Annotated in this window: 56 protein-coding genes and 1 pseudogene; 41 read left to right on the top strand and 16 right to left on the bottom strand. The window is 57.1% G+C overall.

Going from position 1 to position 57,625, the window contains the following annotated elements:
• Positions 1-247: 247 nt before the first annotated feature.
• The 3 genes from PMI31_RS11200 to PMI31_RS11190 form a co-directional block, all read right to left on the bottom strand.
• Positions 248-499 carry a transcriptional regulator gene (locus PMI31_RS11200; RefSeq protein ID WP_033063575.1) on the bottom strand — a complete coding sequence of 84 codons (252 nt, stop codon included), beginning with the start codon at positions 497-499 and terminating at the stop codon, positions 248-250.
• A gap of 23 nt (positions 500-522) precedes the next feature.
• Entirely contained in the window at positions 523-1,941 is a 1,419-nt protein-coding gene (locus PMI31_RS11195) for an amino acid permease (RefSeq protein WP_008018137.1), read from the bottom strand.
• 364 nt (positions 1,942-2,305) lie between these two features.
• Positions 2,306-2,728 (bottom strand): Lrp/AsnC family transcriptional regulator, encoded by a 423-nt coding sequence (locus PMI31_RS11190; RefSeq protein WP_008018136.1) that lies wholly within the window; start codon positions 2,726-2,728, stop codon positions 2,306-2,308.
• Between the two features lie 185 nt (positions 2,729-2,913).
• Here PMI31_RS11190 and PMI31_RS11185 point away from each other — a divergent pair, with 185 nt between their 5' ends.
• From PMI31_RS11185 to PMI31_RS11170, 4 genes are all read left to right on the top strand, one after another.
• A complete protein-coding gene (locus tag PMI31_RS11185; RefSeq protein ID WP_007991068.1) occupies positions 2,914-3,966 on the top strand; it encodes an ornithine cyclodeaminase in 1,053 nt (350 codons plus the stop codon).
• Between the two features lie 34 nt (positions 3,967-4,000).
• On the top strand, positions 4,001-4,939 hold the full coding sequence (ctlX, locus tag PMI31_RS11180) for a citrulline utilization hydrolase CtlX (RefSeq protein ID WP_008018135.1): 939 nt from the start codon (positions 4,001-4,003) through the stop codon (positions 4,937-4,939).
• A 183-nt stretch (positions 4,940-5,122) separates the two neighbouring features.
• Positions 5,123-5,677: a hydantoinase B/oxoprolinase family protein gene (locus tag PMI31_RS29905; RefSeq protein ID WP_238539283.1), complete on the top strand. Its 555-nt coding sequence runs from the start codon at positions 5,123-5,125 to the stop codon at positions 5,675-5,677.
• A 316-nt stretch (positions 5,678-5,993) separates the two neighbouring features.
• A complete protein-coding gene (locus tag PMI31_RS11170) occupies positions 5,994-7,211 on the top strand; it encodes a DUF3422 domain-containing protein (protein ID WP_008018132.1) in 1,218 nt (405 codons plus the stop codon).
• 347 nt (positions 7,212-7,558) lie between these two features.
• Here PMI31_RS11170 and PMI31_RS11165 read toward each other — a convergent pair whose 3' ends face one another.
• The 8 genes from PMI31_RS11165 to PMI31_RS11130 form a co-directional block, all read right to left on the bottom strand.
• Positions 7,559-8,176, bottom strand: coding sequence for an RraA family protein (locus tag PMI31_RS11165; RefSeq protein WP_008018131.1), 618 nt, complete (start codon positions 8,174-8,176; stop codon positions 7,559-7,561).
• 3 nt (positions 8,177-8,179) lie between these two features.
• Positions 8,180-8,569 carry a RidA family protein gene (locus PMI31_RS11160; RefSeq protein ID WP_008018130.1) on the bottom strand — a complete coding sequence of 130 codons (390 nt, stop codon included), beginning with the start codon at positions 8,567-8,569 and terminating at the stop codon, positions 8,180-8,182.
• A 59-nt stretch (positions 8,570-8,628) separates the two neighbouring features.
• The gene (locus PMI31_RS11155; RefSeq protein WP_008018128.1) at positions 8,629-9,954 is read right to left on the bottom strand and encodes an OprD family porin; all 1,326 of its coding nucleotides are present in this window, start codon (positions 9,952-9,954) and stop codon (positions 8,629-8,631) included.
• An 80-nt stretch (positions 9,955-10,034) separates the two neighbouring features.
• Entirely contained in the window at positions 10,035-11,363 is a 1,329-nt protein-coding gene (locus tag PMI31_RS11150; RefSeq protein ID WP_008018127.1) for an MFS transporter, read from the bottom strand.
• A gap of 175 nt (positions 11,364-11,538) precedes the next feature.
• On the bottom strand, positions 11,539-12,777 hold the full coding sequence (locus PMI31_RS11145; protein ID WP_008018126.1) for a Zn-dependent hydrolase: 1,239 nt from the start codon (positions 12,775-12,777) through the stop codon (positions 11,539-11,541).
• A 22-nt stretch (positions 12,778-12,799) separates the two neighbouring features.
• Positions 12,800-13,729, bottom strand: a complete 930-nt coding sequence (locus PMI31_RS11140) for a 2-hydroxyacid dehydrogenase (protein ID WP_008018124.1) — start codon at positions 13,727-13,729, stop codon at positions 12,800-12,802.
• Complete coding sequence (locus tag PMI31_RS11135) at positions 13,726-14,481, bottom strand: class II aldolase/adducin family protein (protein WP_008018123.1); 756 nt, start codon at positions 14,479-14,481, stop codon at positions 13,726-13,728. The genes PMI31_RS11140 and PMI31_RS11135 overlap by 4 nt, the downstream gene beginning before the upstream one ends.
• A 12-nt stretch (positions 14,482-14,493) precedes the next feature.
• Entirely contained in the window at positions 14,494-15,792 is a 1,299-nt protein-coding gene (locus tag PMI31_RS11130) for an MFS transporter (RefSeq protein WP_008018121.1), read from the bottom strand.
• A gap of 159 nt (positions 15,793-15,951) precedes the next feature.
• Between PMI31_RS11130 and PMI31_RS11125 the strand changes: the two genes are divergently transcribed.
• From PMI31_RS11125 to PMI31_RS11095, 7 genes are all read left to right on the top strand, one after another.
• On the top strand, positions 15,952-16,956 hold the full coding sequence (locus tag PMI31_RS11125; RefSeq protein ID WP_008018119.1) for a LysR family transcriptional regulator: 1,005 nt from the start codon (positions 15,952-15,954) through the stop codon (positions 16,954-16,956).
• 209 nt (positions 16,957-17,165) lie between these two features.
• A complete protein-coding gene (locus PMI31_RS11120) occupies positions 17,166-18,188 on the top strand; it encodes an amino acid ABC transporter substrate-binding protein (RefSeq protein ID WP_008018117.1) in 1,023 nt (340 codons plus the stop codon).
• A 62-nt stretch (positions 18,189-18,250) separates the two neighbouring features.
• Positions 18,251-19,387 (top strand): ABC transporter permease subunit, encoded by a 1,137-nt coding sequence (locus tag PMI31_RS11115; RefSeq protein WP_008018116.1) that lies wholly within the window; start codon positions 18,251-18,253, stop codon positions 19,385-19,387.
• Complete coding sequence (locus PMI31_RS11110; RefSeq protein ID WP_008018115.1) at positions 19,377-20,468, top strand: amino acid ABC transporter permease; 1,092 nt, start codon at positions 19,377-19,379, stop codon at positions 20,466-20,468. The genes PMI31_RS11115 and PMI31_RS11110 overlap by 11 nt, the downstream gene beginning before the upstream one ends.
• An 11-nt stretch (positions 20,469-20,479) precedes the next feature.
• A complete protein-coding gene (locus tag PMI31_RS11105) occupies positions 20,480-20,869 on the top strand; it encodes a RidA family protein (protein WP_008018114.1) in 390 nt (129 codons plus the stop codon).
• 160 nt (positions 20,870-21,029) lie between these two features.
• A complete protein-coding gene (locus PMI31_RS11100; RefSeq protein ID WP_008018112.1) occupies positions 21,030-21,986 on the top strand; it encodes an ornithine cyclodeaminase family protein in 957 nt (318 codons plus the stop codon).
• A 200-nt stretch (positions 21,987-22,186) separates the two neighbouring features.
• Positions 22,187-23,299 (top strand): CapA family protein, encoded by a 1,113-nt coding sequence (locus tag PMI31_RS11095; RefSeq protein WP_008018111.1) that lies wholly within the window; start codon positions 22,187-22,189, stop codon positions 23,297-23,299.
• 23 nt (positions 23,300-23,322) lie between these two features.
• On the opposite strand, the gene PMI31_RS11090 is transcribed toward PMI31_RS11095, so the two are convergent.
• Complete coding sequence (locus tag PMI31_RS11090; RefSeq protein WP_007994108.1) at positions 23,323-24,057, bottom strand: amino acid ABC transporter ATP-binding protein; 735 nt, start codon at positions 24,055-24,057, stop codon at positions 23,323-23,325.
• Positions 24,058-24,382: 325 nt separating this feature from the next.
• On the opposite strand from PMI31_RS11090, the gene PMI31_RS11085 reads away from it, so the two are divergent.
• Positions 24,383-25,075 carry a GntR family transcriptional regulator gene (locus PMI31_RS11085; protein WP_008018110.1) on the top strand — a complete coding sequence of 231 codons (693 nt, stop codon included), beginning with the start codon at positions 24,383-24,385 and terminating at the stop codon, positions 25,073-25,075.
• Positions 25,076-25,240: 165 nt separating this feature from the next.
• Here PMI31_RS11085 and alr read toward each other — a convergent pair whose 3' ends face one another.
• Complete coding sequence (alr, locus tag PMI31_RS11080; protein WP_008018109.1) at positions 25,241-26,479, bottom strand: alanine racemase; 1,239 nt, start codon at positions 26,477-26,479, stop codon at positions 25,241-25,243.
• Positions 26,480-27,110: 631 nt separating this feature from the next.
• Between alr and PMI31_RS11075 the strand changes: the two genes are divergently transcribed.
• The 22 genes and pseudogenes from PMI31_RS11075 (at position 27,111) to PMI31_RS10970 (ending at position 46,901) form a co-directional block, all read left to right on the top strand.
• Positions 27,111-28,028, top strand: coding sequence for an NAD(P)-dependent oxidoreductase (locus PMI31_RS11075; RefSeq protein ID WP_008018107.1), 918 nt, complete (start codon positions 27,111-27,113; stop codon positions 28,026-28,028).
• Entirely contained in the window at positions 28,022-28,336 is a 315-nt protein-coding gene (locus tag PMI31_RS11070) for an NIPSNAP family protein (protein WP_007938251.1), read from the top strand. Before PMI31_RS11075 ends, PMI31_RS11070 begins: the two co-directional genes overlap by 7 nt.
• Before the next feature lie 15 nt (positions 28,337-28,351).
• Complete coding sequence (locus PMI31_RS11065; protein WP_008018104.1) at positions 28,352-29,284, top strand: VOC family protein; 933 nt, start codon at positions 28,352-28,354, stop codon at positions 29,282-29,284.
• The gene (locus tag PMI31_RS11060) at positions 29,277-29,654 is read left to right on the top strand and encodes a YciI family protein (protein ID WP_008001969.1); all 378 of its coding nucleotides are present in this window, start codon (positions 29,277-29,279) and stop codon (positions 29,652-29,654) included. Before PMI31_RS11065 ends, PMI31_RS11060 begins: the two co-directional genes overlap by 8 nt.
• Positions 29,655-29,664: 10 nt before the next feature.
• Positions 29,665-30,618, top strand: a complete 954-nt coding sequence (locus tag PMI31_RS11055; RefSeq protein WP_008001970.1) for a fumarylacetoacetate hydrolase family protein — start codon at positions 29,665-29,667, stop codon at positions 30,616-30,618.
• A 187-nt stretch (positions 30,619-30,805) separates the two neighbouring features.
• On the top strand, positions 30,806-31,753 hold the full coding sequence (locus PMI31_RS11050; RefSeq protein WP_008018103.1) for a SphA family protein: 948 nt from the start codon (positions 30,806-30,808) through the stop codon (positions 31,751-31,753).
• Positions 31,754-31,840: 87 nt separating this feature from the next.
• Positions 31,841-33,076 carry an MFS transporter gene (locus tag PMI31_RS11045; protein WP_008018102.1) on the top strand — a complete coding sequence of 412 codons (1,236 nt, stop codon included), beginning with the start codon at positions 31,841-31,843 and terminating at the stop codon, positions 33,074-33,076.
• Positions 33,077-33,266: 190 nt separating this feature from the next.
• Positions 33,267-34,130, top strand: a complete 864-nt coding sequence (locus PMI31_RS11040) for a VOC family protein (protein WP_008018101.1) — start codon at positions 33,267-33,269, stop codon at positions 34,128-34,130.
• A complete protein-coding gene (locus PMI31_RS11035) occupies positions 34,127-34,831 on the top strand; it encodes a class II aldolase/adducin family protein (RefSeq protein WP_177323564.1) in 705 nt (234 codons plus the stop codon). The genes PMI31_RS11040 and PMI31_RS11035 overlap by 4 nt, the downstream gene beginning before the upstream one ends.
• An 18-nt stretch (positions 34,832-34,849) precedes the next feature.
• Positions 34,850-36,310, top strand: a complete 1,461-nt coding sequence (locus PMI31_RS11030; protein WP_008018099.1) for a 2-hydroxymuconic semialdehyde dehydrogenase — start codon at positions 34,850-34,852, stop codon at positions 36,308-36,310.
• Between the two features lie 10 nt (positions 36,311-36,320).
• Complete coding sequence (gene dmpE, locus PMI31_RS11025; protein WP_008018098.1) at positions 36,321-37,103, top strand: 2-oxopent-4-enoate hydratase; 783 nt, start codon at positions 36,321-36,323, stop codon at positions 37,101-37,103.
• A gap of 11 nt (positions 37,104-37,114) precedes the next feature.
• Entirely contained in the window at positions 37,115-37,918 is an 804-nt protein-coding gene (gene dmpH, locus PMI31_RS11020) for a 2-oxo-3-hexenedioate decarboxylase (protein WP_007987885.1), read from the top strand.
• A 16-nt stretch (positions 37,919-37,934) separates the two neighbouring features.
• Positions 37,935-38,135: a 2-hydroxymuconate tautomerase family protein gene (locus PMI31_RS11015; protein WP_007971593.1), complete on the top strand. Its 201-nt coding sequence runs from the start codon at positions 37,935-37,937 to the stop codon at positions 38,133-38,135.
• A gap of 35 nt (positions 38,136-38,170) precedes the next feature.
• Positions 38,171-39,109, top strand: a complete 939-nt coding sequence (locus PMI31_RS11010; RefSeq protein ID WP_007987886.1) for an acetaldehyde dehydrogenase (acetylating) — start codon at positions 38,171-38,173, stop codon at positions 39,107-39,109.
• A 10-nt stretch (positions 39,110-39,119) separates the two neighbouring features.
• Positions 39,120-40,139, top strand: a complete 1,020-nt coding sequence (gene dmpG / locus PMI31_RS11005; protein WP_008018097.1) for a 4-hydroxy-2-oxovalerate aldolase — start codon at positions 39,120-39,122, stop codon at positions 40,137-40,139.
• A gap of 173 nt (positions 40,140-40,312) precedes the next feature.
• Positions 40,313-41,956, top strand: a complete 1,644-nt coding sequence (locus PMI31_RS11000) for an acetolactate synthase large subunit (protein WP_008018096.1) — start codon at positions 40,313-40,315, stop codon at positions 41,954-41,956.
• 40 nt (positions 41,957-41,996) lie between these two features.
• Positions 41,997-43,439 (top strand): NADP-dependent succinate-semialdehyde dehydrogenase, encoded by a 1,443-nt coding sequence (gene gabD / locus PMI31_RS10995; RefSeq protein ID WP_008018095.1) that lies wholly within the window; start codon positions 41,997-41,999, stop codon positions 43,437-43,439.
• A gap of 158 nt (positions 43,440-43,597) precedes the next feature.
• Positions 43,598-44,039: pseudogene (locus PMI31_RS10990) on the top strand (4-hydroxy-2-oxovalerate aldolase); the annotation flags it as partial.
• Positions 44,040-44,137: 98 nt separating this feature from the next.
• A complete protein-coding gene (locus tag PMI31_RS10985) occupies positions 44,138-44,902 on the top strand; it encodes an SDR family NAD(P)-dependent oxidoreductase (protein WP_008018093.1) in 765 nt (254 codons plus the stop codon).
• A gap of 75 nt (positions 44,903-44,977) precedes the next feature.
• Positions 44,978-45,442, top strand: a complete 465-nt coding sequence (locus PMI31_RS10980) for an SRPBCC family protein (RefSeq protein ID WP_008018092.1) — start codon at positions 44,978-44,980, stop codon at positions 45,440-45,442.
• Between the two features lie 54 nt (positions 45,443-45,496).
• On the top strand, positions 45,497-45,889 hold the full coding sequence (locus tag PMI31_RS10975; protein WP_008018091.1) for a nuclear transport factor 2 family protein: 393 nt from the start codon (positions 45,497-45,499) through the stop codon (positions 45,887-45,889).
• A 103-nt stretch (positions 45,890-45,992) separates the two neighbouring features.
• Positions 45,993-46,901 (top strand): LysR family transcriptional regulator, encoded by a 909-nt coding sequence (locus tag PMI31_RS10970; RefSeq protein ID WP_008018090.1) that lies wholly within the window; start codon positions 45,993-45,995, stop codon positions 46,899-46,901.
• A gap of 31 nt (positions 46,902-46,932) precedes the next feature.
• Here the strand turns inward: PMI31_RS10970 and PMI31_RS10965 are convergent, their stop codons facing one another.
• A complete protein-coding gene (locus PMI31_RS10965; protein ID WP_008018088.1) occupies positions 46,933-47,841 on the bottom strand; it encodes a LysR substrate-binding domain-containing protein in 909 nt (302 codons plus the stop codon).
• A gap of 142 nt (positions 47,842-47,983) precedes the next feature.
• On the opposite strand from PMI31_RS10965, the gene PMI31_RS10960 reads away from it, so the two are divergent.
• Genes PMI31_RS10960 through PMI31_RS10950 form a run of 3 tightly spaced genes read left to right on the top strand, consistent with a single transcriptional unit; the run spans position 47,984 to position 51,083 of the window.
• Positions 47,984-48,748 (top strand): SDR family oxidoreductase, encoded by a 765-nt coding sequence (locus PMI31_RS10960; protein WP_008018087.1) that lies wholly within the window; start codon positions 47,984-47,986, stop codon positions 48,746-48,748.
• Positions 48,749-48,768: 20 nt separating this feature from the next.
• Positions 48,769-49,584 (top strand): shikimate dehydrogenase, encoded by an 816-nt coding sequence (gene aroE, locus PMI31_RS10955; RefSeq protein WP_008018086.1) that lies wholly within the window; start codon positions 48,769-48,771, stop codon positions 49,582-49,584.
• Positions 49,585-49,640: 56 nt separating this feature from the next.
• Positions 49,641-51,083: an MFS transporter gene (locus tag PMI31_RS10950; protein ID WP_008018085.1), complete on the top strand. Its 1,443-nt coding sequence runs from the start codon at positions 49,641-49,643 to the stop codon at positions 51,081-51,083.
• A 12-nt stretch (positions 51,084-51,095) separates the two neighbouring features.
• Here the strand turns inward: PMI31_RS10950 and PMI31_RS10945 are convergent, their stop codons facing one another.
• Complete coding sequence (locus PMI31_RS10945; RefSeq protein WP_008018083.1) at positions 51,096-52,034, bottom strand: LysR family transcriptional regulator; 939 nt, start codon at positions 52,032-52,034, stop codon at positions 51,096-51,098.
• A gap of 179 nt (positions 52,035-52,213) precedes the next feature.
• Between PMI31_RS10945 and PMI31_RS10940 the strand changes: the two genes are divergently transcribed.
• On the top strand, positions 52,214-53,089 hold the full coding sequence (locus PMI31_RS10940) for a LysR family transcriptional regulator (protein ID WP_008018082.1): 876 nt from the start codon (positions 52,214-52,216) through the stop codon (positions 53,087-53,089).
• On the opposite strand, the gene PMI31_RS10935 is transcribed toward PMI31_RS10940, so the two are convergent.
• Positions 53,052-54,413 (bottom strand): MFS transporter, encoded by a 1,362-nt coding sequence (locus tag PMI31_RS10935; protein WP_008018081.1) that lies wholly within the window; start codon positions 54,411-54,413, stop codon positions 53,052-53,054. The genes PMI31_RS10940 and PMI31_RS10935 overlap by 38 nt on opposite strands.
• 103 nt (positions 54,414-54,516) lie before the next feature.
• On the opposite strand from PMI31_RS10935, the gene PMI31_RS10930 reads away from it, so the two are divergent.
• The 3 genes from PMI31_RS10930 to PMI31_RS10920 all read left to right on the top strand — a co-directional run bounded on the left by PMI31_RS10930 (position 54,517) and on the right by PMI31_RS10920 (position 57,562).
• Positions 54,517-55,413: a LysR family transcriptional regulator gene (locus PMI31_RS10930; protein WP_008018080.1), complete on the top strand. Its 897-nt coding sequence runs from the start codon at positions 54,517-54,519 to the stop codon at positions 55,411-55,413.
• Between the two features lie 244 nt (positions 55,414-55,657).
• Positions 55,658-56,428: an SDR family NAD(P)-dependent oxidoreductase gene (locus PMI31_RS10925; protein ID WP_008018079.1), complete on the top strand. Its 771-nt coding sequence runs from the start codon at positions 55,658-55,660 to the stop codon at positions 56,426-56,428.
• Positions 56,429-56,614: 186 nt separating this feature from the next.
• The gene (locus tag PMI31_RS10920; RefSeq protein WP_008018076.1) at positions 56,615-57,562 is read left to right on the top strand and encodes a SphA family protein; all 948 of its coding nucleotides are present in this window, start codon (positions 56,615-56,617) and stop codon (positions 57,560-57,562) included.
• Positions 57,563-57,625 lie beyond the last annotated feature (63 nt).

Below are 57,625 nucleotides of genomic sequence, written 5' to 3'. Positions count from 1 at the left end.
GTGCGGCGGGCCGATCCCGCCGCACTGGCTTTGACCTTATAGCGAAGCATCCCTGAAGGTAACGTCGGTAGGGCAAGGCACTGTGGAGCTAAATGTGCCTCGCATAGAGATTGGAGGGTTAAATGACTCGTTCAAAAAGCCTAACCCCCATCTCTATTGAGCAAATTGTCTTAATCCTTGATGGTCGGTCCGCAAGATTGACTTGGGGCTTGCTGATCCTGGTCGTCGCTGGTCATTTACGAGGTGCCTATTCCACGGTTTTTTTCATTGGCTGGTCAACGTTCAACAGTTTCTGTCGACTGAGGTGGCTGTTATCAGCGTCGATGTCCACCTCGTTCAGCAGGTCTGATGCGCTTGAGCCGTCCTCGACCCGGTGTAGCCAATACAGCACTGCCTTCTTCATGAACCAATGCGGTGTTCGATCCAGAGTTGCAGCGGCCTGCTTGATCCTCTTTCTGGTTGAAGGGTCGAGCTTGATGCCTGACGTCGATGAGCTCACTCGCATCTTTCTTTCTCAATATCTCAAGAGGCTGTGGCGGCTACCGGGTACGCAGTCGCTTTCGCATTGTAGCGATAGGCAAGCAGCAAGCCGATGTACCAGATGGGCATCACGTACAGGGCGGTGCGGGTATCCGGTTCCAGTGCAAGAAGGCACAGGACGAACATCAGGAACGCCAGGGAAATCCCTGCCGTGAACTTGCCACCTGGGAGCTTGAAGGTTGAGCGCACGTGGGCTTCGGGGTTGCTGCGGCGGTAGGCGAAGTACGACAGCAGGATCAACGACCAGGTGACGATAACCATGACAGCCGAAATCGTCGAAACCAGGGTGAAGATCACCATGATGTCCGGGATGGCGAATAGCAGCGTCAGCGCGATCGCCATGCAAAGGCCCGAGAACACCAGTGCGCGGGCCGGTGTGCCGGAGCCCGATAGGCGTCCGAAGGCCTGCGGTGCCTGCTTGTTGTGAGACAGGCCGTAGAGCATGCGGGAGCCCGAGTACACGCCGCTGTTGGCCGAGGAGGCCGCCGACGTCATCACTACGAAGTTGATCATCCCAGCGGCAGCCGGCAGGCCGCCCAGCAGGAACAGCTCGACGAAGGGGCTGCGGTTTGCGGGCACGTTGGCCCAGGAGATCACGCTGATGATGCATGCAAGTGCAGTGACGTAGAACAGCAGGATGCGCAGAGGGATGGTGTTGATGGCCTTGGGCAGCGTTTTCTCCGGATTGTGGGCTTCAGCTGCGGCGGTGCCGAGAAGCTCTGTGCCAACGAACGAGAAGATGGCGATCTGGAAACCAGCAAGGAAACCCAAGATGCCATGCGGCATCACGACGCCGGGCGCTACCAGGTGGCTAAAGGACGCGGTTACACCGGCAGGGGACGTGTAGGACGTGGCCACCATCACCAGCCCGGTGACGACCAGGGCGACGATGGCGATGATTTTGATCAGGCCGAACCAGAACTCCACCTCACCGAAAGCCTTCACGGCTAGCATGTTGAGTACCAGGAGCAGGAACATGGTGCTGAAGGCTGGAATCCATGTGGGTAGGTTTGGATACCAGTATTGAAGGAACCCTGCGACTACCACCACGTCACCGACGGCGACTACCACCCAACTGAGCCAGTACGACCAGGCCAGTATGAATCCTGCGCGTGGCCCGAGGTAATGGTGGACAAGCTCTGCGAACGAGCCCATTTCAAGGTTGGCTAGGAGCATTTCTCCCATCGCCCGCATGATGCAAAAGACGAAGAACCCAATGATCGCGTAGACCAGGATGATTGAGGATCCGGAGAGCGCAATCATCTTCCCTGACCCCATGAAGAGACCCGTGCCGATGGCGCCGCTGATGGCAATCAGCTGAATATGACGATTTTCCAGCCGCCTTTTAAGTGTTCGTCCGTCGCCGTGAGTCGCGTCTTGCGAGTTGCAGGTTTGATGCATAACTGACCTCTTATTTTTTTTGAGAAAACCTCTACCTCCTTCCTTATGGAAGGTGATTTATGTGGGCATAAGTAATGTTGCACCTCATAAAACGGAGGGTTTGGTTAATACGCAGACGAGAAAAGCAAATTCCAGCGCAAGGGCCTGACCAAACTGTCAGGTGATTGAACTCTAGAGACGCGGTGTGCTTGTTGCCGTTGTTGGATCCTGCCCCGGTCGCCTAGAAGTGCCCATTTTGCCAGCCATAGTTGTCAACCGGAACGCTACAAAATGTTATGCGCGAAGGCCTGGCTTATCACTTTGAATAGCCTGTGTTGCATTTTGATAAGTCGCGCAAAACAAGGTACGAGTGGCCCAATTCGGACTACATCTTGAAGGTCGACAGCAGGATGCTGGTTTCAGTGTTGTCAATGTACTGAATGGAGCGAATGGTGTTGAGCGCCTTGTCAAAGGCCTCAAGTGTTTCGGCCCGAAGCTCTGCCATCAGGTCCCATCGGCCGTTGGTGGTATGGATGGCGACTACGCTGGGATGCCCCCGTAGTGCGTGTTTGACCTCGGCGGCATGATGGCCACTGATAGCAATACTGGTGATTGCCCTGACCCCTCGCTCTATCGCATCGGACTGAAGGCGGATCGTGTAGCCCATGATGACGCCGCTCTCTTCGAGCTTGGTGAGGCGATTCTGCACAGTGGCCCGAGCGACCCTCAGCTTCTTGGCCAACGTCATAACAGGGGTGCGGGCATTGTCCCGCAGTAGAGCGATGAGTTCCCGATCAATGTTGTCCATGATGCGCATGCTATCCAGATTGCTATTTTTAGTAAGCAAAGTGTCTAGAAAACTGCGAAATCTGGCAACCTGTACGCTTCATTTTGTATCAGCCTTTCATCAGAATTTTGGAGGTGGCAAGAACTCTTACTTGGCGCCCGCTAAGCACTACTTCAAGGCGGGCGCACTTATTTAGGTGCTTAGCAATGACGCATTTCATCGACGTCCCCACGATGTCTGACCTGGTTCATGACATTGGCGTAGTTCAGTTCTTGGGTGAGCTTTCCGAGGTTATTCGCGAAGACTTCAAGCGCTGGCCGGAGTTCGACAAGTCTGCCCGCGTGGCAAGCCATTCAGATGTCGGGGTGATTGAGTTAATGCCCGTGGCGGATCACAGCCAATATGCGTTCAAGTATGTAAACGGCCATCCCTCCAACACCTTCAAAGACCTTCATACCGTGATGGCATTCGGGGTGCTGGCTGATGTCAACACGGGCTACCCCGTGCTGCTTTCTGAGCTGACGATTGCGACGGCTTTGCGTACCGCCGCTACCTCGCTGATGGCCGCCAAAGCACTTGCCCGTCCAGACGCTCGAAAGATGGCGTTGATCGGCAACGGTGCTCAAAGTGAGTTCCAGGCACTGGCCTTCCACAAGCACCTCGGCATCCAGGAGATCGTTGCATACGACACCGATCCTCTCGCGACTGCGAAGCTGATCAGGAATCTCCAGGAGTACCCCGAGCTTAAAATCACCCGTGCGCAGAGTGTTGCCGAGGCGGTACGGGGTGCGGACATCATCACCACCGTCACCGCAGATAAGGCCTACGCGACCATCATCACGCCCGAGATGCTCGAGCCGGGGATGCACCTGAACGCTGTTGGCGGTGACTGCCCAGGTAAAACCGAGCTCCATGCCGACGTCCTTCGCAAGTCCAGGGTCTTTGTGGAGTACGAGCCGCAGACCCGTATTGAAGGCGATATCCAGCAGCTTGAAGCTGACTCGCCCGTCGTCGACCTATGGCGTGTTCTCACGGGTGATCAGGAAGGCCGCCAGAGCGTAGAGCAGGTCACGGTGTTCGACTCCGTGGGCTTCGCTCTCGAAGATTATTCGGTTCTGCGTTACGTGCTTCAGCAAGCTGAAAAGCGTGGGATGGGTACGAAGATTGATCTCGTTCCGTGGGTAGAGGACGACCCGAAAGACCTGTTCAGCCACACCCGTGGCCGCGCCGCCAAAAAACGCATCCGACGCGTTGCATAACTCTAAGATCAGTCCCCTATATCGGTATTTCTTGATGGCATTTCCAACGCGTTCGATTCAAGCGCCTGCGGCTGTGGTGATGGTCAGGCCGCACGCCTTTACTCCTAATCCGGAAACGGCTGCAGATAACTCGTTCCAAAGCTCAAATCCTGACATCGCCGCTCAAACCCTTTCCGAGATTGCGCGTGATGAGGTCAACCAGGCTGCAGGGCGGTTGGAGGCTGAGGGTGTTCGGGTTCATCTCTTTGATGACTTCGGCGAGAAAAACACCCCGGACTCCGTCTTCCCGAACAACTGGTTCTCGACCCACCCAGGTGGTCACATCGCGATCTACTCGATGTACTCCCCGAACCGCCGTCGGGAGAGGCGTGCCGATGTCATCGAGATGCTCAAGCAGGAGTACCGGGTTCAGGACGTGATCGACTACTCAGGCCTGGAACAGGATGAGCTATTCCTTGAGGGCACCGGAGCCATGGTGTTCGATCATATGTCCAGGGTGGCGTACACGGCTCGCTCGAACCGAGCCGATCCGATTGCCCTGGAGCGGTTCAGCACCCACTTCAACTTCGAGCCCATGGTGTTCGACACGGCGGACGAGAAAGGGGCGCCGATCTATCACACCAACGTCTTGATGTGTGTCGCGACTGAATTCGCCCTGGTGGGTTTCGGCACCTTCACGAAAAAGGCTCGTGCTGAAGAGGTTCGTATGCGTTTGATGGAGTCAGGTCGAGATGTCATAGATCTGACCAACCAGCAGATCAACGAGTTTGCCGGCAACGCAATCGAGCTCTCTGGTCGAGACGGTCGAATCCTGGCCCTCTCGCGCAGAGCCTTCAACAGCCTTACGGCAGAGCAGCGTCAACGTATCGAGCGGTCGGCCAGGTTGGTGCCGTTGGACGTTCCGACCATTGAAATGGCCGGAGGCTCTGTTCGCTGCATGATCGCAGGTATCCACCTGTCTCCTCGAAAGTAACCTCAACGAGGCGACCATCATCCCCACCCTTGTCAGGTGGTGATGATGGTCTTTAGCTTGCGGAGCTGTCGAGGCCTTGGAGCGTGTTCGCGACGTTGATGCTCGGGCGCTCCCGCAGGAACTCGATAAGCCGCTGTGTCTTCGCCGGAAGCAGATGTGCTTCGGTCATCGCGTAGATCGTGATTGGTTGTCCCACCCGGACAACATTCGCATCACCGGCAGGCTGGCGGTTGGGGCGCCGGGCATGACAAGGACGGAGAGAGCGGTCAGTTCTGTGTGGGAAATGGTGAAACCAGCAATATTCCGGTCGAGTTGACCGAGCGTTGTTATGAAGTATTAGTCGAGCGCTATGGTTTTCATCATGAGGAGGGTGGCGCGGGGCGTCACTGTGGTGGAAGAGGGGTAATGCTCGATTATCGGATCCTGTCGCCCAAAGCTTGGGTGTCGACATTCTTCGGACGCGGCATCACCCCGCCGTGGGGAATTGACGCAGGTCATGAAGGCTCGTGCAACTACGCCGAAGTCATTCGCGTACAGGGGCCAACCGAGCGCTTCAGTCGAGCCAATCGTGTGGAGCTTGAAAAAGCCGATTTGCTGCGTCTGGTCGCTGCCAACGGCGGTGGTTGGGGGCCGGCAAAAGCGCGGAGCCTCGAGGCTATCCAGGATGATATAAAAAACGACTACATCTCGGTCGAACAAGCCCGGCGCTACTATCCCGAGCAGATGTCATCGGCATAGCTGAACTGGAGCTTGTGAGTGACAGCGCCGGCAACGGAATCGGTATGAGAAGTGCCTGCCAGGGACGGCAGTGCTTCGCTTCTGCCGAAGGAAACTCGATTACTCATTCGCGTCTCGCTCTTTCGACTCCAGACGGGGCACCCCACGGACGGGCTGCGTCGTACCTTCCCAACGTTCTTGGCCTGGCGGTGACTTGTGAGCTCATCAAACTGTCCCACCAACAACAGCAGTCGATAATACCCCGAAAGACTTGGCGCCTGGCTCGGGTGGGTATTGATCGCAAGCGGCAAAAACAACTCCAACATGGCCATACAACATGCACCCGTTACGACAAAGCCTACACAACGAGCTACACGCGCGCCCGTCACTGTACTTCGATGAGCCGGCCCATGTGTTTCATCTGGCCTTTCTCGGCAGCGATCAGGAGTGCAATGCATTCCTTGAAAACTGCTGCCCTGGTTCCCTTGACCTGACGGCCGCCCAAGGAATTACCCGGCTCGATGGCCATGCACTGAAATGGGAGCGCCATGCCGAGTTTTTCACCCTGACCCTGGTGGTCACTTCATCCTGTGATGACCTGTCCTGGACGACGCTGCCCGAGGTGCTGGCGTCAAAGGTCGAAGAGTATTTGCCGGCCCTGATCAACTCGGTGCAGATTGTAGTGCGTGGAGAAAACGACCTGGATCTGTCCCGTTACGGCTTCAAGGATCCGAGCGGTTCTTGCGTGGGTGGTGGCGATGCAATGGTCTGGAGCGATTTTCGTCTCAGCGAGGAGGGCAACAACCACATGTTGTTCGTCAACCGGCGCCTGAATGCCTACCGCCAGGGCCGGATGATACGCCGCCTGCTGGAAATCGAGACCTATAGGATGATGGCCTCGTTATCGTTGACCATGGCCAAAGACCTGAGCGCGCAGCTCGATGTTTTTGACAAGACATTGGTCACCCTTTCCGAACGGAACGCCGACCCCGACGGCAGTAATGCGAAAGCCCTGCTTGCGGATATTTCCAACCTTTCTGCCCAAGTGGTCAGCAGCTCTGCGAAAACCCGGCACCGCTTCAGTGCCACGCAAGCCTATGCGCAATTGGTGTTCGAACGTTTGGGGGAACTGCGAGAAAGTCATGTAGGTGATTGCCAACGTCTGGGCGTATTTATCGAGCGCCGCTTCAAACCTACCGTCAGGTACTGCACCGCCACCGAACAGCGCCTGGAGCACCTGGCCGAAAGCGTGGCCAACCTGGGCGATTTGTTACAAGCACGGGTTCAGGTAGAAATGGAAGAACAGAACTCGGAAATTCTCAAAAGCCTGAACGCCCGCGCCGATGCTCAGATCAAGATCCAGCGCGCAGTGGAAGGTTTGTCGATTATTGCTATTACCTACTACCTGCTTAACCTGCTCAAGCTTGGCTACTCGGGGCTGCACCTGCTCGGCGTTGCGGTGGCCCCGCGAGAGGCCATGCTGGCAATGACGCCGCTTGCAATCGGTATTCTCGCGTTGATTGTGCTTCGCATCAAGAAAGTCAAAGAGCATTGAGGCGATGACTCTAATAATTTTCTTACCAGGACGCATGGCCTTAAAAAACTGTGAAAGCACACACATTATTCAAGTCGCTGAGTGACTGCTTATGGCTGTGGATTCAACCGGTCGACGCAACAGATTGGCTAAATCGTTCAGCGGGCTTTGTCGATTTTGTTGGTGCCAACGTGGTGTTCGTGAAGATACGCGTCGCTCCTTAGCCGTCGTACACTGCTTCTGCGTTACACAGAACTAGCAGCCGGAGAACCAAATCGCTGGATAAACAGGTCTCACTGACCGATCCAGGTGCCCACTCCATGTTGACTCGCGGCACCGGAATCGTTGGCTACATTACAAGCAACCAATCACTGAACACGCAGTACGGATGCTATTGACTCTCCGGCTTCAAGACGTTCCAGCAGACCGGGTTCTGCACGATCACTGGCCAATGCCTGGTCGATGACTGCGGCAAGTGCCTGACTGTTAAGAATCAGTAAACCGTTGTCGTCTCCCAACACCAGATCGCCCGGGTGCACCTGAACCCCGCCGCACTGCACCGGTACATTCAACTGGCTCTCGGCATTGCCGTGCAGTTTGGTGGTCAGCAGGCTGGTACCGCGCGCGAAAACGGGCAGTCCGGCTCCCCGCAGTTCAAGGATATCGGTCACCACGCCATCGACCACGATGGCCCTGGCGCCTCTCGCTTTAGCTGCACAGGCTGTCACCGTACCGACACAGGCGTGATGTCGATCACCGTTCATGTCAATCACCAGCACGTCGCCGTCTTGAAGGCTTGCCAAGGCGCGGTTGACGGCAATGGCATCGGCGTCGATCACGCTCAGCGTCACGGCACGACCTACCACTTTGACGGCGCTCAGCATCGATTGAATTTCGGTACTGACAAAGCCGTCTTCGAGCAAATGACCGAGGGTGGCGAAGCTGACCTGATGGAGCTTTTCAAGCAATTGAGCAGGGGCGTTCATGGCTTACCTCTGCGGCGCAGTATCAATGAGTTCGGCCACGCAATCGATCTCTAACGCCACCCCCCAGAGTGCCACGCAGACCGTGGTGCGTGCCGGCGGCGCATGACCGAGCACCTCGGTATAGACCCGGTTGAAGGGTTCCAGTTGAGCTGGATCGGTGAGGTAGCCGTTGACCTTGATCACATGGTCGAAGTCCGAGCCTGCCGCGATCAGGATGGCTTCCAGGTTGCGCAAGGTCTGGCGCACTTGCTCTTCGAAGCCTTCGGGTTGCTGGTCCAGTCCGCCTACGGCGGGTATTTGACCGGCAGTGAACACCAGATGGCCGCTGACCACTGCCTGGGAGTAAGGACCGACCGGGCCGATTGTGCCGGGTGCTGCCTGGATACGTTTCATTAATGAACCTCGCTGAGAATAGAGGCCCGCCGACCCGGCATGGGCGGCGGGCCGGTGAATCAGAACAATGCCAGGGTGTAGCTGACGAACAAGCGGTTCTGGTCCTGATTAGCGTCGGCTTCGGAGTGCAGAACGCCATAGCGCCAACCGAAACCCAGGCCTGTAAACGTGCCGTCCTGGATAACGTAATCCAGGGCCAGGTCACGCTCCCATTCCTGCTGATCGCTACCAGAAGTGGTCTTGATCTGGCTGCCTTTGAGATAAACCATCGACGCGCGAAGACCCGGTACGCCCAAGGCGACAAAGTCATAGGCGTACTGACCGAACCAAGTGCGTTCGCCGGCCCGGTTGAAGCTGGTGAGCATGCGGTCGGTGAACAGATACAGGCTTGCGCCACCGGCCCCTTTACCCGCCAGGGAACCCTGGTTGAGCTGAACGAAGTTGCTGCCATCGGAAACGCTCTGGTAACCGCCGGTCAACGCGTGGCCACCGAAGCTGTAGGTGAAGAGGGCGCTCCAGGTGCGGTTGTCGATTTCACCGGCACCGTTACGGCTATAGCCGCCGACCCGGAAACCGTCAGCCCGCCCGCTGGCCGAGCTGTTGGCGCCGTCGGAAGATGTATCGAAGTAACGCAGGTCGGTCTTCAACGACTGACCTTCGCCCAGTGCGAGCACATGCTGCAGCCCGAAAAAGTGCTGGGTGTAGTAGTCCTCAAGATTGGCCAGGTAATACTGGGCAGTCAGATCTTTAGTGACTTTGTAGTCGGCACCGGCGAAGAGAAACTCGTTGCTCTCCTGACTCCCACCGCTGACCGCCAACCCGGTGCTATCACTGGAGCCACGCCCGGTAGCGTGCTCCAGACGGCCGGCGGTCAAGGTCAGCTTGTCGAGATCGCTGCTGGTAATCTGGCCGCCTTCAAAGGTCTGTGGCAACAGGCGACCGTCGTTCGCGACCAAGATCGGCAGTTTGGGCGTCAGCGTGCCGTAACGCATTTCGGTCTTGTTCAAACGGGCTTTTGCGGTCACGCCCAGGCGGCTCCATTCATCGGCAGCGCCATCACCTTCAGTCGGGATCATAGAGCTGCCGCGATGGCGGCCCTGGCCGCTGTCCAGGGTGAGGCCCACCAGGCCCAACGCATCGACGCCAAACCCCAGGGTGCCGTCTGTGAAACCGGAGGAGTAATTGAGCATGAGTCCCTGCGCCCATTCCTCAGTCTTGCTCTGGCCGGCACTGCCGGGCCGGTCGCGGTAGTCGTTGTTGAAGTAGAAGTTACGCAAGCCCAGTGTGGCCTTGCTATCGCTGATGAAATCGGCTGAAGCGACCTGGCTCAGAGTCAAAAGGCAAGCGCCGGCGCTCATGCCAAACAGGTGCAGAGTTTTTTCCATGGTGTACGAATCCAGAGGGTGCGTGAATGGCAGCAGGATCAAGTGCGGGTGGGTTTATTCTTGTTGTGGGTCACTTGGTGCTATTCAGCCCGTCCAGCGCTCAAGTCGCGCTTGAAGGTTTCGGTCAGCAGCAACAGGGCAATCAGGGAGATGACCGCAGAGCCAATCAGGTACCAGGCCACTGACGAGCCTTTGCCGGTCATCGCCAGCAGGGCCGTGGTCACAATAGGCGTGGCCGCGCTACCCAGCAGCCCGGAGAGCATGTAAGCCACCGAAAGGCCGGAGTAACGCACACGGGTGCCGAACAGCTCGGCGAGGAAGGTTGCGATGGGCCCGTAGTTGGCGGCAAACGCGGTCATCAACAGGCCATAGCCAAGAAACACCAGCGGCAGCTCGCGAGTATCCATCAGCCAGAACATCGGGAAGGCGACCAGCGCTTCACCGACGATACCGGCGATGATCACCGGCTTGCGGCCGAAGCGATCAGACAGTGCGCCGAAGGCTGGCAAGAGCACGATGCACAGCGCGCAGGAGGCCAGTACCACGCTGAGCATGATGGTGCGGCTAAAGCCCAGGGTCTGCGTCCCATAGGTCAGGCCGAAGGCGACGATGATATTAAACGACGCACCGGTCGACATGGTTGCCACGCCGCCGAGCAGGACTTGCTTCCAGTATTTGCTGAAGACTTCGGCCAGCGGCAGCTTGATTTGCGGCTCGCTGGTTTGAGCCTTGTGGAACGCAGGTGTCTCGGTGATGTTGAGGCGGATGTACAGGCCCACGGCAATCAGCAGTGCGCTGGCCAGGAACGGGATGCGCCAGCCCCAGGCAAGCATGTCTTCAGCAGGCAGTAGCCAGGCAATCGCCAGGAAGGCGAGGTTGGCAATCATGGTACCGGCGGGCACGCCAATCTGTACCCATGAGCCATACAAGCCACGCTGTTTGGTGGGGGCATGTTCGACGGCCATCAACACCGCACCGCCCCATTCACCACCCAGGGCCAAGCCCTGAATGATCCGCAGGGTCAACAGCAGGATCGGTGCCCAGATGCCGATGCTGGCGTAATCCGGTAACAGACCGATGGCAAAGGTTGCCGCGCCCATGGTCAATAGCGAAATCAGCAGCATCGATTTGCGCCCTAGCTTGTCGCCGTAGTGGCCGAACAAGGCAGCCCCGACGATGCGCGCACCATAAGCCGAAGCAAAGGTGCCGAAGGCCAGGAGGGTGCCAATCAAGGCATCGAACGCGGGGAAGAAAATCTTGTTGAACACCAAGGCGGAAGCCGTGGCGAAAACAAACAGGTCGTACCATTCCACCGTGGTGCCAATGACGCTGGCGACGGCGACTTTTTTCATGTTGACGCTGGGTTCGACCGTCGGGGTAGCGGTCTGGATGCACGCGGAGCTGTTCATGCCTTTTTCTCCAAATTGAGCGTTGGGCTCAGTGGATTGATTTATTGGTTGGCAGTGTGAGTAACGGTGATGCTGTAGCTGCAGATCGGTTTTATTGTTTTTCAGGCGCAAACGGGCCCTGCCTCTGAGGTCGTGTGAATGACGCAACCTCAGAGGTTCGGTGTTAATTACATAATCAGTCGCTCAGGCGCTGAGCTCGCCGCAGCACCGCATTGAGCAGCACGTCGCAGCCCATGCGGACATCGTCAGGCAGGGCGTCTTCTGCTTCGTTGTGGCTCAGGCCACCGACACAGGGAATGAAGACCATCGTGGTCGGGCAATGCCCGGCGAGGTGAATGGCGTCATGCCCGGCACCGCTGACGATGTCTTGATGGGGGTAACCCAGCGCCTGGACCGCCGAGCGCACAGCGGCCACACAATCGGCATCAAAGGGTGTCGCCGGGCTGAGCCAATGACGACTGATCGCCAGGCTCAAGCCGCGCTTGTCAGCCACGATTTGCAAGCGCTCATATACGGCTTGCTCCATGGCGGCGATCTGTTGGTCTTCGTGGTGGCGCAGATCGACAGTAAAGTTGATCCGGCCGGGGATGGTATTGCGCGATGACTTGGCGATCTCCAGCTGGCCCACTGTGACCAGCCCCTTGGGCGCGAAGTCTCTGGCGATGGATTCCAGCACGCTGGCCATTTCCGCGACACCGAACAGGGCATCCTTGCGCAACGGCATGGGGGTGGTGCCGGCGTGGGCACTGACACCACCCACTTGTACATCCAGCCAGCAGATCGCTTGGCCACCCGTGACGACACCCACCGGTAAACCGTTGTCTTCCAGGATTGGGCCCTGTTCGATATGGGCCTCGAAGTAAGAATCAAAAGCCCGCTGTAATAGCAGGTCACCGCTCTGGCCGATATCGGCGAGTGCTTCGGCGACGCTTATGCCATTGGCATCGCGGGCGTCCAATGCCGTTTGCAACGGCAGAATGCCGGTGAACACCGCTGAGCCGAACATGGCCGGGGTAAAGCGCGCACCTTCCTCGTTGGTCCACACGGCAATTTCGATGGGCTGGCGGGTTTCGATGCCTTGATCATTCAGGCAACGCACCACTTCCAGACCGCTCAGCACGCCGTAGATACCATCGAAGCGGCCACCTTTTGGCTGGGTGTCCAAGTGGCTGCCCATGACGATAGGTGGCAGGCTGTTGTCCTGGCCTTCGCGGCGGGCGAAAAGGTTGCCAATGGCGTCGAACGCGGTACTCAGGCCAGCCTCACGGCACCAGCCCATGAACAACTCGCGACCGGCCAGGTCTTCCCTGGAAAGGGCCAGGCGACAGTTGCCACCGCGCTCGGTGGCGCCAATTTTGGCCATGTCCATCAGGCTGTCCCACAGGCGCTCACCGTTGACCTTGGATACTTTCATCATTCACCTCTTGTCGCGTGTCTTAATAGCCCAGGGACGTATCGACCGGGTTGTTCAGGGGTTCACCACGGGCCAGCCGCCGGGTGTTTTCGGCAATCTGGCTGGCGATGCAGTCGTGGGACGCCGCCGAGGCCATGTGCGGGGTGACGATCACCCCGGGCATGCGCCACAGGCGATCATCGACCGGCAGGGGTTCACGCTCGAAGACGTCCAGCACAGCGCCGCGCAGCTGACCGCTGCTTAATGCCTGTTGTAGATCGTCGATGCGTACGTGCTGGCCGCGACCGCAGTTGACGACCACCGCACCAGGCGCCAGAGCCTGGAAGGTTTCAGTGCAGAGAATGCCTCGGGTAGCCGAGGTCAACGGCAGCAGGTTGATCAAAAGATCGAGGCCTTCGAGAAAGCCACTGAACTCCATATCGCCACTGTGGCAGACCACGTTGGGTATGTTTTTGACACTGCGCGCCCAGCCGCGAACGCTGTAGCCGGCACTGGTCAGGTCTTTAGCAATGGCTGCGCCCAGCGAACCCAGGCCCATCACACCGACCTTGAAGTCCTTGGCCTGAATCTGTACCGGGCGCTGCCAGAGCTGGTCAGGCTGTTGCTGCAAGACCTGATCGAAACGCCGGTGATAGTGAATCACCGCCCAGCGTACGTACTCGGTCATGCCTTGGCGGTGCGCGGGATCGACCACACGGCACACGGGCAAGTTCGGGCAGCTGGGGTCGGTGTGCAAATGATCGACACCCGCGGCGACCGAATGCACCAGTTGCAGATTGGGTAGCGCGCCCAAACTGTTGGCCGGGGGGAACCAGCATGCTGCGACTTGTGCTTCACTGGCGACCGGGTCATCGGCCAGCACCACCCGTATGTCCGGCGCCTGACGGGCGAAGGCCGCCTGGAGCTGGCCGAGCAGGATGCTGTCGCGCGACAGCAGTACGATCGTGTTCATGAGCAATAGGACTCGCGCTGGTCTTCAATCAAGGTCAAGGCGGCATTCCAGCTCAGGCCCATGATCTCCTCGGCTTCGTCGCGGCCGAACTGTTCTGCAGTGTGTTGGCAGACTTCTTTGCTGGGGTAGACCAACTGGCTGCCACCGGCAAGCGCCGCGACCTGCGCTTGGCAGGCGCGCTCCAGGAAGTGAATTTCGTGGAAGGCCTCAGCCACGTTTCCTCCGGCCGCCAGCAGGCCATGATTACGCAGGATCATGGCCTTGTGTGGCCCCAAGTCGGCGACCAGTCGTTCACGCTCGGCCAGCGACAACGCAATGCCTTCATAGGTGTGATAAGCCAATTTGCCGTAGAACTTCAGCGCATGCTGGCTGATCGGTAACAGACCTTGCTCCTGGGCGGCCACAGCCATACCGGCTGCGGTGTGGGTATGCACCACGCAATTGAGATCAGGGCGGGCCATATGGATCGCCGAATGAATCACGAAGCCTGCGGCATTCACACGGGTACGCTCATTCGCACCTCCCACCACCTGACCGTACTGGTCGATGCGCACCAGATCGCTGGCTTTCATGCGATCGAAGATGACACCGTAGCGGTTGATCAGGAAGTGGTGTTCCGGGCCAGGGATACGCAGGGTGATATGCGTATCGATCAGGTCGGTCATGCGAAAATACGCGACCAACCGATACAGTGCCGCCAACTCGCAGCGTGCTTTCCACTCGGTGGGGTCGATGTTGTCGGGTGTGTACATGTGAGCTCCTTGTTAAAGCGCAAGTTGGGGGGCGGTGACGATGGATTCGCCGCGCAGACGGGCGAGGCCACAGACGCCGATCAACGACAGGGCAGCCAGCAAACTGAAGAAGATCGCCAATGGCATCCACTGGCCGGCATAGTGGCTGGCCAGGAGGGTGCCGATAATGGGCGTGGATCCCCCGGCAATGGCGCAGATCAGTTGATAAGCGATGGAAATTCCTGAGTAACGCAAATGCGCTGGAAACGCCTGGGCCATGTAACCGGCGATTACTGCATAGAGGCCAGACAGAACGACCACGGCCATGGCAATGCCGAGGGTCATCAATACAATGTTCTGAGTACCGACCAGCATGAACATGGGGTAGGGGACCAGCATCGACAGCAGGGCGACCAGCTTCAGAAAGCGGCCTTCACCGATACGCTCGGCCAGCAGTGCGCTGATTGGTTGGGAGATGAACTGGATCACCGTGACCAGGAACAGGCAGTCGAGAATCGTCGAGCGTGCAATGTTCTGATATTGCGTGACATAGGTGATCATGAAGGTGTTGGTGAAGAAGAAGCCGGCCGAGCCTATGGTCACTGCAGCCGCCGCGAACAGAATCTGCCTCCAGCAGGTACGAATCACCTCAAGCACCGGATACTGAACGGTTTCGCCCTTGTCGGCGATTGCCTTGAACTCCGGAGACTCTTGCACGCCAAAACGAATCGCCAGGCCAATCATCATCAGCACGCCACTGAACAGGAAAGGCAGACGCCAGCCCCATTGGGCGAATTGCTCAGGTGAAAGCGAGGTCACCAGACGGAAGGCGATCAACGCCAACAGCAAACCTGCCGGGCTGCCCAATTGGGCGAAGGATGCGTAGAAGGTCTTGCGCTTGGCCGGCGCGTGTTCACTGGCCATCAGCACGGCACCGCCCCATTCACCGCCCACCGAAATGCCCTGGATGATGCGCAGTGCGATCAAACCGATCGGGGCCCAGATGCCGATGCTGGCATAGCCGGGCAGCAAACCGATTGCAGTGGTTGCCAGGCCCATCAGCAGCATGGTGAACAGCAGCATTTTTTTGCGCCCCAGACGGTCACCCAGATGGCCGAAAACCATGCCGGCCATGGGCCTGGCAATAAAGCCCACTGCAAAGGTGCCGAATGCCGCCAGCGTACTCAGGGTGGAGTCCGAGCTGGGAAAGAACACTTGCCCCAGGATCAGTGCCGCCGCGGTGGCGTAGATGTAGAAATCGTAGAACTCAATGGTCGTGCCAATGAAGGCAGCAACTGCTGCGCGACGCGGCTGGTTGGTGTGAGTACGCATGCAAGGCTCGTCTTTAATTATTTTTCCGACAGCGATCAATCGGATCACGGTAACGCTCTGTCCCTCTGGCGCCTTCGTGCTTTATCTCGTAGCCTCTATAATTAAGCAATTTGCTAATTCTTAATCGCTGATTAAGTAATGCTAATAATGGATGTGAAGATGAGCAGCAAAAACTCGAATGAAGAGCTAGTACAGGCGAAACGGGGAGGGCGGCGTTTCCTCAACGATCGTCTGGATTGGAATTTATTGCGCACGTACCTGGCTATTGGTCAGGAAGGGAGCATCAGTCGTGCAGCGGCGCGGCTGTTCATTACCCAATCGGCGGTTAGTCAATCGCTCAAGCGGCTGGAAGAGCAGTTGGAGTGCGCCTTGATTTCGCGTAAGGGGCCGCGCTTCGATCTCACTGAGGCGGGCGAAGAAATACTGCGAATTGCCGAAGAGATGTACGGCAACGTATCGCGCATCGGCTCGGCCATCGAAGGCCCCCAGGATGATGTGGTGGGGAAGGTTCGTCTGCTCTCGATCAGCCGGGTGCAATCAACGGTCTATGATGATTTTCTCGCGAATTTTCATCTCAATCATCCGCGTGTGGAGTTGGAAATAGAGGTTTTGCGCAGCTCCGACATTATCAGTTCGCTGATGCAGAAGACCGCCACCGTTGGTGTCGGGTTATGCCGTATCGCTCAACCCAAGCTTGAGCAGCGTTGTCTGATACGTCAGCGATATGCCTTCTTTTGCGGAAAACGGCATCGCTTTTTTGGCGTGCGTGGCCTCGATCTGGCGGAGCTGCAAGGGGAAAATTTTGTCAGCTTCACGAGCGACCAGATTGGCGGCAATCTTTCGCCGCTTACCGTGTTTCGTGACCAACAGGGCTTCACCGGCAAGATCGTCGCTTCGTCATCAAACTTTGAAGAAATACGCAGGTTGGTGATCGCAGGATTTGGTATCGGCTGTTTGCCAGAGCATTTACTCGATGTTGACCTCTACAACGGCATGCTCTGGCGTCTGCCGCCCAGGGATGGTGTCTCCGATGTCGACATTCACTTGTTGTGGAACCGCGAGCAAAAAATGACCCATGCAGAAACTGTTTTTCTTGAAAGTTTCCAGCATGCCATTGCAGTTGCAGAGCAATCCGTCGATCAGAAGGCCGGCCAGGAAGACTGACTTTTGATTGGCATCACCGGTGATTGGTGTCTGCGCATTCCCGATAGGCTGCTTGAGCCTTTGCGACACACGCCGGTGATCAGTCACCTCGCAACACCCCAGATCTAAACTCAACATAAATTACCGATGCGACCATTTTTGTGGCTTGACAGCCTCTCTTAAAGTCATATAGCTTGAAATCGTATACTTTCTACCGAGTGGAGAAGCTGATGACACGTCTAAGAGTTCTTTTCGCATCTACCGCAGCAGCCCTAGGGCTTTCATTGGCAATTTCTGCCCCGGTACAGGCCGATACCTTGTCGAAAATTCGAGAGCGTGGAGTGCTTGTCTGTGGTGTGCACCCTGGCCTGGTCGGCTTTGGTGCGCCCAACAGTGCAGGTGATTGGCAGGGGTTTGATGCGGACTTCTGCAAAGCATTTGCGGCGGCGATTTTCGAGAAGCCGAAAGTCAAGTTTGTCCCGCTGTCCGATCAGGCACGTTTCACGGCGCTGCAGAATGGCGAAGTGGATGTCCTCTCTCGGAACAGCACCTGGACCCTGACACGCGACACCACGATGGGGCTGCAATTTCCGGTGGTGGACTTCTTCGACGGCCAAGGCTTTCTGATCAACAAGAAACTGGGCGTCACCAAGGCGGCAGAGCTCGATGGCGCTACGGTCTGCATCCAGCAGGGCACGACCAGCGAGTATGTGGTTCGCAACTTCTTCGACAAGCTGAAGATCAGTTTCAAGCCGGTGGTGATCGAAAGCGGGACTGAATTCTTCTCGGCCTTTTTCGCCAGCCGCTGCGATGTGATCACCAGCGATGTGTCGCAGCTGGCGGTTATCCGACTCAACTCGGGCAACCCTGATAACTACGCCATCCTTCCTGATGTGATCTCGAAATCGCCAATGGGTCCAGTCGTACGGGGCGATGACAAGCACTTTGCAGACCTGGTCAAGTGGACAGTCTTCGCAACCTTTACTGCCGAAGAACTCGGTATCACTAAAGACAACGTCAAACAAATGCTCACCAGCAACAACGAAGACATCCGGCGTCTGTTGGGTGTAACGCCTGGCGTTGGGGCAGGGCTGGGTCTCAAAGATGACTGGGTGATCAATGTCATCTCCGCGGTAGGCAACTACAAAGAAATCTTCGAGCGCAACGTGGGGGCTAACACGCCCTTGCAGATGAAGCGTGGCCAGAATTCGCTGTGGTCGGACGGTGGTCTGCTCTACGCCCCACTTTTCTGATCCGTGATGTGAATGACTCAAACGCCGCATAGATGGCGAATCAGAAACGAGAGGTGAAGGTCATGTCGGCAAGAGATGGCGCAGTTAAACACCAACACCGGGCAGTCACGGTGTTGGTCCAGCTTGTAGTACTCACGGCTGTCGTGATTGCGGTTTGGTATTTCGGGCACGTGATCAACGAGCGCCTTACACAGAAGGGCATCAATACCGGGTTCGGTTTTCTGTGGACTCGCGCCGGCTTCGACCTCAGCGAAAGCATGATTGCTTTCAGCGGTGACAAGTCATACGCGTACGCCTTGCTCGCGGGGTTTTCGAACACGTTGAAAGTGGCGCTCTGCGCCATTGTGTTCTCCGTGCTGATTGGGGTATTGGCAGCGCTGGCCCAGTTGTCCAAATTCGGCCTGGCCAGACGAATTGCCAAAGTGTATGTCTCGACGATCCGTAATACACCGCTGCTGCTGCAGTTGTTCTTCTGGTTCGCTGTTTTTACTTACGGTTTACCCGTAGTCCGGGAGGCTCTGGAGCCGCTACCGGGTCTGTTCATCAGCAATCGCGGGGTTAATTTTCCGTGGCCAACCCCCTTCGCATTGACGGCGATTGTGGCGATCTTCTGCACCCTCGTGGCGTATCTCTTGAGAAGTGTGAGGACCGGTGGTAGCGCACTGAAAAAACCGGGAGCCTTGCTGGTACTCCTGAGCCTGATTGCTTTTGTGTCCACGGCCTATGCCCTGTGGTCCGGGCAAATGACATTTGAATGGCCCACCGCAAGCAAGTTTTCAATCGGCGGCGGCGGGCACTTTTCACCCGAGTTCATGAGTATGTTCATCGGGCTCTCTGTGTACACGGGCACTTATATAGCCGAAGCGATCCGTGGGGCGGTGCAGTCCATTGCCCAGGGACAGATTGCAGCAGGTTATGCGCTGGGCCTGACGCACTTTGGCGTGCTGCGTTACATCGTGATGCCACAAGCCTTCCGGATCGCGATGCCGGCGGTGGTCAGTGAACTACTGAACCTGATGAAAAACAGTTCGCTGGGTGTTGCCGTGGGATATCCGGAACTGGTCTCGGCGGGAAATACCGCCATGAATCAAACAGGGCAGGCCATCGAATTGATCAGCATTTTCATGCTGGTTTACGTCACGGTGAACATTATTACGACGCGGGTAATCGGTCTGTGGGAGAAACATTATGTCTGGTGATCTGAATAATGGTGCCCAAGTGTCGATTGTCGCACCCTTGACGCTAATCCAGCGCCTGAAAGACCTGGGCTCGGGTATGCCAAGCCGGATTGTGCTCGGCGCACTTTTTCTCTGGGGCGTCGTTTTGGTTGGCCCTGGTATCTTCAAATGGTTGTTGCTGGATGCAACCTTTAGCGGCGATGCCGCGCAATGTCACCAGAACGGAGGCGCTTGCTGGGCGTTCATCGGCACCAAGCTCAATCTCATTCTGTTCGGGGCCTATCCTCCGGAATCGCTTTGGCGTCCGATCACCTTCGTTGCATTGATCGCGGCGGTTGCGCTCTGGTGTTTGTTTCGGGTCCGCCATCACACAGTGGCCATTGTGCTGTGGGTACTGGCCGCGTTGATTGGTTATCTGTTGATGAGTGGTGGACTGTTCGGTCTTGAGTCGGTGGATCGTGCGCGTTGGGGTGGACTCCCCATCACTCTGCTGATCAGCATTGCCGGCCTTGTGTGTGCGTTCCCTCTGGGTGTGCTGCTGGCGATGGGGTGTCGGTCGCAGATGCCGCTTGTCTCTGTTCCGTGCCGGCTTTATGTCGATCTCATTCGCAGTGTTCCGGCGATCACTATTGTCTTCATGACCTTTGCGATCATTCCGTTGATACTTCCGGACGAGCTTATTTTCGACAAGCTTTTTCGGGCAGGTATCGGTCTCTCGTTGTTTACCGCCGCTTACTTTTCCGAAGCCTTGCGCGGTGCCCTGCAAGCACTTTCAGTCGGTCAGCGCCAGGCGTCGGCAAGCCTGGGGTTCGGCTATTGGGGCAGTCATGCCTACGTCATCTTGCCGCAAGTCATCGCCCATTCGCTGCAACCGATTGCCAACATCGCCATCGCGTTCGTCAAGAACAGTTCGCTGTTGATGATCATCGGACTTTTCGATTTGCTTGGATCGGCAAGATCAAGCCTTTATGACGAAAACTGGCAAGGGTTCTACAAGGAGCTCTATCTGTTTGTCGGCGTCATCTACTTCGTTATCTGCATGTATATCCAACACTACGTCGCGGCGATTGAACGTGAGCGTAGGGCCCGCCTGTATCAATAATGGATGCCCCCATGAAAGAAATAATAGAAGTACCGTTTTTATCTGACGCGCTAAGACGTTTGAATACACCGACTTCTTTGCTGATTCGTTCGGGTTCGATGCTTTATACCTGTGGCCTGCCGCCGCTCGATCCGCTGACCGGGAATATTGTTCGCGGCACGATTGTTGAACAGACGCACGCTGTATTGCAGGTGATGAAAGTTGTTCTTGAGTCGGCAGGATCGTGCCTCGATAACGTCGTGAAAACCACGATATTCGTGACGGATCCATCGATGATGGATGAGGTGAACGCCGTGTATCGCAAGTATTTTCCCGAGAATCCACCCGTCCGCTCATTCGTTGCAGTCAAGCCCTGGCCGTTTCCGTTTGATATTGAAATCGATGTAGTTGCCCATCTTTAGAAAACGGATGAGCTGGGTTGTATTGTGTAAGAAGTATCAGTTCTCTTGGTAGCTATAAGCTATTCAACTAGTTGTTTCAATATTCTTTCCCATGAACTCGAGCCGAGTGGTTTCGACGTTTAAGGTTTTCTGTCAGATGCTCGATGAAGGAATGTATTCGATGAAAAATGACATTGCCGTACTTGATTCAACTCAAGTGGCCAAACTGATCGGTCGGATTGATGTGTTATCCGCAATGCGTCGTATGTTCCTGGCGTTGGGACAGGAAAAGGCTGTGCAACCTCCACAACTGCGCAATCCGTTTCCCAACGGGCAAGGCAACTTTATCAGCTACCTTGGAACGCTTGCCGAGGAGCGGGTCTTTGGTGCAAAGCTCTCACCCTATATCCCTCGTCCGGAAGGGGCCCTGGTGACGGCCTGGACGTTGATGATGTCGATGGATGACGGTCAACCTCGCTTGCTCTGTGATTCGGGGCAATTGACGGCTGAGCGAACAGCGGGCACGACAGCACTCGCGGTCGATTTACTTGCGCCCGCGCAGGTCAGCAAACTGGCCGTAGTGGGAGTAGGGCGCCTGGGTCAAGCGCATGTCCGGCATGTTTCGGCATTGCGCGAGTGGGGGGATATCAGGTTGTACGCACCCAACATTGACGCTCTACCAGTGTCCGAGCAGCAGGCACTCCGGAACCTCGATCCGCGCGTCAGCATTCATATCGAACTGTCCAGTGCAGTTGATGATGCGGATGTCATCCTGCTGTGCACCTCGGCCGGTCATACGGTGCTTGACCCAGCAGTGCTGAAAAAGCCAGCGTTGATCACGTCCATTTGCACCAATGCCCCACTGGCGCACGAAGTACCTCCTGAATCCCTGCTGAACATGAGCGTCTATTGCGATTACCGGGCTACAACGCCCGAGAGCGCAGGGGAAATGCGCTTGGCAAAAGAACAGCATGGCTGGTTAACCGAGAGTATTTGCGGAGATTTGCCCGAGTTGATGACGGGAGCCGCCCGACTTCCCGATCCCGAGCGCCATACCTTCTTCCGCTCAATCGGACTGGGGCTGGAGGATATCGCCATTGCCAATGAGCTTTATCAGTTGCATATGAAGAACAACTGAATACAGGTTCAGAAGTCGTTCTACACATGTCAGCGTAATAATAAGCCGGGGATGGAAACATCCTCCGGCTTATTTTTTGGCCAAGATTTGAGAACACCACCTGGCTATAGTTGAGGCGTGATGATTGTTGTGATGGGGCCGCAGGAGAGCTAATCGGGGGCTGTCCGCGGTTTACGTTATTGGATATGCGGGAGGGCACCATGGCAGCTGTTACCGATACGCTGAAGCTGTTTCTCTCCGGCGACGTCATGACTGCCCGCGGCATCGACGCAGTACTGCCACACCCTGGCGATCCGCGGCTTTACGAAGCTTACGTCAAGAATGCCGGCGATTACGTCCGGCTGGCAGAACGAGTCAATGGCCCGATTCCCCGCCCAGTCGATTTCACCTATGTCTGGGGCGCTGCGTTGGATGAGTTCGAACTTCGCCAGCCACACGCACGCATCATCAATCTGGAAACTGCGGTATCTCGCCGCGGACGACCTGAGCCAAAAGGCATCAACTACCGCATGAGCCCGGAGAACTTCCCGGCCATCAGCGCAGCCGGCATCGACTGCTGCGTGCTGGCCAACAACCATGTGCTGGACTGGGGGGCAGCCGGCCTGGCCGATACGCTGGATACCCTGGCGAGCAATGGTATGTGCAGCGCCGGCGCCGGGCACAACCGGCAATCTGCCGAAGCGCCCGCCGTGTTGCTGCAGCCTGGCGGGCGGCGCTTGCTGGTGTTTGGCCTTGGCGCACCCGACAGCGGCATTGCGTCGGGCTGGGCCGCCACGGATAAGGGCGCGGGCGTCGCGCGGCTGGAGGATCTGTCGAGGCAAAGCCTGCGCCCTGTGGCCAAAAGGATTCTCGAGAACAAAAAACCGCGGGATCTGGTGGTCGCCTCCATTCACTGGGGTGGCAACTGGGGGTTCGATATCCCGCGCGAGCAGCGCTGGTTCGCCCATGCCTTGATCGACGAGGCCGGAGTTGACGTGGTGCACGGGCATTCCTCGCACCACGTCAAAGGCATCGAGGTGTACCGCGAACGTCTGATTCTCTATGGATGCGGTGACCTTCTGAACGATTACGAAGGCATCGAAGGCTACACAGCCTTTCGCGGCGACCTGGGGTTTCTATACTTTGCCTCGCTGGACCCGGGCGGGCACCTGCAGTCGCTGGACTTGATACCCACCCGCCTGTGTCGCTTTCGCATCTGTCGCGCCGAAGGGGATGACCGTCAATGGCTGCACGACACCCTTTCTCGCGAGTGCGCACGCTTGGGCAGCAGCATCCATCCGGGCGCGAAAAATGCCTTTGAGTTGCGTTGGTGAGCCCCCTTGGCGACTCCGCGTGATCAATGTTGCAGGATCTTCGAGAGGAAGTCCTTGGCACGTGGGGAGCGTGCTTCGGGAGAGCCGAAGAACTCTTCTTTTTTACAGTCTTCAATGATTTTCCCCGCGTCCATGAAAATCACACGGTCACTGACCTTCCTGGCAAAGCCCATTTCGTGGGTGACGCACATCATGGTCATGCCCTCGTTTGCGAGCTTGATCATGACGTCCAGAACCTCTCCGACCATTTCCGGGTCCAGGGCAGAGGTAGGTTCGTCAAACAGCATGACGATCGGGTCCATGGATAATGCACGAGCAATTGCCACACGCTGCTGCTGACCACCTGAGAGCTGCCCTGGGAACTTGTCCTTGTGGGCGCTCAGGCCAACACGATCGAGCATCTTCAGACCCCGTTTTAGCGCCTCGTCCTGGCCACGGCCCAGCACTTTCATCTGGGCAAGTGTCAGGTTTTGCGTTACGGACAGGTGCGGAAACAGCTCGAAGTGTTGAAACACCATGCCAACACGGCTGCGCAGCTTGGGCAGGTTGGTTTTCGGGTCCGAGAGGCTGATACCGTCGACGACAATTTCGCCTTTCTGGAAGGGCTCCAGTGCATTGACCGTTTTGATCAGCGTTGATTTGCCAGAGCCGGAAGGGCCGCACACCACGACGACTTCACTCTTTTGTATTGCGGTCGAGCAGTCGCTCAGTACCTGAAAGTTACCGTACCACTTGGAAACATTTTTTATGTTGATCACGGTGGTTGTCCTGATGTGGTTGCAGATGGCGCAAGAGGGACGAGGACCTGGTCGCAAACGGCTAACCAGGGTGCATCAGTCTCTTCCTACTGTAGAAAGTATACGATTATTGAATCGCCAACGACAACAACAAAGCGATGAATCGGGCTCTTATTTCAGATGAATGGGGAGAGGGGTTGGACTGCTGCTTGAGGGGGGGCCAGGCTGAGGATGCCGTCCTTGTTCGTTTTCGTATAATCGTATACCGTCGTGCATAATGATGTTGTTGCTCGTATCTGCCAAACCCAGGCAAGCCTTTAAATCGCTCCTAGCCACTTAGTGTCATATGCCTAACCAATCACCACTGAAATACATTGCAGGTTTGATCCCGCTGGCCCGTGTGTCCGCACCGCAATTTGTTGCGGCCGTTATCAGGGAGGCCATAGTCACCGGCGCGCTTTCCGGTAGCGAACCTTTGCGTCAGGACCTGATCGCAACCGAACTCAACACCAGCAAGGTGCCGGTTCGCGAAGCGTTACGTGAGCTTGAAGGTCAGGGACTGGTCCAGTTCCTGCCAAACCGTGGCTTCATGGTGACGCAGCCCTCCTTGCATGAAATGAATGAGTGCTTTGAATTACGGGCGGTTTTAGAGCCGTTGGCCGTCCGCCATTCGGTACCGCTTTCGACACCCGAGCAACTTGATGGTGTCGAACGCATCATCGATGAGTTCGAGAAAGTTCACGATCCGATCTTGAGCAGTCAATGGAACCTCTCGCTTCATACGGCACTTTATGCGCCTGCGCGAATGAAGCACCTGGAAAACATGATCATCCGTGCGCACACCATCGCGCAGCGCTATACGCATATCTACATGCAGCTGCGCTCAGCAGGGATTGATAGTCAGGACGAGCATCGTGCGATCCTCGCAGCGTATCGGGCAAAAGATGTGGAGGCGGCAGTTGCGTTGATGACAACGCATCTCAAGCAAGCCTCAGATGAGGCGGCTGAATACCTGAAAGACCACTTTGAGCAAAGCTGATCAGGACTGTATCCATGAGGGCTGTGTAGGAGCCGAGCTTGCTCGCGATGGACTCAAGGCGACGCGTGTATTCAGAAAACACGCGTTATCGTTAACGTCCATCGCGAGCAAGCTCGGCTCCTACAGATGTCCTGCGTTCGTTAAGTGACCGGTATCAGGCTTCCCTTAATTGGACTTCAATACCTTCGGATTGGAGTTGCCCCAGATCGTGTACAAGTCGGCCAACAACGCGCCGTTGATGGTCTCAAGCTCCGCCTGGGTAATCTCCTCATCACCTTGCTTGCCGTACAGCACGACCTCGTCTCCCGGCTGTACGCCTTTGATGCCGCTGACATCGACCATCAGGGTGTTCATGGTGACCTTGCCGATCACCGGCGCGCGTTGGCCGTGGATCAGCACTGAGGCTTTGTTGGAGAACGCTCGTCGATAACCGTCGGAGTAGCCGGCCGGGATGTTGGCGATCAACGAGTCCTTGCTCAGGGTAAAGGTACGGTCGTAGCTGATCGTACTGCCCGCCGGGTAGGCGTTGACTGCCGCGACCCGCGATTTGAACTGCATCACCCGTTGAAATTCGTTATGCCCACCCACTGGGTAGCCGTAAAGCGCAGCCCCCGGGCGAACCATGTCCAGCCATCCTTCCGGCACCTCAAGGGTAGTGAAGGTATTGGCGCAGTGCAGGGTGATACGGCTGCGATCCAGTTTCGCGTGCTCGATCAGCCAACCGGACTGCTCCTTGAATCTGGTCAGCCCCTGAAGGACATCCTCTCGCTCTTCGACCGGGAAGTGGGTCATGATTCCGACGATATTCAGGTGATCCAGCCGGGTCAGGTCCACCGCCTGTTGTTGCCCTTCGGCTGTACTCATTTCCAGACCGTTGCGGCTCATGCCCGCCGAATTCAGCGCCAGGTGAACCGGCAGCTTCACGCCCTTGCGGGTGGCCAGTTGATTGAGCTGACGTGCAACCTCCAGGTTGCCGACCAGTTCTTCGATGTTGTAGCGCAGTGCATTCTCGACTTCATCAACGGTGGCGCTGCGCAAACGCATCAGGCGCCCCTTGAAGCCCTCTGCCCGTGCAACACGCGCCTCCTCATTGCTCGCCACGCCGATACAGGTGATACCCATCCGGATGGCGGAAGGGATCAGTAAAGCAATGCCATTTCCATAAGCGTCGGCTTTCATCACGGCACACATCTGGCTTTTACCTGCCAGCCGTTGCTGAAGCTTGCTGATGTTTCCTTCGAAGGCGGCCTGATCAATCTCCAGCCAGGTATTGGCCTGGCCTGATTGATTGTTGGCGCGGGGATGTTCGGGTGAGGGATCGAGTAAAGGTGCTGCATCGACCACCGGCATCATTGCCGTCAAGGCCAGGGCGAGCGTCAGCGTACTGAGCATGAAACGTGGCATATCGAGTCTTCCATACTGGATAAGGAAAGGGCCCATGCTGGTGGGGATCTGGCATCAGCCAGGTCCATCAGGCATTGAGCGAACAGCCATGGAATTTTTATGCAAAGGCGCCGTTTGTTTATGTGGAACCAGGCGGCTCGCGCAGCGGATGGCGCTGTAAAAAAGGCTCAAACGACCGAGGGTTTGTTCAGGGGGCCGCCTGGCAGCTGAAGGGGCCGCCAGGTGAACGTTTTGAAGTGTCGAGTGGAATTAAGCCCGAAGCCTTGCATCGGTTGCTGCTGACGGTTGCAGCAACGAGAACAGGTTCGTCGGATCTTGCAGCTCTGGCACCAGTTGGATGTCGCTGCCAATGTTGAGCGCTATTGCTACATCCAGCACTTAGCGCAAGGCGGAGTAGTCCTCGTCATAACAGGTAATCGACCGCCCCTGGTCGATTGCTGCCTCCTCGTATTCATCATCGATTTCCAGTCTGCTGACTGAGGCTTCGAGTCCACTCCAGTTCCTTCGTATAACGCTTGCTTCTAGTTATTCATAACCCGAGCTATTTGCTCCAGAACCCGGCTGCGCCTAGGTTAGCGCCTAGCCAAGCTTCAAGCTTTGCGTAAAAGAACAACAACAAGAGAGGCGAATAATGCCTGTGATAACCATCGGTATGGTGGGAATCGGCCAGCTTGGCCTTCCTATCGCAACCAACCTGCTTGCGGCCGGATTTCGCGTTGTCGGTTACCGACGTCGAGATCGCGAGGCCTTCATCCGTCAGGGTGGCATCGCGCTCGAAAGCCCAGCCGCCGTAGCGGCGCAATCAAACTTCATCCTCACTTGCCTGCCCAGCGAAGTGGCCCACATGGAAATCATGGAGGGGCCTGATGGTCTGCTTCAGTCCATAGGGCCGCAGCACACGCTCATCGAGATCGGCACCTATCACAAAGCCTTCAAGCAACGCATGGCTCAGCGCATCGAACAACGTGGTGCGCGGGTACTGGAAGCGGAGGTCAGTGGTACTCCATCCATGGTTTCGCAACGCAAGGCTTCTTTGTTTCTGGGCGGTGACCCTGACCTGGTGGAGCACTGCAAGCCCGTGCTCGATGCAATCGCCGACATCCAGTTCCATATCGGTGGGTTTGGGTGCGCGGTCGCGATGAAATTGATCGCCAACTATCTGGTGACTATTCACACCCTGGCCGCAGCCGAGGCGTTAAACCTTGGCGTGAAAGCAGGGTTCAGTGCACAGCAGGTGGTTGAGGTGATTCGCCAAAGCGCGGGTGGTTCAACGATGTTCAGCGCAAGAGCACCGATGATGGCTGATCGTCATTTCCTGCCGGCGCCAGGACCTTTTGCCACGCTGGAAAAGTACATCGACATGGCCAGTGAACTGTCCGAGGAATTCGGTAGCGCCGCGCCTTTGTTCAATGCCGCCAAGCCCTACTTTCTAAGGGCCATCAAAGAAGGCATCGGTGAAGAAGATATCTCGGCAGTGATCAAGTTGATCGAAGCCGACTCCAAGGCCGAGTCCCAGGCACCTTCCAAAAAAGAGAAAACAACATGCTGATTGAACAACGTACCTATCAACTCAAGCCAGGCGCCCTGCACGAATTCCTGCGTGCTTACGAGGAGGAGGGGCTGCCACTTCAGGGCGAGGCACTGGGCAACCTGATCGGTTATTTCAAGCCGGAAACGGGGGACATCAATCGGGTCATTCAGTTGTGGGGATATTCCAGCTACGAGGACCGGGCCCAACGCCGCGCGGCGCTGTCCAGTGATCCAAGATGGCGTACGTTCCTTGGCAAGAACGGCCATCTGGTGGTTGCCCAGCAGGTGGAACTGTTGAGCGCCGCACCCTTTTCCCCTATTCGTTAAAAAGGAGCGTCCAAGATGATTCGTTCTCTACAACACGTAGGCGTGACTGTTCCGGATCTGGAAGTGGGTCGCTCCTTCTACGAAGCTGTCGGGCTCGAAGCCCGCATGGCCGGTGATCATTTGGTGTTGCGCTGTAAGGGGCGCGCCCAGGATCAAGTGCGACTGATGCCCGGCACCACAAAGCGCCTGAGTTATATCTCGTTTGGTACCGATGCAGAGGGCCTGCAGACTATTCGAGAAAACCTGAGCTACCACGGTGTGGTCATCCATCCGGCACCGTTTGATATCGGGCAAGACGGATTGTGGTTTCGTGATCCGTCCGGCGATTGGGTTCACGTCACCGACGCCGACTCCATGCCGTTAGCTCCTTTGCCGACGCCAGAGTCGAACACCCCGGGCCGTTACCGCCGCATCGGTCAGCGCGGATGCACACCGTCCTCGAAGTTGCGTCGAGTGACACCGTTGCGCTTGGGTCACTTGATCAAATTCACCCCCGATGTGGATCGTTCGATTGATTTCTATACCCAGGTGCTAGGGATGAAAGTCTCTGATCGCGCGGGGGACAAGATCGCCTTTCTACGGTGTGGCTGTGGCGGTGATCACCATGTATTGGGCCTGGCCAAGAGCAGCCATAGCGGTCTGCATCATCTCAGTTTTGAGGTGATGGGTATTGATGAGATCGAATTGGGCGCCCAACACCTGATGAGCTTGGGCTATGAAAGCGCTTTTGGCCTTGGACGGCATGTAGCCGGCTCCAACTACTTTCATTACATCCGCGACCCTTGGGACAGCATGGTCGAATACTTCTGGGACATCGATGTCATTCCCGAAGATGACAGCGAATGGCTGGCTATCGACGGGGCACCACCAGACCTGATCGCCGTGTGGGCAACCAATCCACCTCCTGAAGCCTTTATTCAGAATTTCGAGGCGGCGCGTGATGAGTGATAGCTCTACGACCAAGGAGCTGCTGGCAGGGATGTTGAACAAGCCGCTGTTCGTGGTCATGCGTACGCCACGGGACCTGACCCGCGTACCAGAGCTGCTGGACGCCCACTTGAAGTGGGCGATTCTGGCGCAGCAACGCGGCGAGTTGTTCGCTTCCGGGCCCTTTGTCTCGGATCAGACCCTTCCCGGTGAGCTGGGGGGTATGAGCATTTTGCGTGCGGCGGATCATGCCGAAGCACTGCGCATCGTCCAGTCAGATCCCTTTATCGCCCACGGCGTTTATGACGTGGATGTACGCAAGTGGCTGCTCATGGAAGGCGGCCTCACGCTCCACGTCAGCTTTTCCAACCAACGCTTTTCGCTCCTGTGATGGTGGCCCCATGAAGTATCAGCTTTTCACCTATCGGACGGATGTCCAGTCAAACGCAACCGGCCTGCTGGTTGGCGAATACGCCTATGATCTTGGTCAGCTTGTGGCCAAGGCCGGCCTTGAGTTGCCGGCAGCTTCCCTCGATGCATTGCTCGAGTTCTGGGAAACGTCCAATCCGCAGCTGCAAAAGCTTGCAATGGCAGTGTTTGAAGCGCCAGCGCTCTATGAGTCGCAGCGGCTTGATCTTGCCACGTTGCACTTTGCTCCGTTCCTGGAACGTCCAGGCACGATCTATTGCGCGGGAGCAAACTATCGAGACCATGTCGAAGCCATGGCCCGTGCGTTCAACATGAAACTGTCGCTGGATCCGCGCAGCGAGGGCATTGCTCCCTGGCATTTCATCAAGCCCGGCCGCGGCAGTCTGGTCGCACACAAGCAAGCGGTAGACTTTCCGGCAGGTGTCCGCATGCTCGATTGGGAAGCCGAGTTGGCGGTAGTGATCGGCAAGCGAGCGTCGCGTGTCTCCATTGAAGAGGCGCTCGACTATGTGGCGGGTTACACCTGCGCCAATGACCTGTCCGCGCGTGATCGGCTGCGTCGCGAGCAAGTCGACCCCAGCTCGCCGTTTCGCTTCGATTGGATTGGCCACAAATGCTTCACGGGCTCTTGCCCACTGGGCCCGTACCTGACGCCGGCACAATTTGTCAAAGATCCCGAGAACCTGGATATCAAGCTGTCGAGGAATGGTGTGTGGGTACAGGATTCCAATACCCGCAACCATATGTACGGCATTGCAGAGCAGATTTCCTATCTGAGCCAGACCATCGATCTGTTTCCCGGTGATGTTCTGTTGACGGGAACACCGGCGGGCGTGGGCATGGAAAGCCACACATTCCTGGACCGCGGCGATGTATTGAAAGTCTGCATCGAAGGGCTCGGCGAGCTGGAAACCACTATTCGGTAACACCTTGCTGAAGGCCGGGCAACCAATGCCCGGCCGTTGAATAACTCAACTGTTTGCAGCGTCCTGACAAATGACGGTGCGTATCGCTGCGCCTGAAATTTGCCTGTCGTTTTTAAGTAATGCTAGGGCTGAAAGTTTCAAAAAACAAATTCTCCTCCGCAATACAAAAATAAAAATGGAACATGAGATGAACACACTAAAATCAAAAACCCATCGCGCGTCAAACGCTTGGATCAGTACTCTCTGTATAGGTCTTTTTTTCGTTCCGCTTGCCCAGGCAACAGAAGGCGGCGGCACCTCATACCCACTGGGTGTGAATACGGTCCTCGCGGGAAAGATGCCACCACCAGGCTTTACCGAGTTTTTCTACTTGTCCGACTACAGCGCGAATAAAACGCTGGATGGTGATGGCAATCAAAAGCAAGGTATTCACAACTTTGACCTTGATGTTCAAGCACTGTCGATGCGAGTGGATTACGTCTACCAAGATTACTCGATTTTGGGTGCCAAGCTGGCCAGTCGCATTGCCTTGCCCTTGGTCAAGGGCGACGTCAAGTTCGATGTCGATACACCTGCTGGTCGAGTTCATCGCAGCGATCACCAAGAAGGCGTCGGCGATTTGACGGTAACTCCATTTGTATTGGGGTGGAGCTCTCCACGGTACAGCCAATTATTCGCGCTGGATGTATTTGCGCCCATCGGGTCCTATGACAAGGACCGCCTTTTCAATCCAGGTCGAAACTACTGGGCTTACGGGCCATGGTACTCGTTTACCGCCTATCCATTGGAGAAACTGGAGGTCAGCGCCAAGCTCATTTATATGTTCAATGGTGAGAACTCCGCTACCCACTATCGCTCCGGCCGTGAGTTCAACGCCGACTACAACATTGGCTACAACATCACTCCCGAATGGCAAGTGGGCGTGAACGGCTATGCGTATAAGCAGCTCAGCGATGATGAGAAGAATGGTCAGACGTACCTGGATGGTAACCGTGGTCGGGTCGTTGCAATCGGCCCCTCGATCAAATACCAAACCCCGGCAATCGGGTTTGTCATGAAAGTGCAACACGAAATGCTGGTCGAGAACCGTGCCGAAGGTAATAAATTCTGGCTGCAGGCCGTTTACCGATTCTGAACTTTGCCTCTTTCCAGGGCCGCCATAAACAACATGGCGGCCCGCGGAACGAACATCACTGTCCAATAATTAAAAGCAGGTGAAATCGTGACTGGAATATCCAAGTGGCATGTACTGATCGGCGGATTCATCGCCTACCTTTTTGATGCAATGGAGATCATCCTGCTAACGCTCGCTCTGCCGGTTATCCGCCAGGACCTGGGTTTCAGTCTCCATGAGGTGGGTGCGCTGGCTAGCGCTACATTGCTGGGTATTGGTGTGAGCGGCGTTGCCACAGGTTGGTACTCCGACAACTTCGGTCGGCGCAAGGCATTGATTGCATCGCTGGCGATCTTCGGCGCACTGACCTGTTTCTTTGCATTCGCTCATGATCTCTACGTAATGGCGGGCCTGAGGTTTGTCTCTGGTCTTGGCCTTGGCGGGGTATGGACGATCCTCTCAGCTTATATCGTCGAAACGTGGCCGCCCAAGCAACGCGCTAGAGCCATATCCTTCGTGATCAGTGCCTTCCCAGTTGGCGCCATCGTGGCTGCGCTGGCTGCAAAGTTCATGCTGCCGGAATGGCGTTTGATGTTTTTCGTGTCCGGTGCCTCGGTGATACTGCCGATCATTTATGTATTTTTTCTGATTCCGGAATCGCCGGCCTGGAAGGCTCAGCGCGATACACAGGGCACTACTGCGCAGCGGATATCGGTCAGGGAGATTTTTTCGCCTGAACTACTTCGTTACACCCTGCTGGGGTCTCTTGCAGCCAGCTTTGCGTTGCTTGGTTCCTGGGGCGTCAGCACGTGGCTGCCCACCTACCTGATACAGGACCGTGGCTTGAGTCTGGCGTCGATGACCAGCTTTATGGCGGTACTCCATCTCGGGAATTTCTTTGGCCTGAACGTATTCGGCTTCATCGCCGATCGCATTGGCAAGCGGCTTACGATTGTTATATCGCTGTTGCTGACATCCATGATGGCGCTGGTCTATGTCTATACCACCCAGACCCAATCGCTGATCTGGATAGGGGCGGGGTACGCATTTTTCATGGTGTTCGCTGGGTTGTTCGGTTCTTACTTCAGCGAGATGTACCCCATCCGGGTGCGAACGCTTGGAGCGGGCTTCTGTTTCAATGCGGGTCGCGGACTGGCGGCTTTCGCACCCGTGCTGCTCAGTGGCATTGCCAGCTTCTATAGCCTGGCAGCGGGATTGATCGTCTGCGCCGGCTTCTACGTCATTTCCGCATTGTTTGTGTTCTCCATGCCAAGGAGTAAAACAGTGAATGAGGTCAGTACGCAGGCAGGCGCTTCAGACATTGCCAAGGAGGCAATCGGGTGACCTGATTCGTTGGTGAAAATGCCTCGTATCTGTAGATACGGGGCATTTTTTTTACCCCGAAAAACTGGATGCAGAGGGTGATACACGTATAAATAAATCAGATAGCGCAAATAACTAATATTTGCTTCTTTTATTTATTGGCCAGCGGGAAGATGGTTCCCAGACAACAATAAATAAGAGGACATGCCTCATGATTAACCTGCATGACATTCGGTACATACGGCTTGGCACCGCGAATCTGGACGAGGCACGTCGCTACGCCACACAGGTTCTCGGCTTGCAGATCGCGAGAGAAGCCAATGGAGCGGTGTACTTCCGATCGGACAGCCGAGACCATACGCTTTGCTATTACGAGGGCGATCCGCAAGAAACCACAACAGCGTTCGAAGTCAGAACAGCGCAGGACCTGGAAGACGCAGCGGTCTTGCTGGAGCGTAATGAATTCAACGTACAGCATGGCTCACGTGCAGACGCTGAAGTGCGCTATGTCGACGACTTCATTCGCTTCAAAGATCCCAGCGGCAACAACATCGAGCTGGTCTTGCGTCCCCAGGCAAGCGGGCGACGCTATTTCCCGAGTCGCGATGCCGGCATCACCGGTTTCAGCCATATTGGCTTGCGCACCATGAATGCCCGGCGTGACGAACTGTTCTGGACTCAGCTGGCAAACGCCAGGGTCAGTGACCGAATTGGCGAGGCGCCGCTGCTGCGTATCGACGAGATCCATCACAAGATCGCCTTGTTCCCTTCCTCCCATCCCGGCGTGCAACACATCAACCACCAGGTGGAAACCGTCGATGACTTGATGCGCGCCTACTACTTCCTGGTTGAACGGGGCATTCGGATTCTCTTTGGTCCGGGACGCCACCCTACCTCGGGCGCGATGTTCCTCTATTTCGAGGGACCTGACGGCATGACCTACGAATACTCGACAGGGGTCAGCCTGATCTCTCCAGAGAATGATGCAACCCACCAGCCTCGGCAGTTTCCGGCGGAGGGTGCGGGATTCTGCGCCTGGGGTGCGAAGCCTGACATTCCGGAATTCAAATCGTGAGTCGCTTGCCAATACCCGGCCGCGAGGAGCAGTCGCAGGTGCGCGTGGCTGCGCGCGCTTTGGCCCGCGCGGGTTTGGTGCATGCCTACGGGCACTGCAGCCTGCGTCTGGATGACGAGCACTTTCTGGTCTGCGCCGCGCAACCGATGGGTTTGATCCAGCCGGGCGAGCCAGGAATCGTGGTACCGGTCAAAGGTGAGTTGCCCGACGGCGTGCTGGGTGAGGTTCGTATCCACCAGCAAATATATCGTCGGCGCCCAGACGTCCACGCAGTGATCCGAAGCATGCCTGCCCAGGTCATGACCCTGTCATGCGCAAGGCTCACACCTCAACCGCGCCATGGCATGGGCAGCTACTTTCAGCAGCCAATCCCGCTGTGGGACGACCCGCAACTGCTGCGCAGCGACGAGCAAGCCAGCGCCTTGGCCAATCAATTAGGGCAGGGGAATGCGCTGGTCATGCGTGGCAACGGCGCCATCGTCGTTGGCGCGTCACTGATCGAAGCGTTGACGCTGACCTGGTATCTGGAAGACGCCGCGCGGATTGAGTTGCAACTGCACAGCGCAGGTCTTGCCGCCCAAGGGCCGGTACTCGACCCACAGGCCTGCGCGCGACGGGCTGTCACCAGCGGCCGAATTTACGAACGTATGTGGGAATACCTGACGGCGGGTGATCCCGAAGCCAGCGCTCCAGCCAACTAGAAAAAGAAGGAACACCTTATGCCTGCTAAAGAATTCCGCCATTTCATCAATGGTGAATGGGTGAGTAGCACCCGTACCTTCGAAAACCGCAACCCGGCCGATAACAGCCTGATCGGCTTGGTGCACGAGGCCGGCAAAGCTGAGGTAGACGCCGCCGTGCGAGCTGCGCAAGCTGCATTGAAAGGCCCTTGGGGCAGCATGACTGTCGCCCAGCGAACGGCCCTGTTGCACAAAGTGGCGGAGGGCATCGAACGTCGCCATGAAGAGTTTGTGGCTGCGGAAGTGGCCGACACCGGCAAACCCCGCGCACTCGCCGGGCACTTGGACATTCCCCGTGGCGCGGCCAACTTCAAGGTGTTCGCCGACCTGATCAAGAATGTGCCGACTGAAAGCTTCGTGATGGACACCCCTGACGGTGGCAAGGCCGTTAACTACAGCGTGCGAGCACCACGTGGCGTCATCGCTGTTGTTTGTCCCTGGAATCTGCCGCTGTTGTTGATGACCTGGAAGGTTGGGCCGGCCCTGGCCTGTGGCAATACTGTCGTGGTCAAACCCTCCGAAGAGACCCCGGCCACCGCCACGCTGCTCGCCGAAGTCATGAATGAAGCCGGCGTCCCACCGGGTGTGTACAACGTAGTGCATGGTTTCGGTGGTGACTCGGCCGGTGCCTTCCTCACCGCTCACCCAGAGGTCAATGGTGTCACCTTCACCGGTGAAACCGGCACGGGCGAGATCATCATGAAGGCCGCAGCCAAGGGTATCCGCCCGGTATCGCTGGAACTGGGCGGCAAGAACGCCGGCATCGTTTTCGCCGATGCGGACCTGGAAAAAGCCGTCAAAGGTTTGGGGCGCGCCGTGTTCGAGAACAGTGGCCAGGTCTGCCTGGGGACCGAGCGCATTTACGTGCAACGTCCGCTGTTCGAGCGTTTTGTCGCTGCGTTCAAGGCCCACGCCGAAGGCATCAAAGTGGGTGACCCGAACCAGCACGACAGCACCATGGGACCGGTGATCTCGCTCGGTCACCGCGAAAAAATTCTGTCTTACTGCCGTCAGGCTGTCGCTGATGGTGCCACCGTGGTCCACGGCGGTCGCATCGCCCAGGTACCGGATCATCTGGCCGAAGGCGCTTGGTTCGAGCCGACGATCTGGACCGGCCTTTCGGAAACCTCGGCCGTGGTGCGCGAGGAAATTTTCGGTCCGGTTTGCCACATCGCACCCTTTGATACCGAAGAAGAAGTCGTCCGCCTCGCTAACGACACACCCTATGGCCTGGCTGCCAGCGTGTGGACTAGCAACCTGCAGGTCGCCCATCGTCTGGGCAGTGCATTGGACGTGGGTGTCTGCTGGATCAACTCGTGGTTCCTGCGCGATCTGCGTACCGCTTTCGGCGGTGCCAAGCAGTCGGGTATCGGCCGTGAGGGGGGCGTGCATTCGCTTGAGTTCTACACCGAGCTGCGCAACGTCTGCGTGCGGCTGTAAGGAGCCATTCATGAATAAACAAGAGATCAACGTACTCGGCCAGCAGCTGCACCAAGCACTCAGCAATTGCCAGGCTCTGGCGCCGCTGACCGACACCTACCCGGACATGACCCTGGAGCAGGCCTATCAGGTACAGCTCTCGATGATCCAGCGACGCCTTGACGACGGCCAGCGGATCATCGGAAAAAAGATCGGCGTCACCAGCAAAGTGGTGATGGACATGCTCGGCGTCGATCAACCGGACTTCGGTCATCTGCTCTCGGACATGCTCTATGCCGACGGCGCCGCCATCGCCATCGACGGTTTGATCGCACCCAAGGCCGAAGGCGAAATCGCGTTCGTGCTCAAGGAAGACCTGCATGGCCCCGGTATCACCGTGGCTGATGTTTTACGGGCCACTGACTATGTGATGCCGTGCTTCGAGATCGTCGATTCGCGCATCCGTGACTGGAAGATCCGCATCCAGGACACCGTCGCCGACAACGCCTCCGCCGGGGCTTTCGTCCTGGGCGGGCAGGGCGTGTCCCCGCGTGACGTTGACCTGGCCTGTGTCGGCATGACCCTGGAAAAGAACGGTGAAGTGGTTGCCACCGGCGCCGGTGCTGCGGCCCTCGGCCATCCGGCGAATGCCGTGGCCTGGCTGGCTAACAAACTCGGTGAACTTGGCATTGGCCTGAATAAGGGCGAAGTCATTCTCTCTGGTTCACTGGCGGCCATGGTACCGGTCAAGGCCGGTGATCAATTGCGCATCAGCCTGGGCGGCATCGGCTCGGCTTCTGTTCGTTTCGTTTGAAGGAAACCTTTATGAATCTCTCTGCAAGCACTATCGCCCAACTGGCCGAACACCTGGAAAACGCCGAGCTCAACCGCGAGGCGGTGGCCAAGATTACCGACGCCCACCCGGACATGGACTGGGAAGACGCCTACGCCATCCAGGACACCATTCGCCAGCGCAAAGAGTCACGCGGTGTACGTATCGCCGGCCTGAAAATGGGCCTGACCTCTTTCGCAAAAATGAAGCAAATGGGCGTCACTGACCCGATCCACGGCTTCCTTACGGACTACGGCTCTTGCCTGGACGGCGCGGCTATCGATGTTGACGGGTTGATCCATCCCAAGGTCGAGGCCGAGATCGCCTTTGTTCTCAAGCATCCGCTCAAGGGACCGGGCGTGCATGTTGGCGACGTTTTGGCGGCTACCGATTTTATTTTGCCGGCAGTTGAAGTGATCGACTCGCGCTACGAGAACTTCCGCTTCGATCTCAAGAGCGTCATTGCCGACAACACCTCTTCGGCACGCTTCGTCACCGGCGGACAAATGAGTGGCGTGCAGGGCATTGACCTTAAATGCCTGGGTGTGGTGCTGGAAAAGAACGGCGAAGTAGTCGCCACCGGTGCCGGCGCCGCGGTGCTCGGGCACCCGGCGCAGAGCGTCGCCATGCTGGCCAACATGCTCGGTGCCAAGGGTCGTGAACTGCCGGCGGGCTGCTTCATCATGACCGGTGGCATCACCGAGGCCATTGCCGTTGCTGCCGGGGACAACATCACCGTCCGCTACCAGCATCTGGGCAGCGTCTCCATGCGCTTCACTTCGTCCAGCCAGCGTTGATCCGGAGCTATCGACCATGCCTATCGCCATGATCCACCTCGCCGAAGGACGCAGTGAAGAGAAGAAGCATGCACTGTTGCTCAACGTCACCCAGGCCATCGCGCAAAGCCTCGATGTGCCCGTAGATAGCGTACGCGTGCTGCTTCAAGAGATTCCCGAAACCCAGTGGGCTGCGGGTGGCAAGACCCTTGCCGAACGCCGGCGTGGTAACGCCTGATCTCAGGCTGTGTGCAACGACAGGACACAATAACAATGAGCAATCCAATCAGCGTCGCAATCATCGGCTCGGGCAACATCGGCACTGACCTGATGATCAAGATTTTGCGTCACGGCAAGCACCTGAAAATGGCCGCCATGGTCGGCATCGACCCGACCTCTGATGGTTTGGCCCGCGCCCAGCGCATGGGCGTGGCGGTGACCCATGAAGGTGTTGAAGGCCTGACCCGCATGGACGAATTCAAGGACATCGATTTCGTCTTCGATGCCACCTCAGCCGGCGCCCACGTGAAGAACGACGCCTTCCTGCGCTCGATCAAACCCGGTATCCGTCTGATCGACCTGACACCAGCAGCCATCGGCCCGTATTGCGTGCCGGTGGTCAATCTGGAACAGAATCTCGGCCAACTCAACGTCAACATGGTCACCTGCGGTGGCCAGGCGACCATCCCCATGGTCGCAGCGGTATCACGCGTGGCCAAGGTGCACTACGCCGAAATCGTCGCCTCGATCGCCAGCAAGTCCGCGGGTCCCGGCACTCGTGCCAACATCGACGAATTCACCGAAACCACCTCCAAGGCTATCGAAGCGATCGGCGGCGCAGCCAAGGGCAAGGCGATCATCGTGATGAACCCGGCTGAACCGCCGCTGATGATGCGTGACACGGTGTTTGTGCTGTCCGAAGCCGCCGATCAGGCACTGGTCGAGGCCTCCATCGAAGAGATGGCGGCCGCCGTACAGGCCTATGTGCCGGGCTATCGCCTCAAGCAGAAAGTCCAGTTCGACGTCATCCCTGAAGACGCACCACTGAACATACCGGGTCTTGGCAAGTTCTCCGGCCTCAAGACCTCAGTGTTCCTCGAAGTCGAAGGCGCCGCCCACTACCTGCCAGCCTATGCCGGCAACCTCGACATCATGACTTCCGCTGCCTTGGCCACCGCCGAGCGCATGGCACAGTCGATGCTCAACGCCTGAGGAGACCGTCATGACTTTCAATCCCGGCAAAAAAATTTACATCTCCGACGTAACCCTGCGCGACGGCAGCCACGCGATTCGTCACCAGTATTCGCTGCAGAACGTGCAGGACATCGCCCGCGCCTTGGACAAAGCCAAGGTCGATTCGATCGAAGTGGCGCACGGTGATGGCCTGCAAGGGTCGAGCTTCAACTACGGCTTCGCCGCCCACACCGACCTGGAATGGATCGAAGCCGCCGCCGATGTGATCAGCCACGCCAAGATCACTACCTTGTTGTTGCCTGGCATCGGCACCGTGCATGACCTGAAAGCAGCCTACAACGCCGGTGCCCGGGTGGTGCGCATCGCCACTCATTGCACCGAGGCCGATGTGTCGAAACAGCACATCGAATATGCCCGCGAGCTGGGCATGGACACCGTCGGTTTCCTGATGATGAGCCACATGATTCCGGCCGAGCAGTTGGCTGCCCAAGCCAAGTTGATGGAGAGCTACGGCGCGACCTGCGTGTACATGGCCGACTCCGGTGGGGCGATGAACATGCAGGACATCCGCGAGCGTTTCCGTGCGTTCAAGGCGGTGCTCAAGCCGGAAACCGAAACCGGCATGCACGCCCACCACAACTTAAGCCTGGGCGTGGCCAACTCCATCGTCGCGGTGGAAGAGGGCTGTGACCGCATTGACGCCAGCCTGGCTGGCATGGGGGCGGGGGCGGGCAACGCGCCATTGGAGGTGTTCATCGCTGCCGCCGAGCGACTGGGCTGGAATCATGGCACCGACCTCTACACCTTGATGGATGCCGCCGATGACATCATCCGTCCGCTGCAGGACCGTCCGGTGCGGGTAGATCGCGAGACGCTGGCGCTGGGTTATGCAGGCGTTTACTCCAGCTTCCTGCGTCATGCAGAAGCGGCAGCCCAGCGCTACGGGTTGCGTACCGTCGACATCCTGGTCGAATTGGGACGGCGAAAAATGGTCGGTGGGCAAGAGGACATGATCGTCGATGTGGCACTGGACCTGACACGACGTTGAGTTATCCACGCGTCCGCATAACACTAAAGAATTCCAGTTTTACTGCACCTGCCGGTCGAAGCCCACGTCGCTTTGCTGGCAAGTGCAGTGTTTTGGTTTCTGAATATTCATCGTAAGCGAATTGTCCAAGGTTGCACCTCAAGTGCGGATACATGATTTTAGAGGAGAGTGAAATGCTCAAGGCTTCAGACGTCGTAGTGCAGTGCCTCGAGAATGAGGGCGTAGAGTTCGTGTTCGGGATTCCTGGTGAAGAGAACCTGGATTTACTTGAATCACTCAGGCGCTCCAACATCCGGCTCGTTCTCACTCGACATGAGCAATCGGCTGGTTTCATGGCGGCAACCTATGGCCGGTTAACCGGTAAAACCGGAGTCAGCTTATCGACCCTTGGCCCTGGCGCTACGAACCTGGTCACTGCTGGCGCCTATGCCTACTTGGGTGGAATGCCAATGCTCATGATTACCGGGCAGAAGCCAATCAAAAAGTCCAAGCAGGGTCGTTTCCAGATTCTTGATGTTGTTGGGATGATGCAACCGCTGACCAAGTACACCCATCAGTTGGCGTCCGCTGACAACATTCCCTCGCGTGTGCGTGAAGCCTTTCGCCTTGCTGAGGAAGAAAAGCCCGGAGCGGTTCATCTTGAACTTCCCGAGGACATCGCCGCGGAGCAGACCGAAAGCCGGCCAATTCCTCCGAGCCTGCATCGTCGCCCACTGGCCGAACACAAGGCCATCGAGGCCGCAGTCGAGAAATTGCAGACAGCCCGTAGCCCGATCCTCGTGATTGGTGCCGGCGCCAATCGCAAGATGACTGCCAAGGTACTCAAGCAACTGATCGACAAGACCGGCATCCCTTTTGTCACCACTCAGATGGGCAAAGGCGTGGTAGATGAGCGTCATCCACGCTTCCTTGGCAATGCCGCACTGTCTTCCGGCGACTTCGTGCACCGTGCTGTCGAGGCGGCTGATCTGATCGTAAACATTGGCCACGACGTGATTGAGAAACCGCCATTTTTCATGGTCCGTGGCGGCACCGAAGTCATCCACATCAACTTCCGCTCCGCCGAGGTCGATCCGGTGTACTTCCCACAGGTCGAAGTGATCGGCGATATCGCCAATGCTGTTTGGCAGATCGGCGAGTCCTTGAATGACACTTCACACTGGGACTTCACCCGCCTTATGACGATCCGTGAATCCAACGAGGCCCAAGTGATCGAGGGCGCGGACGACAACCGTTTCCCGATCTACCCGCAGCGCTTTGTCGCCGACGTGCGTCGTGCCATGCCCTCCGAAGGCATCGTGGCTCTGGATAACGGCATCTACAAAATCTGGTTCGCGCGCAACTACAAGGCACATAAACCCAACACCGTACTGTTAGACAATGCCTTGGCAACGATGGGTGCGGGCCTGCCTTCGGCGATGGCTTCACATTTGGTCTATCCGGATCGTCCTGTGGTAGCTGTGTGCGGTGACGGCGGCTTCATGATGAACAGCCAGGAGCTGGAAACCGCCGTACGTTTGAAGATGAACCTGACGGTCATCATCCTACGCGATGATGGCTACGGCATGATCCGTTGGAAGCAGTCCAACATGGGGTTCACTGATTTTGGGCTGGACTACGGCAACCCGGATTTCGTCATGTATGCGCGAAGCTATGGTGCCAAGGGCCACCGGGTGGAAAGCGCCGAAGGCTTATTGCCGCTACTGCAGCGCTGCATCAGTGAGCCGGGTGTGCACGTTATCGATTGCCCGGTGGATTATTCCGAGAACGATTTCATTCTGAACCATGAGCTGAAAAGACGTAGCGCTTTGGTTTAAGCCAACGCTCGCCAACCCCTCATTCAGAAAAGGAAACGTCATGCAGCTTAAAGACACTCAGTTGTTCCGCCAGCAAGCCTTCATCGATGGCGCTTGGGTCGATGCGGACAATGGTCTGACGATCAAGGTCAACAACCCGGCAACGGGCGAAATTCTGGGCACCGTGCCGAAAATGGGCGCTGCCGAAACCCGCCGTGCGATCGAAGCTGCTGACAAAGCGCTGCCGGCCTGGCGTGCACTGACCGCCAAAGAACGTGCGGGCAAACTGCGTCGCTGGTTCGAACTGATGATCGAGAACCAGGATGACCTGGCTCGTCTGATGACCATGGAACAGGGCAAGCCACTGGCCGAAGCCAAGGGCGAAATCGTCTATGCCGCTTCCTTCATCGAGTGGTTCGCCGAAGAGGCCAAGCGTATCTACGGTGACGTGATTCCGGGCCACCAGCCAGACAAGCGCCTGATCGTGATCAAGCAGCCAATCGGCGTGACCGCTGCAATCACCCCGTGGAACTTCCCGGCTGCAATGATCACCCGTAAAGCCGGCCCGGCCCTGGCCGCCGGTTGCACCATGGTGCTCAAGCCTGCTTCGCAAACCCCGTACTCCGCTTTCGCCCTGGCCGAACTGGCCCAGCGTGCCGGCATCCCGGCTGGCGTGTTCAGCGTTGTTTCCGGCAGCGCCGGCGACATCGGTACCGAGCTGACCTGCAACCCGATCGTGCGCAAGCTGTCCTTCACCGGTTCGACCGAAATCGGCCGTCAACTGATGGCTGAATGCGCCAAGGACATCAAGAAAGTGTCCCTGGAACTGGGCGGCAACGCACCGTTCATCGTGTTCGACGACGCGGACCTGGATAAGGCCGTCGAAGGCGCGATCATTTCCAAATACCGCAACAACGGCCAGACCTGCGTCTGCGCCAACCGCCTGTACATCCAGGACGGTGTCTACGACGCATTCGCCGAGAAGCTGAAAGTGGCTGTCGCCAAGCTGAAGATCGGCAACGGTCTGGAAGCAGGCACCACCACTGGCCCGCTGATCGACGAAAAAGCCGTGGCCAAGGTGCAGGAACACATCGCCGATGCCTTGAGCAAAGGCGCGACCGTGCTGGCCGGTGGCAAGCCGATGGAAGGCAACTTCTTCGAGCCGACCATCCTGACCAACGTGCCGAACAACGCGGCCGTGGCCAAGGAAGAAACCTTTGGCCCACTGGCTCCACTGTTCCGCTTCAAAGACGAAGCCGACGTGATCGCGATGTCCAACGACACCGAGTTCGGCCTGGCCTCGTACTTCTATGCCCGCGACCTGGGTCGTGTGTTCCGTGTGGCTGAAGCCCTGGAATACGGCATGGTCGGCGTCAACACCGGGTTGATTTCCAACGAGGTCGCGCCGTTCGGTGGCATCAAGGCCTCGGGTCTGGGCCGTGAAGGCTCCAAGTACGGCATCGAAGATTACCTGGAAATCAAATACCTCTGCCTGGGCATCTAAGCTCGGCAAGGCATTGTTTGAAGCGCAAAGGGCACGAGAGCGCTGTCCCTTTGCGCCGCTTCAAACGGACCTATCCTTTGTGGCCGGGAACGCTGTAGCAGTCGATCATCGCATGCTGCCGCAGTTGCTTCCGCGCCGCTTAATCCTTGAACCACGCCCCCCATGCGAAGACGGGTATCCATGCCCACCACAACCTGAGCTTGGGCGTTACCAACTCCATCGTCGCGGTGGTCAGGGTTGTGATCGCGTTGACGCCAGTCTGGCTGGAATGGGGGCCGGTGCAGGCGACACACCATTGGAGGTGTTCATCGCCGCAGCCGAGCGCCTGGGCTGGAACCATAGCACCGGTCTGTACACCCTGATGGATGCCGCCGATGACATCATCCGTCCCTGCAGGACCGTCCAGTGCGCGTTGATCGCGAAACGCTGGCACGGGGTTGTGCCGGCGTTTACTCAAGCTTCCTTCGCCATGCCGAAGCGGCTGCCCAGCACTACGGGTTGCGTACCGTCGACATCCTGGTCGAATTGAGTCGGCGAAAAATGGTCTGTGGGCAAGAGGACATGATCGTCGATGTGGCGCTGGATTTGACCCGCCGCTGATTGGTGCAACAGCGCAACAGTCTTTGGTGGTTTTACGGGATTCTCGATCGTTGCCCCGGTAAATACAGTAAGTGGCATTACACAACGAGAGTGTGGATATGAGCAACCTTGACGACCGGAACATCATTATCACTGGCGCCTCGGGCGGAATTGGCCGTGCTTCGGCACTGGCTTTTGCCAAAGCGGGCGCGAGGGTTGTGCTGCTTGATCGCGATACCGCAGGCATCGAAGAAACCGCCAGTGCTGTCACGGCTGCCGGCGGCAAGGTTTATTCAATCCCCTGCGACGTTACCGACGAAGATTCTGTGGCCGCAGCAGTCGATGATGTCGTCACTCGATTTGGCCGTCTACATGGCGCGTTCAACAATGCAGGGGTCGAGCAAAGCAATTTGCCTCTGCATGAAATCTCGTCTGCGGCGTGGGATCGCATTATCCGCATCGACCTGACCGGTGTTTTCTACTGCATGAAGCACCAGATCCGCGCCATGTTGAACAGTGGCGGTGGCGCCATCGTGAATACCGCTTCGTCCCTGGGCTCGGTAGCGATTGCCGCTGCGTCGGACTATATCGCTGCCAAGCATGGGGTGGTCGGTTTGACCAAGGCCGCCGCCGTCGACTACGGCACCCTCAATATCCGGGTCAACGCAATCATGCCAGGCATCATCGAAACGCCGATGATCGTGCGTGCGAGTGAAGAGCCCAATTTTGCCAAACAGTTCGCTGCATTGCGCGAACGACACCCTATCGGTCGTTTCGGAAAACCGGAAGAAATCGCCAAGGCTGCGCTATGGCTGCTGTCCGATGACGCCAGTTTTGTGACCGGAACGGCAATGGCCGTAGACGGTGGTTATCTCACCGTTTGAGACCCCCTGACAGACTGTCCCTGACACTCGACAGGGAGTCGGTCACTTTTGAACCTGAAAACCCGGAGTACCCCCATGATCAATGTAAGTCGTCGCTTGAAAGTCAATGCCCCTGAGGAGTCGGGCGGTGTGAACCTGAACCGCAGCCAGGTATGGGAAGGGTTGGTGAGCAAGGCTCGCAATGCGGTGCCGTTCGTTGATGCCATTACCGAATGTAATGTCGTTGAGGACCAGGGCAATACCTTTATCCGCGAAGTGGTGCTTTACGGTGAGCGCCTTCAGGAAATGGTCCTTCTTACTGAAGAGCAGCAAGTCGAGTTCGTGCGCCTCTCCGGTAATGCCCGTGGTCTGATCAAGAACGTCATCGAGGAAGAGGATGGCGAACTGTTCCTGCGCTTCTCCTTCGATTTCTCCCTGCCGGGCGTATCGGCGGGCAGCGAGAAGGAAGTCGAGTTCTCAACCGGCATGCAGACGTCCTACCTGAGCGCCGTGCGATCCACCCTGCAAGCCATCCGTAACAAGGTCAGCAAAGCGGCATAAGATTCACCGCAGCGACCAGAAATGAAAAAACAAAAACAAGAAATGAGGCGTGCAATGAACCATGAATTGACAGGTATGTTTGAAAGTGTCGATCGGATGTCGGTCGAAGGTTTTTTGAGTTATCTGACCGATGACGTCGTGTTTCGGTTTGGCAATTCCCCGGAAGTAGTGGGGAAAGAGGGTGTCAGGGCGGCGATTGAGTCATTTTTTACCCAAATAGCCTCGCTGGAACACATTCTTCAAGGCGTGTGGAGCGAAGGCAACACGACAATCATGCGTTTTGATACCTATTACACCCAGCATGACGGCACGATTATCAATGTTCCTTGTTGTGTCGTTGTTCACTTCAATGCTTCCCGATTGATCAATGATTATCGAATACACATTGATATTTCGCCCCTGTACAGCAGCGCATCTGCTGGTAACGTTATCCAAGCGTCTGCATAACCACTCATGAGTGCCAGTTGAGCTGCACTTGCCAGTCGAAGCCCACGCCGCTTTGCTGGCGAGTGCAGTGTTTTGGTTTGCGAATTTCAGTCAAGGCATTTCGATGAAGGATTTGAATCTGCTCTATACCTTTGAGGCATTGTGGCGAGACCACTCAGCTTCCATTGCGGCGCAGAATCTGGGTGTTACGCAGGCAGCCGTCAGCGGTTCGCTAAAACGGTTGCGAAACGACTATGGAGACAGGTTGTTTACGCTGGTCGGTCGCCGAATGGAGCCCACACCGTTTTGTGTCCATATCGCGCCGCGACTGTTGGCATCCCTTGCGATGGTCAGGGAGGCTGGATGCCAAATGCCGGTGTTTGATCCGAAAGGTTGTGAAAAATCATTCATCTTTAGAATGCGCGACATTGGCGAGGTCGTTTGTTTGCCACCCATCTTGAGCGAATTGTCCAGGGTTGCACCTAAAGCGCGGATACACACCGTTGTGGGTGGGATGGATGAGACGCTTAATGGCCTGTCCACTGGCAGGATAGACCTGGCGCTCGGCTTTATGCCGACCCTTCAGACTGACATTCACCGAACCCCAGTTATTTCTCAGCATTACGTCTGTGCCATGCGCAAAGACCACCCCTTGGCCCATCGCGGCTTGAGCCTTGAAGCGTTTGTCACCAGTGAGCATTTGTTGGTGGAATCCGGGGGTAGCGGCCACCAGGCACTGGAGCGTGCCTTGATCGATGCGGGCGGCAGAGACTGCATTAAAATGCGCACCCCTCAGTTCTTGTCTGGTCCGCACTTGCTGCTCGATACCGACATGATATGGACGCTGCCTATTGCCTTGGGTAAAACCCTGGCGCGCTTTTATCCTCTGGTCATACACCCTCTGCCTCTGCAAATACCCTCGTTCGAGATTGATCTGTATTGGCATGACCGATTTCACCGAGACCCTCAGAACAAGTGGTTGAGGGAAATGGTCGGCCAGGTCCTGCGCAGTCAACAATCAGCCTGGCGATAGTCGCTTTCAGAGGAAACCTCGGCCATCTTCCCTACAGCCCCTGAGTAAGTTCAGGACTCGACGCGGGATAGAGTTCGTCGAGCACCTGCATCAGCGCGCGCTTGCGTGGATTTTCCAGGCCGGTCCAGGCCACGCCGATGCCAGCACCGCTCATGGCCAGTGTCAGTGGCCGGGTCACGACGCCGATTGGTAGTGCCGATGCGGCACCGCTTGGCAAGATACCGACGCCCAGGCCGGCGGCCACCAAGGCCAACTGGGTGGTGAACTCGCCCATCTCCCGGGCAATCGTCAGGGTGATCTTGCGTCGGTGGAAACCCGCCAGCATCTGGTCATACAAACCGGGAGCGAACTTGCGCGCCAGCACCAGCGTCGGACATCCGACCAGATCCTGAGGCTTGATACGACGTAGGGTGCACAGCGGATGATCTTGCGGCAGCGCCACCACCAGCGATTCCTCGAAGAGCAGACGCGTGTGCACGCCAGGCAGACTCAAGGGCAGGCGTACCAAGCCAAAATCCAGGGCATTGTCCAGCAAGGCCCGTGCCTGCGGCAGCGAAGGCATGTCCTTGAGGTCCAGTTCGATACGCGGGTAGCGCTCCTCCAGTGTACGCACAAGCACCGGCAACAAGTGCGACAACGTTGAAGACACAAATGCCAGACGCAACACCCCGACTTCTCCGGCCGCGGCCTGCTGCAACACCTCACGCGCGCGTCCGACCTGGCGCAGGGTCGCCAGGGCCTCGGGCAGAAATAGCGCCCCCTCTTCGGTCAATTCGACCCGGTGCCGGTCACGCTCGAACAACTGCGCCCCGACATCTTCTTCCAGAGCACGTATTTGCGCACTCAAGGCCGGCTGGACAATGTGCAGGCGCGCCGCCGCGCGGCCAAAGTGCAGCTCTTCGGCCAAGGCCGCAAAAGCGCGCAGATGTTTGAGTTCCACTTGACGCTCCCGATTCGCTACAGCCTGTTTGGTGATCACGTACCGTGATCACGGCATCACCATAAACGATTGGCATGCCGCAGCGGTAGCGGTTGAAAGTGGCGTCATGGCTCATTCGTAAATCCAGGACATGGAGACACACATGATCGATAACTTTCGCCTGAACCGGCGTCGGGCGCTGATCACCGGCTCAGTGCGCGGCATCGGCTTGGCCTTGGCCCGTGGACTGGCACAGGCGGGCGCTCAGGTGGTGCTCAATGGCCGTGATGCCGAACGCGCGCAAAGCGCCTGCGCGCTGTTACGCGATGAAGGCCTGGACGCCGAATACTCGGTGTTCGACGTGACCGACCACCAGGCCGTCGCAACCGCCATCGATGTGCTGGAAAACCGCCTGGGTCCGATAGACATTCTGATCAACAACGCCGGGTTGCAGCATCGCCAGGCACTTGAAGACGTCAGTGCACAAGACTGGCATCGACTGATGTGCACCAACCTCGATGGCGTATTTAATGTGTCCAAGGCGGTGGCTCGCCACATGATCGCTCGCCGGCGCGGCAAGATTATCAATATCGGCTCGGTGCAAAGCGAACTGGCCCGCCGCTCCATCGCGCCCTATGCCGCCAGCAAGGGCGCCGTGCGCATGCTAACCCGTGGCATGTGTGCCGACTGGGCCGGTCATGGCCTGCAGATCAACGCCCTGGCCCCCGGATATTTTCGGACTGAGCTTAACCAGGCGCTGGTCGACGACCCGGCTTTCTCCGACTGGCTGGTGCAGCGTACTCCCGCCGGGCGCTGGGGCAGGGCAGAGGAGCTGTGCGGCGCGGCAGTTTTCCTCGCTTCGTCAGCCTCCGACTTCGTTAATGGCCAGACACTTTTCGTCGATGGTGGCTTGACCAGCGTCGTCTAACTCTCGTGAAGGACACCCACATGCCTCAATCCCTGCCCATCCTCTGCGGCTCAATCATGGGTTCGCCTTTTTCACTCTCGGCAAAGATCCATAACGCCGCCTACGCGGCCCTGGGCCTGGACTACACCTTTGTCTGTTTTGGCGTCGAAGATCCGGTTGCCGCCGTGGCGGCGATTCGCGCGCTCGGCGTGCGCGGCATGAACGTTTCCATGCCTTACAAAACTGTAGTGATGCCTCATCTGGACAGGATCGACGAATCGGCCCAGGTGATCGGCGCGGTCAACACCATAAACAACGTCGACGGTGTACTGACCGGCTACAACACCGACTACCTGGGCGCCGTCCGCGCCCTGCAGGAAGTCACCGAGCTGAGCGACAAGCGTATCGCCGTGATCGGTGCTGGCGGTGCTGCTCGTGCGGTTGTCTACGGTTGCCTGCAAGAGGCGGCCGAGGTCACGGTGTTCAACCGCAGTTTCGAGCGCGGTGCCGCCCTGGCGGAGGATCTGGGTGCTCGGTGGGGCGGCAGCGTCGAGATGTTCACGGCCAAGACCTTCGATATCGTCATCAACGCTACCTCGGTGGGCTTCAAGCAGCCGGACAGCAACCCGCTGGACGGTCGTCTGGCCAGTCACCTGATTGTCATGGATGTGGCGTTCATGCCAGTGCAGACTGCTTTGCTGCTGCAAGCCAAAGCGCTGGGTTGCAGCACCGTGGCCGGCACCCGCATGTTGGTGCACCAGGCTTGTCGGCAAATCGAGTTGTACACCGGGAAAGATGCACCCATCGACATCATGGAGCAGGCCATGCTCCAGGAAGTCCGGCGGTTGAAACTGTAAGCAACCCAACTACCTGTCAATAACAAGATGCCATAAAGGCACCTGGAGGTACCCAGATGACTCACGATCATTCTCCATCCGACATCGCTCTGACTCCTGACGCGCGCGAGCGCAAGAAAGACTTGCACCGTGCAGCCTGGGCCTGCTCCCTGGGCAGTGCCCTGGAATACTACGACTTCGCGCTTTACACCCTGGCCTCGGCGCTGATCTTCGGGCCGCTGTTTTTTCCGGAACAGACCCGCGTCATGAGCCTGATCGCCAGTTTCGGCACTTACTTCCTGGGCTTTGCGATACGGCCGCTGGGCGGCGTACTGTTCGGCATGATCGGTGACCGCGTCGGGCGTAAGTTCGTACTGGCGACGACGGTGCTGTTGATGGGCATCTCCAGCACCCTGATTGGTGCACTGCCAACCTTCCATCAGGTCGGCTACCTGGCACCGGTACTGCTGGTGATCCTGCGTTTGCTCCAGGGTCTGGGCGCCGGTGCCGAACAGGCTGGTGCTGCGGTGATGATGACCGAGTACGCTCCCGAGGGCCGGCGCGGTTTCTACGCCGCCTTGCCGTTCCTCGGCATCCAGTTGGGCACCATCCTCGCGGCGCTGGTGTATTTCCTGGTGGTCACGGGCAATGACAACGTCATCGAGAGCGGGCTGTGGCGATTGCCATTCTTCAGCAGCGTGGTGATCGTCGCACTGGGCCTGTACATGCGTCTGTCGCTCAGGGAATCGCCGACCTTCATCCGCCTCAAGGCGCTCAAGCGCGTATGCGTCAACCCGCTGAAAAGTGCCATGGAGCACTCCAGGCCAACCTTGCTCATCGGTATCGGCCTGCGCCTGGGAGAAAACGGTGGTTCATCGATTTACCAGGCCCTGGCTGTGAGCTACATCGTTGGCGTGGTCGGTCTGCAAGGTCCGGTGGGCGTGCTGACCCTGATCTGCGCGGCCAGCCTCGGCGCGATGACCGTGCCGATGGCCGGCAAACTCAGCGACCGTTTTGGTCGTGTCGTGGTCTACCGGGCCTTCGTGCTGCTGCAACTGGCACTGGCCTTCCCGGTGTGGTGGGTACTCAGCCTGGGCAACGTGGCGGCGAGCATCGTAGCCATCTCCATCGCGCTGGGCATCGGTACCTGGGGCATGTTCGGCACCCAGGCAGCGCTAATGCCTGAGCTGTTCGGCTCGCGTCACCGCTACATGGGGGTGTCGATCGCCCGGGAAGCGTCGGCAGTGATCGCCGGTGGCATTGCGCCGATGATCGGTGCCGGCATCATCGCCCTGGTCGTGGCGAGCCACGATGGCGACGCCAGCGCCGGTGTCAAAGCCTGGCTGCCGATTGCCTGCTACCTGACCCTGCTCACATTGATCACCCTGTACACCACGTTCAAGACCCCGGAAACCCTCAACCGCGACCTGGACGAACCTCGTGATGCCTGGGAATTAGCCAGAGCCGGAACGGCGATACCTATCCAGTCCAGAACCAGCACACTCACACGTCCAGCGTGACCTTTGCCTTCATCAAACGACCCTCTCAACGGTGATGCTTCGCTCCTGGATGCTTTGGGGTAAATGGAGGCTCAGGTAGTCGATCAGGCTACGAACAGAGGGCAACATCCCCTTCGGTTTGGGGTAGAGCAGATGGATGATATGTGTTGCACCGGTCCAGGAGGGGATGACAACTTCCAGAGCCTTCGCGCGCACAGAGGCTGCAGCTATGGGCTCTGGCAACAGGGCGACGCCTAATCCATTGACGGCGGCCTCCAACTGCATACGTAGGTCATCAAATATGAGACGTGGCTGGTGGCTGACCAGCCGCTCTTCGCCTGATGAACTGCGCAAGAGCCAGCGACCGACGCCATCATGGATGTCACCAGGACGTGAAAGCGTCTCGATTTCCGAAATGGCCTTGATCGTGGCAGGTCGTCCGACACGATCGAGAAAGCGCGGACTGGCAACCAGAATCTGCCTGGTTGCGCCTAATTCCTTTGCGACCAACCCGGCCGTTTCTTCAATCCGGGCTCGCGAACGCAACGCCACGTCGAAGCGTTCCTCAAAGAGGTCGACCTCACGATCTACCGCATTCAACTCAAGCCGTACCTTTGGATATTTTTCCATGTACCCAGGCAGCAGGGGGGCCAAATAACTTTGCGCCATGACCTGAGGACAGCTCAGCCGTACCAACCCGACGGGCTCACGTCGAAGATGCTCCACACTTTCATAGGCGGTGTGTGCACCCTCGACCACGGGTTGGCTGAGCGTAAAGAAATGATGGCCAGCTTCGGTCAGCGAAACCTGGCGCGTTGTGCGATGTAACAGTCTCGCCCCCATTCGCAATTCCAGATCGGCGACATGACGACTGAGCAACGTTTTTTCAATTCCCGTTGCCCGTGCCGCAGCCGAGAACCCTCCATGTTTGACCACCAGTACGAAGTAATAAAGGTCATTAAGGTCTTTCATGCAGTTGACGCTCTCCTACGGGGGCACTGTTGAAACCGTCAACGGCACCGGCGCTGTACTGATTGAGTTCGAGGCGTGTGGAATGGCTTCGAAGGCTGATATAGCTATCATTCATCAAACTTTATTCGGGATAAACTGGCTATAATTGAATTAACTGATCCACAGATGGAGCAATCTATATGGAACTTCTGAACGACATGGCGTTGTTCGTCGAGGTCGTCAAAGCCCATAGCTTTCGCAGGGCTGCAGAAGCGATGGCGATGCCCAATTCGACCTTGTCGCGACGCATCAGCGGACTTGAAAAGGCCATTGGCTTGAGGCTGTTAAATCGCACCACGCGCAAGATCGAATTGACCGAGGCGGGGCAGTTGTACTTTGACCGATGCAAGCGAATCGTTGACGAGGCGCGGTTGGCGCACGAGCAACTGGGTGAAATGCTTGCGCATCCAAGCGGCCTTTTGCGCGCGTCACTGCCTGTGGATTTCGCCAACATTTACCTGGCACCACTCATTGCCGAGTTCGCTCGACGGTACCCAGGCATCAGCTTTGAATTCGACCTTACTCCGCGCCAGGTCGACCTGGTCAGCGAACCCGTCGATGTGGTTATCCGCATGGGCGAGCCGGCAGATTCGAATCTGATTGCACGCAGGCTGGCGACCCTCTCTCGTCGTTTATATGCCTCGCCTCGCTATCTGGAACTCAATGGAGAGCCCAGCCATCCGGCTGAGCTGGTAAACCACGAATGCCTGCGACTGCGAAAGGCTGGCAAGTGGCAACTCTCCCATGCAGGCGAAGTGGTTGAAATCGAGGTGGGTGGACGGTTTCAACTCAATAGCGTCGGGATGCTTCGGCGATTGGCGACACTGGATCTGGGGATAGCGCTGCTGCCTGAAGGCATTGCCGCGGACGATCTGCGCACTGGCTTGCTGCAACCGGTACTGCCCCAATGGCACGCCAATCCGATCCCGGTGTATGCCCTCACTGAAACCCGCCTTTTGCCCGCAAAAACTCAACGTTTCATTGAGTTTCTGCGTGAGCACCTTGAGCACGCTTGACTGGCTGAGTCCGGCGAGTGCTGAGCCAATAAAGGCCACCTATTGCTGTCGCGCCGATCAGCACAGGAAGCGCCAACCAATGGAAGAAGACCTGTGATGTGCCCGCGGTGGAAATAAACCAGGCGCCCAGCATCGAGCCGACAATTGAACCGCAGCGGCCAACGGCCATTGCCCAACTCACCCCGGTCACCCGGGCGGCGGTGGGGTACAAGGTGGCTGACACCAGGTTGAGTCCGTTTTGAGCACCGGCTACACCGAACCCGATGAGAAATACCATGGCGGCCAGCTGATAGGGATCACCCATCAGATAGCCCGTGACAGCAATGACCACAGCCGTCACCGAGTACGAGAGGGTCAGCACAGGGTAGGGACCGACGCGATCCATCAGCATGGCCATGAGAATGGCGCCGACGGTACCGCCCAGCGGCACCATGGCGCCAATACGCGAAGCGTAAGCGATATCGTAGCCGGCCTCTTTGAGCAGGGTAGGCAGCCAACTGGTCAGCAGGTAGAACACAAAGAGCGAGCAGAAGAAGGTCATCCATAGCAGCAGTGTTCGGACCAGCCGGCCGTCGATGAACAGATGCGAGATCGGCGATCTTACTTGGGCCGGACGTTCATCATCGAGGATCATTACACCGTTCCAGCTTTTTCTGGTGATGCGTTCGACCACTCGGCGCAAGACGTCGGCGTGCTTGGCCGAGGACGCCATAAACCGAACCGACTCGGGCATTAGCCAGGCCAACACTGGCAGTAACGCTAGCGGCATGACGCCACCCAGCACCAGAACGGAACGCCAGCCGAATGCCGGAATCATCTGTGCGGCGAGCATGCCGCCCAAGGCAAGGCCAGCCGTGAAGCCACTCCAGCTCAAGGTCACCATGATCATGCGCCGGCGTGCAGGGGAATATTCGGCGCTCAAGGCAATGCACGCCGGCATCGCTCCACCCAGGCCGATGCCAGTGATGAAACGCAATACCGTAAGTGACTCGATCGAATGGGTAAAGACGCTGGCCAGAGTGGCGAGACCAAACACCAGCACTGAAATCAGTAAAACGCGTTTACGCCCGAAGGCATCGGCGACCGGTCCCAGTATCAGGCTGCCGACCATCAGGCCGAACAATCCAGTCCCGAAAACAGGTGACAACTGGGCAGGCAACAGACCCCATTCTTCGCGCAGTGACGGAGCGATATAACCAATGGCTGCGGTATCGAAACCATCCACCAGGACGATGAGGAAGCACAAGGCAAGGATGACGATCTGGTACGGCGAGATCTTCGCGTTATCGATGATCTCGCCAATTCGGGCGTTGTCAGGGTTCATGCGGCTACCTTTTATTTTTTTTATCTGGACGGGATCGTCGCCAAGCGCATTAAATAAAGGAAGCCAATTCTAATTATTCAAACTATCTGGTTTTGTTATATCTATGCGCACCGACCTCAACTTGCTCCGCGTCCTGCTGGCCGTTTATGAAACCGGCAATGTCACCGCGGCGGCGAAGCGGCTAGGCATGAGCCAACCCGCAACCAGTGCTGCTCTGGCCCGCCTGCGTCACTCACTGGGCGACCCGCTGTTCATTCGCTCGGGCAACCTGATGGAGGCGACGCCACGTGCGCAAGGCATCATTGAACGCACCCGCGAGGTGATCGAAATCATTGACCGGGATATCCTCAGCGGCCCGACTTTCGACCCTGCCACCAGCGAGCAGGAGTTCGTCTTTTGTCTGAGCGAAGTGGGTGAAGTGGTCTTTCTACCTGCGCTATTCCAAAGCCTGCGCAGCGCGGCACCGAATACGCGCATACGAACCGTCAGCCTGGCACCGGATGAGCTTGTGGAGAACCTGCATGAAGGCCGGGTCGATGCGGTGCTTGGCTATTTTCCCGACCTCACTACCCCCAACATATATCAGCAACGATTGTTCTCTCATGACCTGGTCTGCCTGATCCGCCTCGATCATCCGCTGGCAGGGGAACAACTGTCCCTGGAGGACTTCACCACACTGGAACATCTGCAGGTACGTGATGGCAGTCGTCGCCAGGAAATGTTCGAAGCCCACCTGACCAAAGCAGGTATCCACCGGAACATCGTGCTGCAGACGTCTCACTACATGAGTGTGCCATCGATCATCGAACGCTCTGATCTGATCGTGGTGTTGCCACGTACCGTCGCGAACATGTGCACGCATAATCTGAATGTGCGAATGGTTGAGCCTCCCTTGGACATTCCACGCTACGACCTCAAGCAGTACTGGCATGCTCGTTTTCACGAGGCCCCCAGAAGTGTCTGGTTGCGGCGTCTGATCATGTCAGTTTTCAATGGGTGACATACCTGGATATCCGATGTGGTTAGATTCGGAATAAACCGCCTCTTGAATTTTTACCCCTGCCTGTCATCGCCCTTACAGCCCCTGCACCGTGATTGTTGCTTGAGAGCAACAGTCCTTGGTGATTTCCGTGCCTAGTCAATAAGTAGTGGTCTACCTACAGTTCGCCCAACTCATTAACCGCCACGATTGATCGGGTGTGTTACTGCAAGCTGTTCTTATAAAAACAAGCAGGAGAAATGGGATGCTTAAAAGTAATCGTCTGCAGGGTAAAGTTTGCATTATTACAGGCACAGGCGGATCGATGGGGCGAGCTTCGGCGTTAATGTTCGCACAACAAGGCGCCAAAGTAGTGGGGTGTGATATCTCTCATGAGGCGGCTCAAGAGACAGTTGATGCAGTGAAGTCCATGGGTGGGGATATGGTTTCCCTGAGCAATTGCGACTTGACTGACCCTGCCAACTGCGCACGCCTAGTCGAATTGGCTGTTTCGGAATTCGGACGCGTCGACGTGTTATTCAATAATGCGGCGATGGCTTACTTTGGTTGGATCGATCAGATATCAGACGATGACTGGCATCGAACAATCAATCAGGAACTGAATCTGGTGTTCCATCTTGTACGTGCCGCTTGGCCGGAGCTAATCAAGTCCCCGGGCGCCTCAATTATTAACACCGCGTCAGTTTCGGCATGGTCGACCTACCGCATGCTCCCCGGAATCGCGCATAGCGCGGCCAAAGGGGCAGTGCTTTCCATGACCCGCCAACTGGCGCTGGAGGGCCGGCTCCATGGCTTGCGCGCCAATAGCATTTCCCCGGGATTGATTGAGTCCAAGCAAACAATCCCGTTGCTGAAGGATCCCGAGTGGGCTGAAACGATGGTGGGCAAGGTGATGCTGGGGCGTTTGGGTAAGCCCGAAGAAGTCGCAGCCACCGCTTTGTTCCTGGCTTCTGATGAAAGCTCTTTTATCACGGGTACTGATATTCGGGTCGATGGTGGTACCACTGCCTGGTAACTCTACCTGACACGAAACCTAACTATTCAATTGGGCCTGCCTAAAACAAGGTGGGCTCTATTGCCTCACAAATAATAAATACCTCTAACAGGCCGGCCTTATTGTTTTTGTAAAGCGTTACATGTTGTTCTGTTTGCCCGCATGAATCTTCGTAATCAAAATAATAATCCATACGAGATCATCCTTATGTTGCGCGTAAAAACCTTGCTGCTCAGCAAAATTTCTCCCTTGCTTTGCACGGTAGCCATACTGCTGACCTGTGCCCAAACTCACGCTACCGAAAATAACGGAACCGCTTACCCACTCGGTCTTGATACCGTATTGGCTGGGCGAATGCCACCGCCAGGACTGACTACTTTTTTTTACAGCTCCGCTTACGACTCGAATGAACTAAAGGGGGCGGATGGACACAGCATGGCCGGGATTGAAGACTTCAAACTCAGTTACCAATCGCTCGCGGTATGCCTGGACTATGTCTATTCCGACTACACCTTACTGGGCGCAACATTGGCCAGTCGTGCAGCGTTGCCCTATATCAAAGGGCAGGTGAGTTTTTATACAGAAACGCCCCAAGGACGTGTCCGAAACAGTGGTAAGGATGAAGGTTTCGCCGATTTGGCGTTTACACCACTGTTTCTCGGTTGGAGCTCTCCACGTTTTCATCAGATGTTGGGCGTGGATTTTTACGCGCCCACGGCATCGTATGACAAGGATCGCCTCTTCAACGTGGGAACCAATGTGTGGTCCTATTCCCCGTGGTACTCCTTCACGGCGAACCCGATAGAGGAGGTGGAGATAAGCGCCAAGATTCTCTACATGATAAACGACAATAATCGTGCGACTGATTACCGGTCGGGGCGCGAACTGAATGCTGACTACCATCTTGGTTACAGCTTGAACAAGAATTGGCAGGTTGGAGTCAGTGGGTATTTGTACAAGCAGGTGAGCGATGATGAACGTCACGGAGAGTCGGTGGGGGAGGACGGGAACCGAGGTCAAATCGTTGCTTATGGCCCTGTTGTGAAATATCAAACCCCCGAGTTTGGCGTACTGATGAAATGGCAACATGAAACGCTTGTCGAAAACAGGGCTCGCGGCGAACGTCTCTGGCTCCAGGCGGTCATGCGATTTTAGGCCTGGCATACTGGCGTCATCCGCTGAGCAGAGGCGCCAGTCATGGCCCTTACATACCTGCGT

This window comes from Pseudomonas sp. GM55, from assembly GCF_000282395.1.
GTDB classification, from domain to species: domain Bacteria; phylum Pseudomonadota; class Gammaproteobacteria; order Pseudomonadales; family Pseudomonadaceae; genus Aquipseudomonas; species Aquipseudomonas fluorescens_CC.
Note: the sequence above shows the minus strand (reverse complement) of the source record. Positions and strands in the feature narration are given on the sequence as shown.

Coding starts and splice junctions, on each gene's coding strand:
- PMI31_RS10930 (WP_008018080.1), top strand. CDS start 54,517: ATGCGCACCGACCTCAACTTGCTCCGCGTCCTGCTGGCCGTTTATGAA.
- PMI31_RS11055 (WP_008001970.1), top strand. CDS start 29,665: ATGAAGTATCAGCTTTTCACCTATCGGACGGATGTCCAGTCAAACGCA.
- gabD (WP_008018095.1), top strand. CDS start 41,997: ATGCAGCTTAAAGACACTCAGTTGTTCCGCCAGCAAGCCTTCATCGAT.
- PMI31_RS11040 (WP_008018101.1), top strand. CDS start 33,267: ATGATTAACCTGCATGACATTCGGTACATACGGCTTGGCACCGCGAAT.
- PMI31_RS11135 (WP_008018123.1), bottom strand. CDS start 14,481: ATGTACACACCCGACAACATCGACCCCACCGAGTGGAAAGCACGCTGC.
- PMI31_RS11065 (WP_008018104.1), top strand. CDS start 28,352: ATGATTCGTTCTCTACAACACGTAGGCGTGACTGTTCCGGATCTGGAA.
- ctlX (WP_008018135.1), top strand. CDS start 4,001: ATGGCATTTCCAACGCGTTCGATTCAAGCGCCTGCGGCTGTGGTGATG.
- PMI31_RS10920 (WP_008018076.1), top strand. CDS start 56,615: ATGTTGCGCGTAAAAACCTTGCTGCTCAGCAAAATTTCTCCCTTGCTT.
- PMI31_RS11075 (WP_008018107.1), top strand. CDS start 27,111: ATGCCTGTGATAACCATCGGTATGGTGGGAATCGGCCAGCTTGGCCTT.
- PMI31_RS11050 (WP_008018103.1), top strand. CDS start 30,806: ATGAACACACTAAAATCAAAAACCCATCGCGCGTCAAACGCTTGGATC.
- PMI31_RS10985 (WP_008018093.1), top strand. CDS start 44,138: ATGAGCAACCTTGACGACCGGAACATCATTATCACTGGCGCCTCGGGC.
- PMI31_RS11100 (WP_008018112.1), top strand. CDS start 21,030: ATGAAAAATGACATTGCCGTACTTGATTCAACTCAAGTGGCCAAACTG.
- PMI31_RS11195 (WP_008018137.1), bottom strand. CDS start 1,941: ATGCATCAAACCTGCAACTCGCAAGACGCGACTCACGGCGACGGACGA.
- dmpG (WP_008018097.1), top strand. CDS start 39,120: ATGACTTTCAATCCCGGCAAAAAAATTTACATCTCCGACGTAACCCTG.
- PMI31_RS11110 (WP_008018115.1), top strand. CDS start 19,377: ATGTCTGGTGATCTGAATAATGGTGCCCAAGTGTCGATTGTCGCACCC.
- PMI31_RS11160 (WP_008018130.1), bottom strand. CDS start 8,569: ATGAAACGTATCCAGGCAGCACCCGGCACAATCGGCCCGGTCGGTCCT.
- PMI31_RS10980 (WP_008018092.1), top strand. CDS start 44,978: ATGATCAATGTAAGTCGTCGCTTGAAAGTCAATGCCCCTGAGGAGTCG.
- PMI31_RS11105 (WP_008018114.1), top strand. CDS start 20,480: ATGAAAGAAATAATAGAAGTACCGTTTTTATCTGACGCGCTAAGACGT.
- PMI31_RS10945 (WP_008018083.1), bottom strand. CDS start 52,034: ATGAAAGACCTTAATGACCTTTATTACTTCGTACTGGTGGTCAAACAT.
- PMI31_RS11095 (WP_008018111.1), top strand. CDS start 22,187: ATGGCAGCTGTTACCGATACGCTGAAGCTGTTTCTCTCCGGCGACGTC.
- PMI31_RS11030 (WP_008018099.1), top strand. CDS start 34,850: ATGCCTGCTAAAGAATTCCGCCATTTCATCAATGGTGAATGGGTGAGT.
- PMI31_RS11185 (WP_007991068.1), top strand. CDS start 2,914: ATGACGCATTTCATCGACGTCCCCACGATGTCTGACCTGGTTCATGAC.
- PMI31_RS11070 (WP_007938251.1), top strand. CDS start 28,022: ATGCTGATTGAACAACGTACCTATCAACTCAAGCCAGGCGCCCTGCAC.
- PMI31_RS11060 (WP_008001969.1), top strand. CDS start 29,277: ATGAGTGATAGCTCTACGACCAAGGAGCTGCTGGCAGGGATGTTGAAC.
- PMI31_RS10950 (WP_008018085.1), top strand. CDS start 49,641: ATGACTCACGATCATTCTCCATCCGACATCGCTCTGACTCCTGACGCG.
- PMI31_RS11120 (WP_008018117.1), top strand. CDS start 17,166: ATGACACGTCTAAGAGTTCTTTTCGCATCTACCGCAGCAGCCCTAGGG.
- PMI31_RS10975 (WP_008018091.1), top strand. CDS start 45,497: ATGAACCATGAATTGACAGGTATGTTTGAAAGTGTCGATCGGATGTCG.
- PMI31_RS11115 (WP_008018116.1), top strand. CDS start 18,251: ATGTCGGCAAGAGATGGCGCAGTTAAACACCAACACCGGGCAGTCACG.
- PMI31_RS11010 (WP_007987886.1), top strand. CDS start 38,171: ATGAGCAATCCAATCAGCGTCGCAATCATCGGCTCGGGCAACATCGGC.
- PMI31_RS11155 (WP_008018128.1), bottom strand. CDS start 9,954: ATGGAAAAAACTCTGCACCTGTTTGGCATGAGCGCCGGCGCTTGCCTT.
- PMI31_RS10940 (WP_008018082.1), top strand. CDS start 52,214: ATGGAACTTCTGAACGACATGGCGTTGTTCGTCGAGGTCGTCAAAGCC.
- dmpH (WP_007987885.1), top strand. CDS start 37,115: ATGAATCTCTCTGCAAGCACTATCGCCCAACTGGCCGAACACCTGGAA.
- PMI31_RS10925 (WP_008018079.1), top strand. CDS start 55,658: ATGCTTAAAAGTAATCGTCTGCAGGGTAAAGTTTGCATTATTACAGGC.
- PMI31_RS11165 (WP_008018131.1), bottom strand. CDS start 8,176: ATGAACGCCCCTGCTCAATTGCTTGAAAAGCTCCATCAGGTCAGCTTC.
- PMI31_RS11000 (WP_008018096.1), top strand. CDS start 40,313: ATGCTCAAGGCTTCAGACGTCGTAGTGCAGTGCCTCGAGAATGAGGGC.
- PMI31_RS10960 (WP_008018087.1), top strand. CDS start 47,984: ATGATCGATAACTTTCGCCTGAACCGGCGTCGGGCGCTGATCACCGGC.
- PMI31_RS11190 (WP_008018136.1), bottom strand. CDS start 2,728: ATGGACAACATTGATCGGGAACTCATCGCTCTACTGCGGGACAATGCC.
- PMI31_RS11170 (WP_008018132.1), top strand. CDS start 5,994: ATGCACCCGTTACGACAAAGCCTACACAACGAGCTACACGCGCGCCCG.
- PMI31_RS11130 (WP_008018121.1), bottom strand. CDS start 15,792: ATGCGTACTCACACCAACCAGCCGCGTCGCGCAGCAGTTGCTGCCTTC.
- PMI31_RS11150 (WP_008018127.1), bottom strand. CDS start 11,363: ATGAACAGCTCCGCGTGCATCCAGACCGCTACCCCGACGGTCGAACCC.
- PMI31_RS11145 (WP_008018126.1), bottom strand. CDS start 12,777: ATGAAAGTATCCAAGGTCAACGGTGAGCGCCTGTGGGACAGCCTGATG.
- PMI31_RS11140 (WP_008018124.1), bottom strand. CDS start 13,729: ATGAACACGATCGTACTGCTGTCGCGCGACAGCATCCTGCTCGGCCAG.
- PMI31_RS10970 (WP_008018090.1), top strand. CDS start 45,993: ATGAAGGATTTGAATCTGCTCTATACCTTTGAGGCATTGTGGCGAGAC.
- PMI31_RS10935 (WP_008018081.1), bottom strand. CDS start 54,413: ATGAACCCTGACAACGCCCGAATTGGCGAGATCATCGATAACGCGAAG.
- aroE (WP_008018086.1), top strand. CDS start 48,769: ATGCCTCAATCCCTGCCCATCCTCTGCGGCTCAATCATGGGTTCGCCT.
- dmpE (WP_008018098.1), top strand. CDS start 36,321: ATGAATAAACAAGAGATCAACGTACTCGGCCAGCAGCTGCACCAAGCA.
- PMI31_RS11125 (WP_008018119.1), top strand. CDS start 15,952: ATGAGCAGCAAAAACTCGAATGAAGAGCTAGTACAGGCGAAACGGGGA.
- PMI31_RS11085 (WP_008018110.1), top strand. CDS start 24,383: ATGCCTAACCAATCACCACTGAAATACATTGCAGGTTTGATCCCGCTG.
- alr (WP_008018109.1), bottom strand. CDS start 26,479: ATGCCACGTTTCATGCTCAGTACGCTGACGCTCGCCCTGGCCTTGACG.
- PMI31_RS11015 (WP_007971593.1), top strand. CDS start 37,935: ATGCCTATCGCCATGATCCACCTCGCCGAAGGACGCAGTGAAGAGAAG.